This is a genomic window from Nitrosomonas sp., from assembly GCF_020852615.1.
Taxonomy (GTDB): domain Bacteria; phylum Pseudomonadota; class Gammaproteobacteria; order Burkholderiales; family Nitrosomonadaceae; genus Nitrosomonas.
In genome coordinates this window covers 57,151-105,698 of record NZ_JADZAJ010000025.1, presented here as the reverse complement: position 1 = coordinate 105,698, position 48,548 = coordinate 57,151, and the positions used below count along the sequence as shown (strand labels likewise).

Here is a 48,548-nt window from a genome sequence, read left to right as displayed (position 1 = left end):
CCCACAATATGGCAAAAACGGGGTCAGTTCCGGTGAGCGACAGCTGGCTGAAATCAGTCTGTTTTCCAAGGAACGGCCAGCTGCCGGCAATTAATGCGACCAGTACGATCAGAAACAGTTGCGGCTGCAGGCGGTGTGTGCCAAAAAATTCTTCCAGCCGGCGTGCCCATCGCCACGAAAGCGTAACCAGCATCTTGTCAAAAATATGCTGACCTTTGAGGTGGCGTATGCCGGGCGGGCCATCTTCGCAGCGGGCCAGATAATTTCCCAGGATCAGGTAGAGCAATACTCCGCTGATGAGTGCAATCGTACTCATGATCAGCGGAGTATTGACACCGTGCCATATTGCCAGGCTGTATTGCGGTGTGCGCTCACCCAGGACAGAGGTGACGGCAGTATGCAGGTAGGGGCCAATGGTCATGCCGGGAATCATGCCGACGATGAGGCAGGCCAGTACCAGAAATTCAATCGGCAGCCGCATCCAGTGAGGAGGTTCATGGGGTGTACGAGGGAGCGCCTGTGGTTCGGGACCAAAAAAAACAGTATGAATGAACCGCACAGAATAGGTTACGGCAAAAGCACCGGCGATTGTGGCGACGTAGGGAAGCGCGCCATCCAGCACCGAACCGGAGTGCTGCTCAAGTGTTTCGGCAAAAAACATTTCTTTCGATAAAAATCCGTTGAGAAGCGGTACGCCTGCCATAGCGGCACTGGCGACCATAGCAAGTGTTGCCGTGACGGGCATATAGCTGAACAGCCCGCTCAGCTTGCGCATATCGCGTGTCCCGGCTTCATGATCGATGATACCGGCAGCCATGAACAAAGATGCCTTGAAGGTGGCGTGATTCATCATGTGAAAAATCGCTGCAACAGCAGCCAGCGGACTGCCCAGGCTCAGCAGTGTGGTGATCAGACCGAGATGGCTGATGGTTGAATAGGCAAGCAGTCCTTTGAGATCTTGCTGGAAGATGGCGAAACAGGCACCGAGCAGCAGTGTGCTCATACCTGCCAGCCCGAGTATGAAAAACCATTCGTCAGTGCCGGACAATACCGGCCACAGCCGGGTGAGCAGAAACACACCTGCCTTTACCATTGTGGCTGAATGCAGATAGGCCGATACCGGTGTGGGTGCAGACATGGCGTTGGGCAGCCAGAAATGGAACGGAAACTGCGCGCTTTTGGTCAGTGCACCCAGCAGGATGAGTACCAGCATGGGGACGTAGAGCTCATGCTCCCGGATTGTGTCGCCTGCAGCCAGAACACGGTCGAGATCATAACTGCCGACGATGTAACCGGTGAGAATCAGCCCGACAAGCAGGCAGAGTCCACCGGCTCCCGTGATGATCAGCGACATGCGTGCACCTTCGCGTGCTGCCGCGTTATGGTGCCAGTAGCCGATCAGCAGGAATGACAGGATACTGGTGAGTTCCCAGAAAATGGCCAGCAGAATCAGGTTGCCCGAAATGACTACACCCTGCATGGCACCGGCAAACGCCAGCAGAAAGGAAAAGAAACGTGGCACCGGATCTTGCGGGGACATGTAATAACGGGCGTAAAGCACCACGAGAAACCCGATACCGGTGATCAGCATCGAAAACATCCACGCAAAACCATCCATCCTGAGGGTGAAATCCAGACCGGACGCGGGCAGCCATTCAATCCCGTAACGCAGGATATTTCCTGCAGAGACAGGGGCATAAAGACCGGCAACAATGGCAAACGAGCTCAGCATGATAATGCCGGACAGCCAGGCTTCCATGTTACGGGCATTGGCTGGCAGCAGGGCTGCCAGGATGCTTCCGGCAAAAGGCAATGCTATCAGGAGAAGAAGGAGATTCTCGCTGTTCATCTTCGGGTAACAGTAACAGTTAAAAAATGATGTGGCCGGGAGTTCCAGCCAGGTTAGATCAGACGGCTGATACCGGATAATTATTCCGGATAAATACGCAGGCAGGCAAACTTCAGCAGATTGCTTTTATTGGGTCTTATCCTGTTAATTATACTGTTGATCACCAGTTGGTACTTATATGATTAGCAATGATTTTTTGATTCAGTTTGTTTTTATCCGGCCAATATTGCCAATATTACAAATTATCCGGCAGGTTTTAACCACGCCTTTGCCGTTATGTATCACGGTCTTGCCGCATGTCAATTCAGCACCCCTGACGTGTAATCTCACTGCTGCCATCAGCCGCATGCCAGACAGGCGGTTGATGGCCGGTGACATTATCGTATCTGCCCGCGGGAATTGTCCTGTTCACGATGTTATTTATGATTAAATACAGATCAGTAACTGATTTAGCATTGAAGTTGTACAGCATCAGCCCCGGAATTATTAAACAAAATGTCATATACATATACGTTACGTTAGATCATGAATCCCATGCTCTATTACGTGCTCAAAGTTATCATCTCGGCGTTGGTTATAGTGGCGGTTTCCGAGGTCGCTAAACGCTCCACAGGTTTTGCGGCGTTAATCGCATCGCTTCCGCTAACCTCGTTACTCGCCTTTATCTGGCTGCATATGGAGGCTTCTCCTTCCAGCCAGATTGCTCAACTTTCCAGCCAGATATTCTGGCTTGTCCTTCCCTCGCTCGTGTTTTTCCTGCTGTTGCCGCTCCTGCTCAGGTACGGTATGGGCTTCTGGCTCAGCCTTGTTTTTTCCTCTGCTGCCACAGCAATATGCTATCTGGCTCTCTTGCCGCTGCTTCGTCGCGTCGGGGTCGAGTTATGACATCATTGCGGCTCCTGACTTTCGGTCAACCGGACCCGCCTGCAAGCGGCATTTACAGATCTCCTTCGCGATTTTGCCACTACGGCGATTTCTTACATTAAATGTCATGCACAATGGAGGATACCCATGCCATTCCCACCGGAAAAACATAAGGTTTTGCCGGGTATAAAGGGTGCCGGCCCTACTGTAGTGGCTCGACTTGCTGAAAGAACAGTCCGCAGGCATGCACTGCCATTCAGGCGGCAATTGCACTGGCACAATCGCATCATGCAACAGGTCTGCCAGCCGGACTGCTGAAAAGCTGCACTTTGTCGCCCGGTGATTTTTGACGTCGGGCCGCAGTACCGCGCTATTGCATCTAACTCATTTACAGGAGTACTTTCCCATGATCATGAACAGAAACAGCTGCCTCATGCTTCTTTCCCGACGGGCAGTTGTTACAGTTACCGTTGTGGTTTCGCTACTGGCCGCGTCCGTGGCCGAGGCCTGCACTCGTGCTGTCTACCTGGGCCCGGAGGGCCGTATCCTTACCGGCCGGAGCATGGACTGGAAGTTACCTATGGTCAGCAACCTCTGGGTCTTTCCGCGCGGGATGGCGCGAGAGGGGGTGGCCGGCGCACGTTCGGTGAAATGGACGTCGCAATATGGCAGTCTGATCGTCTCGGGCTATGATATTTCCACTGCTGACGGGATGAATGAAGCAGGTCTTGCAGTAAACCTGCTGTGGGAGGTGGAAGCCACCTATCCTGAAGAGGATGGCAAGACACCACGCATCTCGGTATCGATCTTTCCACAGTATCTGCTTGATCGCCATGCGACCGTAGCCGGGGCGGTGGCGGAGCTGCGCTCCAGCCCTGTCCTTGTCGTCAGCGGCGAGGTGCCGGTAGGTCCTCCCGGGCGAGGCGCAACAGTACATGTCTCGATGTCTGACGCCAGTGGTGATAGTGCTGTGATTGAGTTTGTCGCCGGTCAGATGGTGATCCACCACGATCGCCAGTACCAGGTTATGACGAACGAGCCGACATATGAACGCCAGCTTGCCGTTCTTGAGTACTGGCAGCGTGTGAATCCGCGCGAGTTTTTACCCGGTACGGTACGTGCCGCCGACCGTTTTGTGCGGGCGCATCACTACATCAATTCGGTTGTGCAGAGTGCTGACCCGCGCATTGCCGCGGCCGCCGTATTCAGCGTAATTCGTCAGACTTCAGTTCCCTGGGGTGTCAGCATCGCTGATCAGCCCAACCTCTCGACCACCCGCTGGCGGGTCGTAGCTGACCACAAGGATCGCCGTTATTATGTGGAGTCAGTGCTCTCACCCAGCGTGTTCTGGATCGACATGGCAAAGCTCAACCTGTCAAAGGGAGCGCCGGTGCGGAAACTTGAGCTTGGAGAGGACATGACACGCATCCTCTCGGGTGAGGTTTCGGATTATTTTGTGCGAGCCGATCCATTCGAGTTCCAGCCGGCACGCTGAGCATGGTCGGTACAGCGTTCGCCACTGCCGGAATCCGGGCCAATTCCACTGGTCTGCTATAAGTGCTTTCAGTCAGTATGGTGGAAAGTCCGGGTGGCGGGGTCCGCCCTGTTATTCCACCGGACCTGTGAGAAGCCGTACCTGTCGATTAGCCCTGTTCAGATATCATTTATGGATGCACAGACACTCACTACCCTTGGTACTTCTCTGATTGTTGCGCTGGCGACGGTTATTGGCTCAGCCATCACTGCATATTTTGGTTATAAAAGCGTCAAAGCTACTGCTGATATGGCAAAAACCAAAGAGGAAATGGCGTCAGTAAAAAGAGAGTTAATTGCTGCCTATCGGCAAATTAGTGCCTACTATCAGCTTGAACAGGAATTTATCGAAGCAGTCAAATCAGCGAATGGCGGAACAGAGAAATCACTGAAAATCAGCCATCGGGACAAGGTGGTTGAAAAAGGCTTTGAAAGACCGAAAATCACGCATAACCAGGCAGAGAAACGTATTCGTGAACTTGAAATCTGATTGTTCGCCGCAGCCGGCCGTCTGCTGCCACGGCTGAACTCAGGGTGCTGGATGCTGTTACAGGCGTTTATCAGAGCTCCGGATACTAATGAGCATGTTGCGGGGGTATGCAGTATTCCTTTATTTCTTTTCTTCAGCCGCCACAAGCTCTTTGATCTGCCGCAAACGGGCTTCTACACTGGATAACTGGTAAAAATCATCATGTTTGTGGCGCAGGGCAACCTGGAGCTGTTCGACAGCAGCCCGGAGGTTGCCCTCGCGGATCAGTGCCTCAGCTTCAGCCTGATGTTGCAACAGGGCGTTACCCAGTGCGGCATGGCATTGTGCGGTAAGCCGGTAGAGCCGGATATCGTCATGAATGAACCGGGACTGGCTGTTGATGAAATCCAGTGCGGCTTGCGGATTTTTGTGTTTCAGCAATGCATCGGTGTAATCGTAAACCAGGGCGCGATAATGCGGGAAAGAGCGCAGTGCGGCCTGATACAGCCGGAAGGCATCATCGGTTTGTCCATTATCCAGTTTGACGCGGGCGGCCAGTGTTTCAATCATCGCGGCGGATTGCAGATAATCGCCTTCTACCCGAATGGATTTTCCCAGCTGGTGATTTTTAAGCGGTTGTGCTGAGGTATCGGATTGAATGACCCGGTACAGCGTATTTAACGCTTCATCAGCCTGTTTGAATTGTCTTCCTCGCAGCAGGGCGTGAATCAGCCCGTAACGTTCAGCAACTTCGTTGATATAACGTTTATCCTGCAGGCGTGCCTTGAATTCATTGATGACAGAAACCGGGTTACCCTGGGAAGCACGAATTTTGGCACGAACGAGATGAAACTCCAGGCTGTCCGGAACCTGCCGGTAACCCAGTTCTCGGGTACGGTTCTGGATGTCGGCAATCCGTTCATGCGTGACCGGATGGGTCATGAGGTAGGATGGAATTCCATTTTCATAGTACCGGCTGGCATGTTGCATGTGTTCGAAGAAGGATGACATGCCGTGCGGGTCAAACCCCGCCCTGACGAGCATGTTGAATCCGACACGGTCAGCTTCTTTTTCATGTTTGCGTGTGAAATTCAACTGGGATTGGATGTACCCCGCCTGAGCGGTTGCCAGAACTGCCTGGCCGGCGTTGGGGTTGGAGCGGGAGGCAAGAATGGCGATCGCCAGTGCAGCAATCGATCCGAGTATGCCAAGATAAGGGGTACCGGAAATCATGCGGGCGAGGTGCTTCTGCGTGACGTGGGCAATTTCGTGCGCCAGGACGCCTGCCAGTTCTGATTCATTTTGTGCTGCGGTAATCAGGCCGCTATGAACTCCGACAAAAGCTCCCGGGAGAGCAAAGGCGTTGATTGAAGAATCGTTGATGGCAAAAAATTCAAACGGGTTATCGTGGCTGATCTGGCCGGCGGCGGAAATCAGGCGGCTGCCGAGCCGTGTCAGATAATCGGCAATTTCAGGATCATCCAGATAACTGGAATCTGCGTGGATTTCGCGCATGATCTGTATGCCGATTTGCCGTTCCTGGCGGGGAGTGACGCTGGCCTGGGAAACGTCGCCCAGATCAGGCAATTCCTGTCCAAAAATATGGGCGGGAAACAGCAGGGGCACAATGATGAAAAGGTAGTGGAATTTCATGTTGCATTTGATAGTTGGCTGTAAATTGAGTTCCACCGTATCAGTAATCAGCAGATCGGCAGCCGGTACCGTGAATGTTGGAAGGTATGCGGGTTATTCAGCCCGGAAATTTGCAGGTGAGTGGAAATCGCCATGATCGGCCGAAATCACGCCGGGTGATCCGGATACCTGGCGCGGCCTGGCGGCGCTTGTATTCACAGGAGTGGATCATGCGCAGTACGCGCCGGACAGTTTCTGCGGGATATCCCTGTGCAATGATTTCATCCGCTGACAGGGTGTTTTCCACGTATGCCCCGATGATTGCATCCAGTATTTCGTAAGGCGGGAGGCTGTCCTGATCAGTCTGATCAGGCCGCAATTCAGCGGAAGGCGGGCGCTGCAGGATACGTTCCGGGATGACAGGTGAAATCCGGTTGCGATAATTGCAAAGCTGATAAACCCGTGTTTTGCTGACATCCTTGAGAATCGAGAATCCACCGGCCATGTCTCCGTATAACGTGCTGTAGCCTACGGCAGTTTCGGATTTGTTGCTGGTGGTCAGCACCAGTCTGCCGGTCTGATTGGACAGCGCCATCAGCAGTGTTCCGCGGATACGTGCCTGCAGATTCTCCAGTGTGGTTTGGGGGCCGGAAGATGAGGGGATCTTCAGCCCGGCTTGCAATGTTCGCTGAAACTGGTCAAACAACGGCGTAATCGGCAGGCTGATATGGTGTACACCCAGATTGTCTGCCATGGCTCGTGCGTCCTGGATACTGATGTCAGCCGTGTAGGGAGAGGGCATCATTACGGTACTGACATTTTCAGTGCCGAGCGTATCTGCCGCAATTGCCAGTACCAGCGCGGAATCAACGCCTCCCGACAGGCCGACCAATACGCCGGGGAATCCGTTTTTAGTAATGAAATCATGTAATCCCAGCTTTAATGTGGTGTAAATTCCTTCGACCTGGTTCGGCAAGGGGAGGCACTGGCCGGAAATCGATCCGTTGCCGTGAATTTCGATCAGACCGAATGCTTCTTCGGAAACAGGCAACTGGCAGGCGAGTTTGCCGCAACGATCCATTGCGAATGATGCGCCATCGAAAACCAGTTCATCCTGTCCGCCTGCCTGGTTGATATAAATCGTTGGCAAGCCGGTTTGTGCGATCCCTGCACGCACGATCCGGTAGCGATCGGCCTGACCGCCAATAGTGTAGGGGGAGGCATCCGTAACCAGCAGAATCTGCGCACCAGCGGAATGAAGTGACTGCAGGTGTACCGGGTGCTGGTAATCGGAGAAGGTCGTTAACCCGAAGCGGGTGCCATGGTATGCAAATATGCAGGGCTGGCTGCCGGCGGTGAAATAGCGTGGTTCATCCAGCAGCAAACCGGAGGACAGGTGTTGTTTGTAGTGGGTGGCCAGCAGGCGACCATCCCGGATGACGGAAACAGCATTGAACAGATGGCCGTCCATGCTGTATGGATGACCGGTTGTCAGCACGACATCCTGTATTTGTGCAGTAAGATCAGCCAGTGCCTGGTGGCAGGCGGATATAAATTCCCTGCGCAGCAGCCAGTCTTCCGGGGGGTAGCCGCACAGTGCCATTTCCGGGGCGATGACCAGATCTGCTCCGGCTGTTTTGGCCTGGTGACAGGCATGCCGCAGTCGGGATAAATTTCCGCTCAGATCGCCTGCTGTACAGTTGATCTGAGCAAGCGCGATTTTCACGGCAGGAAAAACAGTTGTACGAGTGATGCCGAATCAGAAAGGCAGGCTGGCATCCGGCTTTGTGTGCAGAATAACCCGGCGGAAATCCTGCTGGATACGCTCCAGTGCTGCCTGATTATCTGCCTCAAAGCGCAGTACCGCGACCGGGGTGGTGTTGGATGCCCGGATCAGGCCAAATCCGTCGTTGTATTCCACCCGCAGGCCATCAATCGTAATCACCTGATCGGCTTCGGGAAAATCAGCTTCCTGCTGAAGCTGAGCGATCAGAGCATGATTTTCCCCTTCGTTGAGTTTAATCTGCAGTTCCGGTGTGTTAACCGTATCAGGCAGGGCGTGCAATATTGCAGCCGGATCAGTCTGTTTGCTTAGCAGCTCCAGCAGACGTGCACCTGCGTACAGGCCATCGTCAAATCCGTACCAGCGTTCTTTGAAGAAAATATGACCGCTCATTTCGCCGGCCAGCAATGCGCCAGTTTCTTTCAGCTTGGCTTTGATAAAGGAATGCCCTGTTTTCCACATGACCGGTTTACCACCGTGTTGCGTAATCCATGGAGCCAGCGTGCGTGTGCATTTGACATCGTAAATGATCTGGCCGCCGGGATTTCTGGATAACACATCGGCTGCAAACAGCATAAGCTGCCGATCCGGAAAAATGATGCTGCCATCTTTGGTGACAACGCCCAGGCGATCCCCGTCACCATCGAAGGCAAAGCCGATTTCAGTATCAGTGGTGGCTAGTGTGCGAATAACGTCCTGCAGATTTTCCGGTACGGAGGGGTCGGGGTGATGGTTGGGGAAGGTGCCATCAACGTCACAAAACAGTTCAGTCACCTCACAGCCAAGCCGGCGATACAGTTCGGGCGCCAGCGCGCCAGTTACTCCATTGCCGCTGTCCACCACGATCCTGAGCGGGCGGGCGAGTTTAACATCATCCACAATGCGCTGCAGATAGGCAGGCACGATGTCATGCTGACGATAACCGCCCTGGCCGTGCCGGAGGTTGTTTTGTTCAATGCGCAGACGCAGTGACTGAATGGTTTCCGCTGCCAGTGTTTCTCCCCCCAGTACGATCTTGAGCCCGTTGTATTCCGGCGGGTTGTGGCTGCCGGTTACCATCACTCCCGAGTAGCTGCACAGTTCATGTGCGGCGTAATACAGTACGGGGGTGGCAACCATACCTGTATCAATGACGTCAGTTCCGCTTTTGCGGATACCGTTCGTCAGCGCCTGTGCCAGTTTTGGCCCGGACAGGCGGCCGTCTCGACCGATTGCAATGGCGGTAAGTCCGCGCTCACGTGCTTCGGAACCAATAGCATGGCCGATATGTTCCACCACTTCCGGGGTCAGCGCAGTGTCTACGACGCCGCGAATATCATAAGCCTTGAAAATTTCGCGCGGGAGTATGCTCATGCGTGGTGATGATCCGGATTGGGAGTGCCTTTCAGAACATAATGTGTGCCGCAATATGGGCACATGGCTTCACCGGTGACCTCAATTTCAAGAAAAACCCGGGGGTGCCAGCTTCTGGTATCCATGGAAGGATTCGGGCAATGCAGCGGCAGGTCATCCGGACTGATTTCGACTTGTTGCGGATAAGCTGGTGTAGCAGATGTATTCATGGGTGATTCCATCAGATTCAACAGTGATTAAACATAATGCAGCCAATCAGCATGCCTGTCGGATTTGCCGTTGACGCAGTCAAAAAATGCGGTTTGCAGCTGTTCGGTGATCGGGCCGCGTTTGCCGCTGCCAATTTCACGGCAGTCCAGCTCGCGAATCGGGGTGATTTCCGCTGCCGTACCGGTAAAGAAAGCTTCATCTGCACAATAGACTTCATCACGGGTAATCCGTTTCTGGATGACTTCGATACCGGCCTCCTGTGCCAGCTGGATTACAGAGGCGCGTGTGATGCCTTCCAGGCAGGCAGTCAGGTCTGGCGTATAAATTTTGCCTTTTTTGATGATAAAAATATTTTCACCGGAACCTTCTGCGACATAGCCGTCCACATCCAGCAGCAGGGCTTCCTGGTAACCATCCTGTGCAACTTCCTGGTGTGCCAGGATTGAATTGGTATAGGTGGCTACTGATTTGGCGCGGCACATGTTGATGTTGACATGGTGGCGGGTGAATGAGGAGGTTTTTACGCGAATGCCGTTTTCCAGCGCATCTGCACCCAGGTAAGTTCCCCACGGCCAGGCGGCAACTGCGACATGAACCGACAGTGTTTTGGCGGATAATCCCATGGCTTCCGGGCCGTAAAAGACGATCGGGCGGATATAGCCGGAGGTAAGCCCGTTCTCACGAATGACATCCCGCTGTGCCTGCATCAGCGCAGCCTGATCAAAAGGAATTTTCATTCTGAAAACATGTGCTGAATAAAACAGGCGTTCAGTGTGCTCGGGCAAACGGAAAATGGCAGCACCGCGAGGTGTCTGATAGGCGCGCACCCCTTCAAAAACCCCCATTCCATAATGCAGGGTGTGGGTGAGTACGTGGGTCGTGGCGTTGCGCCAGGGAACCAGTTTCCCGTCATACCAGATAAACCCGTCACGGTCCGCCATCGACATGCTGAAACTCTCCTGTGTTAGATCTGTAAATTGAATAACGGGAAGTGTCATTGGCCGGATCACCCGGCACTTCCCTGAAAAACCTGCTGTATTCTAGCGTATTTTTGCCTGTGGCAATGCCGACACCGTTCGATGGATTCGAAACCGTAACGAAAAATGTGATAATTCCGGGAACCCGGTTTATTCTTCCTTAATTTCCGAGTTTCTACTGTTACCTATGCAACCACTTCGTTTTGATGCGTTAATCATTGGCAGCGGCCTGGCCGGGCTGACACTTGCTCTGAATCTGGCAGAAACCCGGAAGGTTGCACTGGTGACCAAGCGGACATTGCACGACAGCTCCAGCGCCTGGGCCCAGGGAGGAATTGCTGCTGTATTGTCGATTGAAGATTCTCCGGAAACGCATATCCGCGATACGCTGGTTGCCGGTGCAGGGTTGTGCAACGAAGCCATGACTCGCCATATTGTTGAGCATGGCCCGCAGGCTGTCAGATGGCTGATAGACCGAGGTGTCAGTTTTACGCGCGATAATCACAATGAAACCGGTTATCACCTGACCCGTGAGGGTGGCCATAGCGTGCGCCGCATCATTCATTCGGATGATGCCACGGGCAAGGTGGTGCAACTGACACTGACTAAACAGGCGGCAGCGCATCCCAATATCACCATACTGGAGCGCCATATTGCCGTAGATTTGATCACCAGTGAGAAGCTGCTTCATGCTGAAGAGGGCAATCGCTGTTATGGTGCTTATGTGCTTGATATCCGCGCCGGTAAAGTGCGCACGATTGCAGCACATAACACAATTCTGGCTACCGGCGGCGCGGGCAAGGTCTATCTCTATACAACCAATCCGGATGTGGCGACCGGGGATGGTATTGCCATGGGATGGCGCGCAGGATGCCGTGTCGCCAACATGGAGTTCATTCAGTTCCACCCTACCTGTCTGTATCATCCGCATGCCAAATCCTTTCTGATCACTGAAGCGGTAAGGGGAGAGGGAGGCATACTGAAACTGCCTGACGGCGAACGTTTTATGCCCCGGCATGATAAGCGTGCCGAGCTTGCGCCGCGTGACATCGTGGCACGTGCAATTGATTTCGAAATGAAAAAACGCGGGCTGGATTGTGTGTTCCTGGATATTTCCCATCAGCCGGCCGATTTCCTGGTACAGCATTTTCCGACCATTTACAAACGCTGTCTGGAGCTGGGTATTGATATCACGCGCGAACCCATTCCTGTCGTTCCGGCAGCGCATTACACCTGTGGCGGAATCGTGACCGATCAGCGCGGGCGGACAGATCTCGATAATCTGTATGCCATCGGTGAAACTGCTCATACCGGGCTGCATGGCGCCAATCGTCTGGCCAGCAATTCTTTGCTGGAATGTCTGGTAACCGGGCTTTCAGCCGTCGAGGATATTCTGGCACGCTCTCCTGCGCCGGATCTGCCATTACCCGGCTGGGATGAAAGCCGTGTAACTGATGCCGATGAAGAAGTGGTGATTTCCCATAATTGGGATGAGTTGCGTCGTTTTATGTGGAATTACGTGGGGATTGTGCGTACCAGCAAACGGTTGCAGCGGGCACAGCACCGTATCAGGCTGCTGAGTGAGGAAATCGATGAATATTATTCGAATTTCCGGGTGACCAGCGATCTGCTCGAACTGCGCAATCTCGTATGCACCTCTGATCTGATCGTTCGCAGTGCCATGCTGCGACATGAGAGCCGCGGCCTGCATTTCAGCCGGGATTATCCTGAGACCCTGCCGCAAGCCACTGATACAATTCTGTCGCGTTAAATGATGGATAGCGAACTGAAATCGCTGGAAGATAAAATTGATCAGCTGATCAGGCTGTATCAGGGTACGTGCGAGGAGAATGTCAGATTACACCTGCAGCTGGAAAATGCTGAAATCGAGAAACAGCAGCTTACCGAGCGGATGCGTATCGCAGCCGAGCGTCTTGAGATTTTACTGAATAATCTGCCCGGAAACCGAGATGAATAAAGAGGCTGTTCTGAATGTGACCGTAATGGGGCGGGAATTTCGTATCCATTGTTCTGGTGAAGAGCGTGATGACTTGCTGCTTGCAGTTTCTTACCTTGACAGAAAAATGCGGGAAATAAAATCTGCGGGAAAAATCATGGGAACAGAGCAGATAGCTATTGCTGCTGCTATCAGTATTACGCATGAACTGCTCGATACCCGCTCCCGCTGTGATTTTGACATGCCTGAATTTAAGCGTAGAATCGAATCGCTTGAATCCAGACTGGGTAGCGTACTTCCCGGTGAGGGTACTTTCGAAAACAAAGTCGGATAACTGGCTGTGTTATTCGCGCTGTAGCAGTTACGCAGCTGCAACAGGTTTAATCCCTGCGGTGTTTGTTAAGGTCTGTATTCTTTGAACCAATTCGTTGTAACTGGCTGCTGGTCAATGGTTGCTGTTGTGCGCGCTCTTTCGCGGGGCGTGCCTGATGTAACCGACAGGCGGCCACTCTTGAACCTGTGGTTCAAGATAACGATCTGACGGCATTTGCGGGGATCCCCTTTTTAATCAGTATTTTCCTGGTTTCCTGCCAGGATACTTCTAAAAATTTTGTCTGAAAATGCGTTATTGGCTGATGAAATCCGAACCGACGGAAGTCAGTATTGATGATCTGGCCGCCCGGCCGGGGCAGATCATACCCTGGGACGGGGTGCGCAACTATCAGGCACGTAATTTCATGCGTAACCAGATGCAGCTGGGAGATCTGGCTTTTTTCTACCATTCCAGCTGTGCCGAGCCGGGGATCGCCGGTATCGTGGAAGTTTCACGGCTTGCTTATCCGGATGAAACGCAATTCAACGCAGCCAGCAAATACTTTGATCCGAAATCGACACGCGAGAATCCGCGCTGGTTTAATGTCGAAGTCCGGTTTATCCGTAAAACCCGGCTGCTTTCCATCAGAGCGTTACGCAGTTACCCTGAACTGGCCGGCATGCGCGTACTGCAAAAAGGCAACCGGCTTTCCATTACACCTGTTGATCCGTCAGAGTGGAAATTCATCGAAGCGAAACTGTAGCAACGGTACCGTCGTACATTCCTTTTTTATCCCGGTTTCACATATACCCGCCAAACAGCTGACATTAGCAGAGAGGTAATCCAAACATGGAAGCATGGCCGATCTACCTGCTGACTGGGGGCATAGTCGGTTTTCTTGCGGGGTTGCTGGGGATTGGCGGAGGATTGCTGATGGTACCGGTCCTGGCTGCAATTTTTGCATCACTGGGTTTTCCGTCTGATCGTATCCTGCATAGCGCACTGGGGACGACAACAGCAATTATTACACTGACCGCTGTTGCCAGTCTGCGTGCACATCATTCACGCGGGGCGGTGAACTGGCGGATTGTACGTTACATTACGCCGGGAATCATTGCGGGTGCGCTGACCGGTTCCACACTGGCCGGCCAGTTGTCGAGCCGGGTACTGGGCATGATCTTTGTCCTGTTTATTTATTTGGCAGCCACTCAAATGTGGCTCAACCTCAAACCGGGCGCCGGCCACGTTTTACCGGGAAAAACAGGGTTGTTCGTGGCAGGTGGTGTGATCGGTGCACTTTCCAGCCTGGTGGCAATTGGTGGCGGGTTGCTGACAGTACCATTTCTTACAGCTTGCCAGATCAGGGTGCACCATGCCATTGGTACGGCCGCTGCCATCGGATTTCCGGTTGCGCTGGCCAGTGCGGCCGGCTACGCCATCAATGGCTTGCTGCAAACACAACCACTGCCGGATTACTCATTGGGATATATTTATCTGCCTGCGCTGGTGATGGTGGCAATGACAAGTACAGTAACAGCGCCATTTGGAGCCAAAACGGCCCATATCCTGCCGGCAGCCACACTCAGAAAAATTTTTGCGGGTTTGCTTTATCTGCTGGGAACCAGACTGTTACTGGATTTTCAGGGTTGATGTCAGATTTTTTCTAAAAATTTATCCGGATCATGACTGACAACGTATTAAAAAATGGAGTATTGGAGCTTCCGGAATTTTCCGAGCGGCAGATGTTGCACGCCGAGCTGAACGCGGATGTCTATGAACTGATTAACATTCCGTCACAGCTTTCGCAGCTGGTACTGCTGTCTGATCGACAGAAAACAAACCGGGAACGCGAGCTGGTTATCCAGCTTTGCGAACATTTTGGTGTCCGGATTCTTAATGGTACTTTTGATCAGCTGAGTGTTGAACTGGGGGATTTCCGGCTGCGCTGGGAACGGCATACGGAATATTCCACTTATATCTTCTACAGGGATGGCTCATTCGATGAACCGTTTGCCAAACCGGCCATCACTTATGTGCCTGCAGAATGGCTGAAAAAACTGCCTGGAGAGATTCTGGTTGCCACCCATATTGAACTGGAAGATCGCAGACGCCCCAGCCACAGCCTGCGCGAACTGGCTGCCCTGTTTGCTTCGAATGCAGTGATCGGTTCCAGGGTTTCAGCGGGAAGCGCCAGTGTCTGGAGCGATAATCATATTCATCCGGACGGATTTACCCGTTTCCTGGTACACGATGACAATCTGCGCAGCCGTCAGGTGGGCCGGCTGGTGCAGCGCCTGCTGGAAATCGAAACCTATCGCATGCTGACCATTCTTCCGCTGGCCATGACACGCGATATCATCCCTCAGCTGGAACAATATGAAGATCAGCTGGCGGAGCTGATGACGGCCAATACGGCACTTAACACAATCGATGATGAGCAGCAGCTGCTGGTAAAACTGACTGCGCTGGCTTCGGAAATCGAAAGGATTTCAGCGCTTTCCAGCCACCGTTTCGGTGCCTCACAAACCTATCACGCCATCATGCAGCAGCGTGTGACTGAATTGCGTGAAGGGCGGATTGAAGGGCTGCAAATGCTGTACGAATACAGGAAACAGCGCGTGACTTCAGCTATGGGGACTTTCGAGCTGGTACGGACGAGGCTTGAAACATTGTCATTGCGTGTGGAGCGGGCGACTTCGATGCTGCGCACCCGGGTGGATATTTCGATGGAATCACAGATCCGGGATCTGCTCAAATCAATGGATGCACGGGCACACCTGCAACTGCGTCTGCAGGAAACAGTGGAAGGACTGTCAGTTGTCGTGCTGAGCTATTATCTGCTTGGAATCACCGGTTACGGCCTCAAGGCGATCAAGGCAGCGGGACTGGATATCGACATTGAGCTGATGACCGGTATTGCAATACCGGTCATCATCACCATTGTATTTTTTGCCATTCGTAAATTTCGCCGAATAGTGAGTAAATCCGCTTTCAGCGAAGGGAAAAGAAGCAAATAAACCAGTTGTCCGAAACTTGAGCATGCATGACAGCAGGATGGAGCCGGCTAGTGCCTGATTGCCAGGGTTAATACACCGGTAGCGACCAGGGCGATACCCAGCCATTCATTCCAGGATGGTCGTTCACCGAGAAATGCAAAAGCAAAAACAGCCACCAGGACAAGGCTGAATTTATCAACGGGTGCCACTTTGGAGGCATCGCCAATTTGCAGTGCGCGGAAGTAGCATACCCAGGATGCTCCAGTCGCCAGGGCGGACAGACCGAGAAACAACCATGTTTTGGCAGGGAGCTCAAACGGATTGCTCCATTTTCCGGTGACCCAGATAAATCCGGAGAGAATAAACAGAATAATAACGGTACGAACCAGTGTGGCCAGATCAGAATCAACCCCCTGAACACCAATTTTGGCAAAAATTGCGGTCAATGCCGCAAAAACGGCTGACAGCAGCGCCCAGAAAAACCAGCTTTCCGGTGTCATCATGATTTGAAGTATGTATTGACTAATTGCATATCAGCCTGTTTTTCATCAGGGTAAGCGCCACAGCCAGAGAGCCAGTGCCAGTACCAGCCCGAGCAGGGCAACCGTCAGGTTAACCATCAGCCCCCATTTTGCGGCATAACCGGGCGGAAACTCATCCGGCGTCAGTGTCCGCAGAACAGCCGCATACTGGCGGGCGGAATAGATTGAAGTCATTGCGCCCAGAATAATAAAGGCCACGCCCAGCCAGAACATAACTGTCAGCTGATTCAGGTTGATTGCTTCAGGTGCAATGGCTCGCGCAAGCCTGCCCGAGCGCTCCACCACGAATCCGAATGCAATGAGAGACAGACTGGTACGGTTCCAGGCGAGCAGGGTCCGTTCGGCAGCAAACAGCACTCTCGGATCTTTCAAATCTGACACGCCACCCTCCTGCCCGTCCAACTGAGGTTTTTAGGATCATGCATGTTTCGCTGATCCGGGATCTACCCGATTCCATTCAATTGCCCGGCTGCGCCAGTGATCTTCGATTGCCTGGACAAATTCCCGGTTGACCAGTTTTGCCCGGTTTTCGCACCAGAGCGGTGAATCACAGCGAATGACGATACCTTCAACCTTGCCGTTGCGGTAGTGGCTTTGGGCTTCATCGAGCAGCTGAACAAGCCGGTTTCGCGTTATCTTCGTTCGCCTGAGCAGGGGCACTGTGGTGAAATTCAGTTCCCGGGCGAGTCGGTTGCGCCGCTCAACACTCCAGAATTTTCCTGCTTGCCGATCGTAAACATCAAACAGCAAAAACCAGTCAGGCAGTCTGCTGTAATCAAGTGAATGTCTCGCAGCGCACCATTCACCAAACAGGATCAGCTCTGGTGTCAGGGCTCGCCTGAGGATTTCCCTGTGCTGACCCAGCCAGCTGTTCAGACGGGAAAACTGGCCGGAAAAAGGTTGCGGCAGATACTGGCCACGATTTTGCACGCGCAATTCGCCTTGTGTGTCCAGCGAAATACCCAGATTGGCACCATCCAGCTTTTCTTCGATGAGTACTTCATCCTGCAGCAAGGCGGCTATCTCTGCATCAGACAGGATTTTGTCATCTCTGGGCTGACCCTGCCCCAGCCAGAGCAGGTGAGGTGTATTAGGGAAACGGAAGAATTCAGTCATGGTTATCTGTTTGCTTTTTCTGCATGTTTTGCGCGTGACCATTCCTCAATAATGGGTTCCAGTGATAATCCCGCCTGTATCAGTGCCTGCTCCCAGTCATGCCAGTCGGTATCGCCGGCAAAGGCAATTACGCTTTCTCCAAAATATTTTGTTGCTTCCAGCGCGGCGGCGACCATTTTCCGGTCAGCCAGATCGTGTACCACCGAATTCAGTGGAGGCGGTAACAGAGCATGGCCGTTGGCATCATACTGTACATCGACATTATCCACTGCCGCCGTGCTCCATTTGTGGATCACCACCTGAATCCCGTAATCGTTGAACCCGAGTTTACGGTCATACTCTTCCTTGATTTTACCGGCAGAATCGAGCACCAGTCTGGCCGGGCTGTTTTCAAATTCAACCAGCCACTGCCATACCCGGAAGCGCAGCGCCGGATCCCGGGGAGTGACATCAATATCTCTGGGGGCTGTCGGGCTGGCTGCACTGGCCGTAATCAGCACATTGGTATCCACCACATAACGTTGCTTCATTTCCTGTGCTGTTCCTGATGATGGATGTGCATCAATCGTGCCTGTTCACGTGTTTCACCCAGTGCATCTCCGAAAAAGTATTCGGGCCAGTTGCTTACCCGGCCGAATGTATCGACTTCCAGTTTTCGCAATACTGCGTTATTTGCTTCTCTTTCCACGAAAAACATGGCGACCTGTTCAGCTGAGGTTTCTTTTCGTGCGATCAGGGTTTGCATGCGGCGGAACAGATGCTCCGAGTGCGTTTCCACAATAAACTGGATGTGACGCGACCGGCTCTGTGCAACAAAGAATTCTGCCAGCACGGCTTGTGCCAGCGGGTGCAGGTGCACTTCGGGCTCTTCCAGAATCACGGTACTGCCAGGTGGAGCAAAACAGGCTGCAGTCAGTACGGGCAGTACCAGCGATACACCAATACCGACGTCGCGCAGATTGGAGATAATGCCATCCTTATGCACCAGAATTTCGTAGCGGCCGGAGCGGCCCGGCTGTTTGATTTCCAGTCTATCTGCCACTTTCATTCTGTTCAGCCAGAATGAAACTTCATTCAGCAGCAGATGCTGTTCCTGATTCCGGGATAATGCACTGGCAAGCAGTATGTCGATAGTGCGATGGCCATCACTTTCAATCTGACCAGGTGTTGTATTGTTCCAGACATAATCCCGTTCCGGTTTACGCCGCAGCGGGCCAAGGTAGCTGATATTTTCCAGTGTGCGGCGAATGGCCAGGCTAAGATCTTCCGCCAGCGCACCTTCATTTCCCAGTGTGGCAATCGCTTCTGCCGGAAACGCGATGGAGCGTTCTGGTGCCAGATGACAGCCTTTGGCACGCGGGCGTGGTTCATCATTCACCAGGATTGCGTAGTTTTCCTTTTCCCGGCGGATCGCCTGAAAGCAGTGCTTTCCGGTGGCCAGCACCATTTTCCGGATAACAGTATTGCCTTTTACTGTCTGGTAACTGCAGGAAAACCGGCCGCTATGCACTCGTGAGTGTGTCTGTGAGGACGGGTCGGTATTCCGGAAAGTGAATGCGATGGAAAATTCATGAGGTGAGGGGGCGCCACGTTTCAATACATCGCTAAAGCTGCCAAAGTTAAAAAAATCACTGGCTTCATTACCGCCCAGATTAAGGTGAGTGGTGCGATCTGGAGATTGCACCGTCTGTTTCAGCAACAGCAGGCTCTGGATGAGTGAAGATTTACCGGATGAATTGGTGCCCAGCAGCATGGTCACGGGTTCGAGTGCAATCGTACCGGTATCTTGCCAGGCTTTGAACTGGATCAGTTGCAGGGAAGTGAGCATGATTCGATTAATGTTTTGTTATAACCGGCCTGGATCCGGAACGGGTACAGCCAGCCAGCGTTATAATAACGCTGTAAATAACCTGATTATCAGGAAGACCTTATATTTAGTGTACAGGCAGATAAAAATGGAACGTGAGAAACTGGAGTTGCCGGAGAATGGCAAAAAATTACTGCTGCATTCCTGCTGTGCGCCCTGTTCGGGTGAAGTGATGGAGGCGATCATGGCTTCCGGGATTGATTTTTCCATCTTTTTTTACAATCCGAATATCCATCCGCGCAAGGAATACGATTTGCGCAAGGAGGAAAATGTCCGTTTTGCCGAGAAGCATGGCATCCCCTTTATCGATGCAGATTATGACATGGATAACTGGTTTGATCGGGCCAGGGGGATGGAAATGGAACCTGAACGCGGAATCCGCTGCACCATGTGCTTTGATATGCGATTTGAACGTACAGCGTTGTATGCCTATGAAAACGGATTTGATGTTATTTCCAGCTCACTGGGTATTTCCCGCTGGAAAAACATGGAGCAGATCAACGACAGCGGTGTGAGAGCCGCCGCGCCATATCCGGGGATCATCTACTGGACGTATAACTGGCGCAAGAAGGGTGGCTCTGCACGCATGCTGGAAATCAGCAAACAGGAAAAGTTTTACATGCAGGAATACTGTGGCTGCGCTTATTCATTCCGCGATACCAATAAATGGCGGGAAGCAAACGGCAGAGAGCGTATCCGGATAGGGGAAAAATACTATGGGAGCGACCCGGCTGAATGAGGCGGGGAGAGGTACTGTAAGAAACGGGTTACCGGATAGCGGCAGATGGCTGGCGTGATCCGTTGGACTGTCCGGTAACGCTTGGTCAGGGAATAACCGTGTTGGAATGGAAATGTGCCTATTTTTTGCCGGAGCCGCTTTTCTGGCGCATTTTCTTGTCCAGTTTCTGCATCTGTTCAGGAGTGAGCACTGATTTCAGGCTGGTGTGAGTTTCTTCCTGAATTGCCTGTAACTTCATTTTTTCCTCATTGAATACTGCTTCAACTTTCGTTTTTTCATCGTTGAGGATAGCTTCAACCTGAGAGCGCTGTGAATCATTGAGCCCCAGTTCTTTTGCCATACGATTGACTACTGTACGGCTGTCAGCAGGCTGGGCCGGTTTTTGTGCAAATGTAACGGTAGATGACAGCAGCAATGCTGAAACCAGGGTGACAATCATGGTGTTTACGGTCATGTAAATCTCCTGAATGTTTGGGATTGTGGCTGGTGCGCCACCCGGGTTTCAGGCCGGGTGGCAGGCAGGCTATTGGATTAGAACAGTCCGGAAATGGAGCGAGTCAGTCCGTTGGTTAATTCGGGGGCCGCTTCTTCGTACTGAAGATTGACTTTGTTGGCTGTGCTGACGACGCGAGTGCGATATTTGTTCATTTCGCTGACTTTGGAGGAAGTCTGTCTTCTGGAGCCGCCTACGCCCTGTTTGGCATCCTGCTGACGATCTTCACGCACAATGACACCGCCTTCTGCCCGTTCAGCGATTTCCACGTCAGTAATCGCCATAAAAGTGACATCTTTTACTGCAGCGCTGGCAATGGTGTCAGCAATACCGAATGCCGCAGCACCGGCAAGACTGCCAATTCCGGCACCACCCCAGCCGCCAATGGCCGCTCCTGTCGCTGCACCTACTGCGGTACCCAGTGCAGCACTGCCCAAGCCACCGTAGCCCGCCTTCAGTGCGGCTTCGGCTGCAGTCGGGCTGGCTTTTTCAACACTTAATACATTGACCTGCAGCCAGTAATGTGCTTCTTTGGGGTTGCTGGTGACGCGATAGCCTCTGGTCTGCAATGCCTGGGCAACGCTGGGGGCAATATCAAAATTGGTTTTGTCGGAGGTATTGCGAATGTTGATATAGATAACTTTTTTACTTGGCTCAACCGGGTCAAGAAAAATGGTATCGCTCATTTTGGTTTGTACATCCAGATCTTTCTTCGCAATGGAGGTATGCACCGCTGCACAACCACCCAAAGTTAAAGAAAGCGCCAGAATGCCTGACAGAACCCAGTTTGATTTATTCACGGAAACCCCCATTTCATCTCCTGACATTGATATCGAAAATTAAAGAATAAAAAATTGTTGCCAATATGACTCTGCTGCCCGCAAATTTTAAACCGGTGACTTACCAGCCATAGTAATAGGGGAGGTAACTGCCGAGACCATAGTAACCGCCATAGTATGGCCGGGCGTAGCCCCCAAAATAACTGCCATAACCGTAATTTCTGCCTGAGACGCACCCCAGGCCAATACAGGCGGGAGCAGGGCTTGGCGCTGCTATCTGTGACACCCCTTTCCGGGTTGCTTCTTTCAGCGCAGAAGTCAGCTCTGCGTCACTGGGAACATTAAATGGCCTGTTGAGGGTTTCGGCATTGAGTCGCCGTTGAATTTCACTGATGTCCTGAGCCCATGCTGCTGTGCTGCCAGCCAGAAAAAATAACAGGCCGGCGTAAATCATCAGGTTGGGTTGTTTTGCGCTCATGTTACTGCCTCCTTGCTATAAAGTGACATTCATAACGGAATACTGCATTAATTATTAACCGCCCATATTACCGGAATACAGAAAAACAGCCTGTTTTTTTACGAAGATTCATCCGGTTCGGGATCTTCCGCCCGGGGGGCACCGGCCTGCATCTCTGCTGGATGTATCTGGCTTGTGGTGCTTCCGGGAACCCTGGGTGTGGCGCAGACAACGTCCGCATTTTGTGCACGGTGACGCAAGGCGTGATCCATCAGTACGATGGCCAGCATAGCCTCCACGATGGGGGTTGCGCGGATACCGACACAGGGATCATGTCTGCCGTGAGTTTCCACCAGTGCGGGGTTACCCGCTTTATCAACTGATTGTCGCGCCAGGCGGATGCTGGAAGTGGGTTTGATCGCGATACTGACAGTGATTGGCTGGCCGCTGGAGATTCCGCCTAAAATCCCGCCAGCATTATTGCTCAGGAATCCTTCGGGCGTGATTTCATCTGAATGTTCGGTTCCTTTCTGGGTAACGCTATTGAACCCTGCGCCGATTTCAACCCCCTTGACGGCATTGATATTCATCATGGCGTGCGCAATATCAGCATCCAGCCGGTCATAAACCGGTTCACCCCAGCCAACAGGCACACCTTCTGCCACCACGTTGATTCTGGCACCGGCTGAATCACCCGATTTGCGCAGGCTGTCCATGAATGTTTCCAGCTTTGGTGCATAGTCACTGTCTGCCACAAAAAATGGATTCCGGCCAACGTCATCCCAGTTTTTGAAAGGAATAGCAATCGGGCCAAGTTGCGCCATATAACCCCGGATAACAATACCAAAACGCGCTTTCAGCCACTTTCTGGCAATGGCGCCAGCCGCCACACGCACCGCTGTCTCCCGGGCGGATGAACGACCTCCTCCGCGATAATCACGAATACCGTATTTTTGCCAGTAGGTGTAATCCGCATGACCGGGACGAAACACATCCATGATTTTGCTGTAATCCTTGCTGCGCTGATCTTCATTACGGATCAGCAGAGCGATCGGTGTACCTGTCGTTGTGTTTTCAAATACACCGGAGAGAATTTCCACCCGGTCTGCTTCACGCCGTTGCGTAACGTGCCGGGAAGTGCCGGGTTTACGCCGATCCAGCTCTTGCTGGATATCCTCGGTTGATAAGGTTAATCCGGGCGGGCATCCGTCCACGATACAACCAATCGCCGGACCGTGAGATTCACCGAATGAAGTAACACAAAACAGCTTTCCGATGCTATTGCCAGACATGACAAATCCTTGGTTAAACGGGGAAACGCAAAGTCTAACATAAGCCCGGATGCGCAGATTGGCCGGAAGCCACCTGTCAGCACGGTTTCAGCGTGCCAATTCAGGGTTGTGCAGGTAGAATTGACCGGAAAAACCGATTGGCGAACAGCAGCATCATACGGGAGGTGTTATGAATTTTTCACAAGTCAAAGATTACCTGACTGATTTACAGAACAGAATCGTAGCAGGGCTGGAACAGGCCGATGGCCAGGCTTTCCGCCGTGATACCTGGGACCGCCCGGAAGGCGGGGGAGGGACCAGTTGTGTGATCGAGGAAGGCAATGTGCTGGAGCGTGGAGGGGTCAATTTTTCGCATGTGTTTGGCAAGGGACTGCCTGCCTCGGCCACTGCAGCCCGGCCCGAGCTGGCCGGCAGGGCATTTGAAGCGGCAGGTGTTTCGCTGGTGCTGCACCCGCGCAATCCTTACGCCCCTACCGTTCACATGAATGTCCGCTTTTTTGCAGCGACCAGAGAAGGGGCGGAACCAGTGTGGTGGTTTGGCGGCGGGATGGATCTCACGCCTTATTACGGCTTTGAAGAAGACGCCATCCATTTTCATCAGACCTGCAAAGATGCACTGCAGCCTTCCGGCAGCGAATACTATCCGCGTTTCAAGAAATGGTGTGATGAATACTTTTACCTGAAACACCGTAAGGAGCCGCGCGGGATAGGCGGGGTATTTTTTGATGACTTCAACCAACCGGATTTTGCCACCTGTTTCAACCTGACCAGAAGTGTCGGGGATCATTTTCTGGCGGCGTATGTGCCAGTTCTGCAAAGGCGTTGTGATCTGCCTTATGGCGAGCGTGAGCGGGATTTCCAAGCTTATCGGCGTGGCCGTTATGTGGAATTCAATCTGGTATGGGATCGCGGAACGCTGTTTGGCCTGCAGACAGGAGGGCGGACCGAATCTATCCTGATGTCACTGCCGCCAATCGTTAAATGGCGTTATGACTGGTCACCCGTGGCGGGCAGCCCGGAAGCGAAACTTTATACCGATTTCCTTACGGGTAGAGACTGGCTGTCGCCTGGCTGACAGCACAGTGCTGCAGGATGATGTTTTTCAGGACATGCAGCTTGCCGTGGAAGAAATGTTCAGCACCGGGGATAACTGTCACTGGCAGTATTTGCGGCGTTGCCCAGTGCAGGACACTCTGAAGCGGCACAATCGTGTCCTGATCGCCCTGAATAACCAGAATATGTTGCGCGTGATCAGCTACAGGCGGGGCGTGTAAACGCTCGACTGATGGTGCGACCAGCACCAGCCGGTGTGGCTTCAGCTGCTGTGCGGCATGTGCCTGAACCCCGCCTCCGAATGAAAATCCGGCCAGTATCAGCGGCAGCGGTTCCGGCCCGGTGTCGTATTGCTCGCGCATGGCCCGGGTGACCGCAATAACATCCTCGACTTCCCCTTTGCCATCCGCATAACTGCCTTCACTGGCCCCTACGCCACGGAAGTTGAACTTTACCGTGATGTACTGCTGTTCGATGAAAGCCCGGCTGAGGATGTAGACGATCTTGTTGTCCATGCTGCCCTGATAAAGCGGGTGTGGATGCGCCACAACAGCAAGGCCGCATGGCGGACCTTCCGGCAGCATGATGACCGTTTCCAGCCGGCCGGCCGGACCGGTAACAAAGCATTTCTGTTCATTCAGCATGGATGATAAATCCTGTAACAGGTGACTGTTTTATGACGGGTAATTATAGTGCAGGGTGCTTTACCGCAGAATACTTTACCGGATAGTGAATCTGTATCCGCCTGATCCTCCTGGTGCCTGATATTCCCGGATCAGATCAGCGGCCGCAACGGAAAACCAAACCGAATAAAATCTGACAAAACCTGATCGTCGGACTGAGTGAACTCAAACACAGTGACCGACCGAATATAGGCGAATCTGGTGGCTGCATACCAGCAGTTACTGATAATCGGGGAAGAGATTGCCGGGACGGAAACCAGGCACAATGAATTTCTGCGGGAGCCGGATCTGCCGCTGCTGCCATGAGGTTGCCTGATTTTTTGTATTCCCCCGCATTTATCAGACAGGGAATAATCAGATCTTCAGCCGTTCGACGATCTGCCCGTTTTTGAGATGGGATTCAATGATCTCATCAATATCTTCCTGATCAACGTAGGTGTACCAGACTTCTTCCGGGTAAACGACAATAACCGGACCTTCACTGCAGCGGTCCAGGCAACCGGCACTGTTGATGCGGACTTTTCCTTTGCCGGCCAGCCCGAGTGCCTTGATGCGTGCTTTGGCGTAGTCGCGTATTTCCCGGGCGTGGTGATCGTTGCAGCAGCGTTCGCCGTTGGCACGCTGGTTGGTGCAGAAAAAAACATGGTGCTGGTAATAGGTCATGTGTTTTATCTCAGTTTGATTTCAGTCCATATCCGGCTGAGCAGCCGGCGCCGGGTGTGGTCAATATCTTCCAGCATTTCCAGCCGGGCAAATTGTGCTGCTTCCGGAAAAATGGCGGTATTGGCGATGATTTCGGGTTGAATATACGGTCTGGCAGCCAGATTGGGATTGCCGGAACCGGTCAGGTTGGTCAGTTCGGCGGAATTTCCGCCTTCCAGCATGAAATTGATGAAGCGGTGAGCCAGATCGGGGCGATGTCCGCTATGGTGGAGCACCATGCTGTCGAGTGACAGCACGGCACCTTCCCTGGGGATGGCAAAATCGATACTGAACCGGCGCCCAGTTTTTTTTGCATCCTGTGCAGCCTGAAACATATCGTTGGAATAACCGTGGGTGACCCACAAATTACCGACTGCCAGTTCACGAATATAACTGGTATTGCTGAAAGCAGCCCAGTAGGGTTTGGCGCGGATAATCAGGGCTTTAGCCTGCTGCCAGTGATTTTCATCGGTATCGTTGGCGGAATAACCCAGATATTTGAGCGCGGCTGCCATCAGTTCGCGCTGGCTATCGAGCACGGTGACGCGCCCTTTGATTTTCTCCAGGTATCTGGGTTCAAAAATGATTGCCCAGCTGTCAGTTGGCAGCCCCAGTTCCGCCAGTTTTTCATGGTTGAATCCCAGCAGGGTCATGGTATAGGCATAAGGGACGGAATAGCGGTTGGCCGGATCAAATACGGTCCCAAGGTAATGGGGATCAATATTTTTCAGGTTGGGAAGCTGTGATTTGTCCAGTTCACGCAGGGCGTGCTGATGGATCAGCGTATCCATGGCATTGCCCGTGGGCACCAGTATGTCATACCCGCTTGCACCGGCTGCCAGTTTAGCGAGCAGTTCCTCGTTGTCGGAGTAATAATCCTGCGTTACCCGGCACTGACATTCCTGTTCAAAATGTTCAATCGTCTCCTGGCTGATGTAGTTGTTCCAGTTGAACAGCCGCAGGATGTTATCGTGTTTGCCGGCGGTGTTTTCTGTAACGTGATCCCGGGAGGTGCAGCCAGCCAGCATGACAAGCAGGCAGAGCAGATAGAGCAGACAGGCCAGAGCGTGGCGGATACTCACGATTTTTTTTCTCCCTGCAGCATGCCGGAATCCAGGCGATTGGCAATGATGATCAGCACCAGCGTCAGCAGCATGAACAGCGTGGAAATGGCGTTGACCTCCGGCGTGACAGCAATCTTGATCATGGTATAGATCTGGATGGGCAGAATCGGTTCGCCTACTCCCTTGGTGAAGAAGGTGATAACAAAATCGTCGATCGACAGCGTGAACGACATCAGCGCCCCGGCGACCACCGCAGGCATGATCAGTGGCAGGGTAATCAGCCGGAATGTCTGCCAGGGAGTCGCACCCAGATCGCGGGCTGCTTCAAAAATACTCTCGTCCATGCCTTGCAGACGGGCGCGCACGATGATGGCAACAAAACCGATACAAAAAGTGGTATGGGCAATGATGATCGAAATCATCCCCAGCGTCAGGTTCAGCACCTGTAGAAAGAACAGCAGCAGCGAAACACCCAGCAGGATTTCCGGCATGGCTACAGGGGTGAAGGCGAGTACCGGCAGGAATCTGAGACGGAAGCGGTGAATCGCCAGTCCTGCCATGGTTCCCAGGATGGTGGCGAGCAGGCTGGCGCTGACGGCAATGATCAGCGAATTACGCGCGGCCAGCAGCATTTCTTCGTTTCTGAACAGCTTGTAGTACCAGTCCAGGGTAAAACCGACCCATTCCGCGTTCAGGCGGGAATCATTGAACGAATACACCACCACAATGACCAGCGGAATATAGAGGAAGGTGTAAACCAGACTGGCAGTAAGCCATAAGGTCAGATTGGGACGTTTCATGGCAACTCTTTATCTGGAAACGCGTGGACGGGCCAGCAGGGTGGATAATCCGGCGACACACAGCACGGCCAGCATCAGCATGATGGAAAGCGTGGAACCGAACGGCCAGTCGCGCGTGCCCAGAAACTGGTCCTTGATCAGGTTACCGATCAGAATATCGCCGGTGCCGCCCAGAATATCCGGTACGGCAAACATGCCCAGTACCGGGATAAATACCAGCGCGGAGCCGGAAAACACGCCCGGCAGCGATTGTGGCCAGGTGACCAGCCAGAACCGCTGCCAGCGGTTTGCACCGAGATCCTGTGCGGCATCGAGTAATACCGGGTCATGTTTTTCCAGATTGGTGTAGAGCGGCAGGATCATGAATGGCAGATGGACATAAACCATGCCGACGATCACCGCAAATGGTGAAAACAGCAGCATGACCGGTCCGAACCCCAAAGCCTGGAGGAGATGGTTAACAAAATGGCTGAATGCTGATTCCGGGCCAAGAATGATCATCCAGGCATAAATACGGATGAGAAAATTGCTGGCGAAAGGCAATACAACCAGCAATATCATCAGGTTGCGGTATTTTTTGGCACTTTGTGCAATCAGCATGGCAACCGGATAAGCCATGGCCAGGCAAATCAGGGTGGTGGCTGTTGCGACAGCAAACGACTTCAGGAAAATTTCCGCGTACAGGACATCGCTGAAAAAGAAACGATACGTTTCCAGTGTCATCCCGTACAGACCGGAATCTCCCTCGGCGGTTGCCGTTTCCGGTGCGGAGAGTGGTGCCAGCCCGCCAAATTCCCCCGGATAGCGGAAGGAAGTTACGATCATGAGCAGGCTGGGTGCTGCAAAAAACAGCAGCAGGAACAAAGTGGGTGGCAGGCTCACCAGCCAGCGTGTCAGACGGAGTTTATTCATTGTTAATCCATCAGAAAATGGGCAGCTTCCGGTAGCCAGCTTACGACTACCGGATCATTCACTTCAAAGAAACGCGCCCGCCCGGGGGAGGAATTTGCCAGCAGCGCTTCCATGCGAATGCCGCAATCCAGCTCGACGATGTAGGTGGTGACATCGCCAACATAAAGAAAATCAAGCACTTTTCCGGTATAGGCATGGGTAAGCTCTGCCTGACTGGCTAAAGCATGTACCCCTACCTGTTCCGGGCGAATCGCCACCACGCCCTGATCGCCGGTTTTGATACCGGGCTTGAATGGAAGCGTGGTGGTGCCGAGCTTGTCAATTTCCAGTGTCATGTTCTGACCGGAAATCTGTGTGACATGCGCTTCCATCAGATTGATCTTGCCGATGAAGTCGGCAATGAAGCGGTTGGCCGGAGAGCCGTAAATCACGGAAGGATCTCCAATCTGCTCAATCTGCCCCTGATTCATGACAGCAATCCGCTGCGACAGTGCCAGCGCCTCGTCTTGCGAGTGGGTGACAAAGATAAACGTGATGCCGACTTCTTTTTGCAGGTGAATCAGCTCACGCTGCATATCTTCCCGCAACTTGGCATCGAGTGCGCCAAGCGGCTCATCCATCAGCAGCAATCGTGGCCGGTTGATCAGTCCGCGTGCAAACGCCACCCGCTGTTTCTGCCCGCCGGACAATTCGTGTGGAAAGCGTTGTGAAAACCGGGATAACTGCACTTCTTCCAGTGCTTTTTTTACGCTTTCTTTAATTTCATCCGGCATTTTCCCTGACATTTTCAGTGGAAAAGCGATGTTATCCGCCACGGTCATATGCGGAAACAGGGCGTAACTCTGAAAGACGGTATGGATGGGACGTTTTTCGGGGGGGGTGCCGGCAATATCCTGGCCGTCAAGCAGTATCTGCCCGGAATCGGGCACGTCGAATCCGGCAATCATGCGCAGCAACGTTGTTTTTCCGCAACCGGACGGCCCCAGCAGGGTAAAGAATTCACCTGCCTCGATTGACAGGGTGACAGCATCTACCGCAGTGAAGTCGCCAAAGCGCCGGGTGACGTCGCGTAACTCAAGTAACGCCATGACTTTATTCCAAAAAGCCGGATTCTAGCAAAATTGATTCAGTCAGGTTAGGGATCCTCTGAAAAACGTTGGCGCAGCAGTCAGCACAAGATAAAAACAGGTGAGAAAACGCAGTTTACAGAGTGTAAATGTGCATTTTGAAATGGTTTTTAACGTGGTGATGAATGCAGATTGTTTTTCAGAGGATCTCAGGGGTTTAGAGGTAAATCCGGACAAGCAGCAACCCTGCCAGCAGTAATGCAAGCAGCGCCAGTAACCGGCTTTGCCGTTTTTGCTGTGTGACCAGTTCAGCCAGCCTGTCTTCCAGATTCTGAGTGCGTTCCTGGCTCAGGTTGTAGTGCACCAGGCGGGGGAATTGCGGCAGAATAACCGCCCAGTTGGTAGCTTCTTTCTGAAGATGTGTAACCAGCCCGCGTATTCCAACCTGCTCTGCCATCCAGTTTTCCAGAAAAGGTTTGGCCGTTTTCCAGAGATCGAGATCCGGATCGAGATCCCGGCCGAGCCCTTCAATATTGAGCAGGGTCTTTTGCAGCAGAACCAGCTGTGGCTGGATTTCAACATTGAACTGGCGTGAAGCCTGGAACAGGCGCAACAGCACACGGCCGAAGTAGATTTCTTTCAGCGGCCGGTCAAAAATCGGTTCGCACACGGCACGAATAGCAGATTCAAAATCGTCTACACGTGTGTTTCTCGGTGCCCAGCCGGCTTCAATATGGGTTTGTGCCACACGGCGATAATCGCGGCGGAAAAAAGCCAGAAAATTCTGTGCCAGATAGTTTTTATCCTGATCGCTTAGTGAGCCCATAATGCCGAAATCCACGGCAATATAGCGGCCATCATCTCCCACAAAGATATTGCCGGGGTGCATATCAGCATGGAAATAACCATCCCTGAACACCTGGGTAAAAAATATTTCCACTCCCATGCGGGCAAGCTGCGGAATATCAATTCCTTTGGCGCGCAGTTTATCCACATGGCTGATGGGCGTGCCGATTACCCGTTCCATCACCATGACTTCCGGATGGCAGTAATCCCAGTACACCTCTGGAACCAGCAGCAGAGAGGAATTCAGGAAATTACGCCGTAACTGGCTGCAGTTGGCTGCTTCCCGAATCAGATCGAGCTCATCTCCCAGATGGCGGGCAAATTCCGCCACCACCTCGCGCAGCTTCAGCCGTTTCCCATCCGGCCAGATGGATTCAAGCAGCCAGGCGCCGGTTTCCATCAGTGCCACATCATGCGCGATTACCGGTGCGATGGTGGGTCGCAGAATCTTGACAGCGGCTGGTGTGCCATCCTGCAGCACGGCAAAATGCACCTGGGCAACCGAGGCGCTGGCGACAGGTTCATTGCTGAATTCAAGAAAGACTTCATGAACCGGTTTACCGTAAACGGTTTCCAGAATTCTGATTGCCTGTTCCGAAGGAAAAGGGGGTACCCGATCCTGCAGTAACGCCAGCTCCACCGCAAAATCATCGGCAAGCAGATCGCGACGGGTGGACAGCATTTGCCCGAATTTGATGAAAATAGGGCCCAGTGCTTCCAGTGCCAGGCGCAACCTGACTGCACGCGGTAATTTGAGCCGGGAGCGAAACGGCAGCAAAGCGGAAACCAGTTTGAGCGGGCGCAGGCGAATCCGGGAGAGCAGGATCTCATCCAGACCGAAACGGAACGCAATCAGGATGATTTTGAACAGGCGGAAAAAACGCATGGAATAAGTTGACCGATTGAGTGAAATTACCGGCAGATCAGGCCGGTATCGTCGCAGTACACAGAGTGATACAGTGTTGCGGGAATCCCGGTCATTGATCTGCTCCGGGTAGATGACCGGTTACTGCGGGAAAAGATGTAACCAGCCTGCCAATTCGTTCTTCCAGCCGCGACAGTTGCTGCTGCAGGGAAGAAGTTTCAGATACCAGCTGATGAAACCGTGCCCGATTGACAATGGCCGGTCGTTCTTCGCTGAGAAACTCGCCCAGCGACCGTGAAACAGCATGAATGCCATCCAGATGCCAGCGCACCAGCTCCTGACCGGTTAAGGTTACTCTCCGTGCGAATACATCGCCGATGACCGAGCTCAGGTTTTCTTCGATTTCAGCCTGAAAAATTTTACCCGTATAAATCAGGGTATCAGCCAGTACCGGATCACCGTGTGCAATGATTTTTCCAAAAGCTTCCCTGTCACCGGAAGCAATGCGTGCAGGAAGTCCGGCAGGGATATCGAGTGTCACCGTTACCGCCCTTGTTTGCGCATCGTTACCGGCGGCCGTGAATTGTCCTGCCTGCGTAATCGCAACGTACAGATCTGCAAAAGCATCAATGCGGAAACAGACTGTTTCGCCGGCATGTGCCTGCAACCGCTGCCTTATTTGCCCTGATCTGCCGGTCAGGCGATTCAGGCAACTGATCAGAGGGCGGGTAAAAATGGATGAAACAGATGACTGGGCAGATGGCAGAGTGATCATTACCGGGAGCAGGTTATCAGCGTAACCACCGTTTGGGCGAGTGTTATGGGTGTTACCGGACAGATCAGGCGCGTATCCGGTAACAGGTCAGTTCGCCAGATTATAACGCGATTTGGCAGATGAACTGATCGTGGTCGTGGTGATGGTGTTTTTACCCAGCCGATTGACGATAACTTCGGATAAGGAAAGCTGATCTTTCAGTGCGAGTTCGGTCAGGATTTTCCAAGCTTCGTTTGTCACGCTGATGGTTTTATTCGGTTCAATATACCTCAGTCTTTTTTCCTGTCTTCCTCTGGCGACACAGATGGCCTGTTTGATTTCTATCCATTGATTTTCATTCAGCCATTTATGGCACCACGCATTGAAGCTGTCCGGATCGGTTCGTGCCTGCTGGTACTCCTGTCTGGCCATAGCCCGCCGGGATTCGATTTCACTGAGCCAGTCGGGCTGAGTGTCCAGCTGATGATCAATAAAACTGACTGCCGCATTTCTGTCCTGCTGCCGGATGATGTAAGTCTGATTAGTCATTTTTTTATTGTTATTTAACTTGTCGTCTGGATTACCGAAATAAGACTGGTGAGCTGTGGATGAAATACTACAAGGGAATACGACCTGTTTGCAACGAAATACGACGAAAATTCCTGTTGTATCAGGCTTCTACAGTAATTGTAACCCATTGCGGATGTCTCCTTTTGCCGACAATTTATGACGATGAGAAAGTAAGTGCCGATATAACCAAGTACTGGTGACAGTTTAGGGGGCAACAGAAATGAAGCCGGTTTATCAATTTATTCGAAACTACATATTTATTCTGCAGCAGTAATCTGTTGCAAATTTCAGACAGGAGTCCGCATGAGTACTGATCTCGAGCAGTTTTATCAGATATTTTTTGAAGAAGCAGGTGAGCTGCTGGCAGAGATGGAAACACGCCTGCTCAGGCTGGATATTCAGTCACCTGACCCGGAAGATTTGAATGCGATCTTTCGTGTGGCGCACTCCATCAAAGGGGGCGCGGGTACGTTCGGCTTTACTGATATGGCGGGGCTGACTCATGTGCTGGAATCGCTGCTGGACCGGCTGCGCAAAAATGAGCTCGTCCTGCGTGCTGAAATGGTGGATGCTTTTCTGCATGCCAGAGATGTACTGAGACATCAGCTTGATGGACATAAAGGCAGTGGTTCGGCTGATCCGGCAGAAGTGGAAGCGGTTAACCGGGAATTGAAAGAGCTGGAAATGGATACCGGCAGCAGTCATACAGCAGCACAATCCGCGCCAGCCGAACCATCTGTCCCGGTTGCGGCAGAACAAATGCCGGTTTCGGCCCTGGTTTCTGCTGCTGAAGCATCTGCATCGGTTCCAGCGGTAAAAGGGGGAATTACCTACCGGATCGAATTTGACTGTACCAATCTGGCTCAGCCGGTGATGGATAAGCTGATGCTCGATCTGGAGCGGCTTGGGGAGGTGGAAAATTTATCCGATCCGGCCAACGTGGCGATTTGTACCTTGCAGCTTTCCACGCCGATGAGTGAAGAAGATGTGTGGGAAACGCTGGCTTTTCTGGTTGATCCTGCCAGTCTGCTCATCAGAGAAGCTGAAAAAACAGCAGGCAGCTCGCCATTGGCCGCCGTTACACCTGAGACACCTGAACCCGTTATCGAAAGCGCGCCTGAGCAATCGCCCGTGATGGCGCGTACCCAGCCTGTCTTATCTGAACAGACTGAGCCACAGGCCAGGATCGCAACACCGGCAGCATCCGGTGTTATCAGCTCAGACAGTCCGGAAAACACGGCGAAATCCGAAGTAAAACAGGTGGCCGAAGTTATTGGTGCGCCACGCGCGAAACAGAAACCTTCAGCAGATCAGGCCAATGCAAACAGCGAATCTTCCTCGATTCGTGTCAGCGTTGAAAAAGTGGATCAAATGATCAATCTGGTCGGGGAACTGGTGATTACCCAGGCCATGCTGGCTCAAACCGCGAGCCAGATTGACCCGGTCATTTTTGAAAAACTGCTCAACGGTCTCAATCAGCTGGAACGCAATACCCGTGACCTGCAGGAAGCGGTCATGTCGATCCGCATGATGCCCATCAGTTTTGTATTCAGTCGGTTCCCGCGAGTCGTCAGAGATGTTGCTTCCAAGCTTAACAAGCAGGTTGAGCTTAAAACGGTGGGTGAAGGTACCGAGCTGGATAAAGGGCTGATTGAAAAAATTACCGATCCGCTGACGCATCTGATTCGCAACAGTCTGGATCATGGCATTGAAGCACCGGAAAAAAGAAAGGTCGCGGGCAAACCTGAACGCGGCACGATTACGCTGCGGGCATCGCATCAGGGCGGCAGCGTTGTGATTGAAGTATCAGATGACGGTGGCGGGCTCAATCGCGAAAAAATCCTGGCCAAAGCGTGTGATCGCGGCCTGTCTGTGAATGAACACATGAGTGATCAGGAAGTGTGGATGCTGATTTTCGAGGCCGGTTTTTCCACTGCCGATGTGGTGACAGATGTCTCCGGTCGTGGTGTAGGCATGGATGTGGTCAGACGCAATATCGAGGGACTCGGCGGACGGGTGGAAATCGACTCGGTTACCGGGAAGGGAACGAAGATTTCGATCCGCCTGCCGCTGACGCTCGCCATACTGGATGGCCTGTCGGTTGCCGTGGGGGATCAGATGTTCATCATCCCGCTGGCCTATATCACTGAATCACTTAAGCCTGCTGCGGAGGACATCCGCACCATACAAGGCCAGGGGCGTGTGGTACAGGTGCGCGGAGAATACCTGCCGGTGATTGCCCTGCATGAAATTTTCAGTCTGGAACCGGCTGTCAAAAACATCCATGAGGGCATTCTGGTGATCCTCGATGCCGAAGGTAGCAAAGCCGCCATGTTTGTCGATACGCTGGTCGGCCAGCATCAGGTGGTGATCAAGAGTCTGGAAAGCAATTATCGCCGGGTGGCCGGGGTGTCGGGTGCCACCATCATGGGGGATGGCAGCGTTGCCCTGATCCTCGACGCCGTGGGGCTGGTCAACGTCACGAAACAGAGAATGGTCCATGCCGCGTAATAAATGGATCAAATTTCTGTGGGAACAGCCGTTAAAACAGCTACCCAATTCGTGCACTTTACTGAGGAGCAAACCATGTTGTTGACCCAAGCCGCAGCTGCTAATACAGGCGAATCACTTAATCCGGTCAGAAATCTTGCCAGCAGCGAATTCCTGATTTTCCGGCTGGGAAAAGAGGAATACGGTATCGAGATCCTCAAGGTCCAGGAAATTCGCGGGTATGACGCTATTACCCGCATCGCCAATGCCCCCGAATTTATCAAGGGGGTCATCAATCTGCGCGGTGTCATCGTGCCGATCGTTGATATGCGTATCAAGTTCAACCTCGGTGAAGCGCTCTACGGCCAGTTCACCGTAGTCATCATCCTGAACCTGTCCGGACGCGTCATTGGCATCGTGGTGGATGGTGTTTCCGATGTCATCAATCTGGATACCGAACAGCTGCGCCCTGCCCCGGAGTTTGGCGGAGTGATTGATACCGAATACATCATCGGACTGGGTACCGTGGAAGCGCGCATGCTGATTCTGGTGGATATCGAGAGGCTTATGAGCAGCCCGGATATGGGCATTCTGGAACAGGCAGCAAAATAACCGGATGGATCAGCTCCCCGGAACAAAATATTAATCATTTTCAAGGCAAGTCACTTAAATCGGGAGAAAAAATGTTGCAGAACATGACGATCAAATCACGGCTGATTCTTATGATTGGTCTGCTGTCCATCGCGCTGGTCAGTATGGGGGCGATAGGGCTGTACGGTTCGTATCAGTCTAAAGCAAAACTGGAATCGATCTATGAAGACCGGGTGATAGCTCTTGAGCATTTTTCAAGCATTATGGTCGCGCTGCAGCGGATACGCGTTAGTGCACTGCTGGCAGCCAATCTGCGCGATAGCGATGGTGCACGGCAGCGGGCAACACAAATTATCAGTGATGATGCCGAGCTTGGGGAGCACTGGCGGCAATACAATCTCACAAAAATTGTTCCGGAAGAACAGATACTTGCCAATCGTTTTGTTGAGCTGTGGAAGTCTTATCAGGTTGCACGCAACGTGACTCTTGATCTGGCAATCAAGGGTGATTTTGATAGAGCCATGACTCACGCGACTACAGATGTTGTACCTAAATATGATGTGCTTTTTACTGCGTTATTGAAGCTGGTAAAAATGCAGGAGGACATGGTTTCGCAGGAATATGAAGCATCACAGGCCAATGCTACCCAGATGATTTTTACCACCATCATTCTGGTTACGCTGGGCATTCTGCTGGCGGGCGGGATGGGTTTTGTGCTGATCCGTGGTATCAGCCGTTCGATCAGTCAGGCTGTGCAGGTCGCGGATGGCATTGCCAACGGGCATCTGGATCAGCACATTGAAATAACCGGGCACGATGAAATTTCCGTGCTGTTGAGATCAATGCACAAGATGGTGGATGTCTTGAACAGCTTTACCGCTGCCCAGAAGAAAATGCAGCAGCAACACGAAGCAGGTGTAATCAGTTATCGGATTCCTGCCAGTAAATTTCCAGGCAGCTACGGTGAAATTGCCAGCACCGTCAATGATCTGGTGGCAGCCCATATTGCCGTCAAAATGCGGATAGTCGAAATTGTTACACGTTATGCACAGGGGGATCTGTCAGTAGATATGGATCGCCTGCCCGGTGAGAAAGCAAAAGTGACTGAAGCAATGGACAAGGTCAAGGCCGGTATGCAGGCGGTTAATAACGAAATCAAATATCTGGTGGAAGGGGCAGTGGCAGGTGATTTCTCCCGCCGGGGCGATGCCGGCAAATACCAGTATGAGTTCCATGCCATGGTAAGCAATCTCAATCAGTTGATGCAAACCTGTGAAACCAGCCTGGAGGATGTCATCCGCATTATGGATGCGCTGGCGGAGGGGGATCTGACCCAGAAGATCACGCGGGAATACCAGGGTATGTTTGCCACCATGAAGGATGATGCAAATGTGACGGTGGGACAGCTGTCCAATATCGTCCGGCAGATCAAGGATGCCACCGGGCTGATTACCACTGCTTCAAAAGAAATTGCTGACGGCAATTCGGATTTGTCACAACGTACTGAAGAGCAGGCGGCCAATCTGGAAGAAACCGCCGCCAGCATGGAGGAACTGACCTCGACGGTGAAGCAGAATGCTGACAATGCCCGTCAGGCCAATCAGCTGGCAGCTTCGGCTTCCGATGTGGCGGTGAAAGGCGGTGAGGTCGTCAGTCAGGTGGTACAGACCATGAGTGCGATCAATGACAGTTCGAAGAAGATTGTCGACATTATCAGCGTAATTGACGGCATTGCCTTCCAGACCAATATCCTTGCGCTGAATGCGGCGGTGGAAGCGGCACGTGCCGGTGAACAGGGGCGCGGATTTGCCGTGGTGGCAACGGAAGTGCGCACACTGGCACAGCGTTCGGCAGCCGCCGCCCGGGAAATCAAGGAGCTGATCAGCAATTCAGTGCACAAGGTGGAAGATGGCACCCAGCTGGTCGATCAGGCCGGCAGGACGATGGAGGAAGTGGTGATGTCGGTCAAGCGTGTGACCGACATCATGGGCGAGATTTCGGCCGCTTCACAGGAACAGAGCCAGGGGATCGAACAGGTCAATCAGGCGATTACGCAGATGGACGAGATCACGCAACAGAATGCGGCGCTGGTGGAAGAAGCGGCAGCCGCTTCCGAATCCATGCGCGAACAGGCAGAACAGCTGTCCCGTGCGGTGGCAGCATTCAAGCTGGAACAGGGCATGACATTGGCGCAGACGGCCGGCTCACCGCTGGTTGAACGGCGCGGCCCCAACCGGGCGACCAACGTTGAGCGCCTGCCGCAAGCAAGGAGCCACCGAAAAGCCGCTTCCTCCGGGACATCCTCCTCTGTTCCAACCGGAACGGATGGCGACTGGGAAGAGTTCTGACATGAAACAGGATGCATGCCTTCCTTTACCTGAATAAACAGGAAGGGGTTTATGGATTACCACGCCGCTTCACTGCCCGCGAAGACGAGAGGGTGATTCCTGCCCGTGAAAAAGAAGAGGGTGGTTGCGGTTCGCGAAAGCGGAGCAGTGTTTCAACGAATAATATAATTTACTGAGGAAGGATTATGCGGGTCAATATGCCGGTGACCAACGTGGAGCATGAGATGCGGGATGGAGAATTTCTCGTTTCCAGGACTACGGCCAAAGGGGTCATTACCTATATCAACGAGCCATTTGTCAGAATGAGTGGTTTCACTGAGCAGGAACTGATTGGACAGGCGCATAACATCATCCGCCATCCGGATATGCCACAGGAGGCGTTTGCTGATTTCTGGCAGACGATCAGACAGGGCAAGCCGTGGAGCGGGATGGTCAAAAACCGTTCCAAAGATGGCAGCTGTTACTGGGTATATGCCAATGTAACGCCCGTCAGGGAACAGGGCAAGGTGACCGGACATATGTCCGTGCGCAGTAAGCCGTCGCGTGAGCAGATTCAGGCGGCCGAGATGCTCTATCGCCAGATGCGTGAGGGTACGGCAAAGGTGCGCATTGTCGCCGGAGAGGTGGTGGCGGATAGCTGGCTGGGATCATTGCGCGGGAAATTCCGCCATCTCGGCCTGAAAACACGGATCGCCGGATTGGGCACGGTACCGTTGCTGGTTATGGCGGGTTCCGCCTGGCTGATGATGCAGGGCCAGCCGGATCTGGCATTTGCCGGGATGGGGTTGAGTACCTGTCTGGCAGCTGTGCTGGGCGGGCTGTTGTATCACGCCATTCATCGGCCGGTGAATGCCATGATTCATCATCTGGACAAAATGGCGCAGGGGGATTACACCAGCCAGATTACCATCCATCGTCATGATGAGATCGGGCGGCTGACCGAGGCACTCAAGTCCATGCAGATTCGGGCGGGGATCGATTTTACCGAAACCAAACGCATGAACATGGAAAACCTGCGGGTACGTAACGCGCTGGATATTGCCACTTCCGCCGTCATGATTGCGGACAATACCGGAACAATTATTTTCATGAACCGGATGGTGCGGGAAATTCTGGTGAATGAAGCGGCTGAACAGAAAATACGTCAATCATTACAGAATCACCTGCGAGATCTGACCGGACAGCAGCAGATTGATAATGTCAGGGTTGGAGAGCGGACCTATTCGCTGACTCTGATACCGGTGACCAGTGAATCGGGAGAACAGGCGGGATCAGTAATCGAATGGCGTGACCGCACGCAGGAGCTGACGGTTGAAAAGGAAGTCATGGAGATTGTCCAGGCAGGCGTGACAGGGGATTTCAGCAAACGCCTGACGCTGGCCGGCAAGGAAGGATTTTTGCGGCAACTGGCGGAAGAAATCAACCGGCTGATGGAAAGCATTTCCCAGGGGCTGGAGGATGTCATCCGCATTATGGATGCGCTGGCGGAGGGAGACCTGACTCAGAAAATCATGCATGAATATCAGGGTATGTTCGCCACCATGAAGGATGATGCCAATATCACCGTGGGGCAGCTGGCCAATATTGTCCGGCAGATCAAGGATGCCACCGGGCTGATTACCACCGCTTCGAAAGAGATTGCCGATGGCAATACCGATCTTTCCCACCGGACTGAGCAACAGGCGGCCAATCTGGAGAAAACTGCCGCCAGCATGGAGGAACTGACCTCGACGGTGAAGCAGAATGCGGACAATGCCCGTCAGGCCAATCAGCTGGCCGCTTCGGCTTCTGATGTGGCGGTGAAAGGTGGCGAGGTCGTCAGTCAGGTGGTACAGACCATGAGTGCGATCAATGATAGTTCGAAGAAGATTGTCGACATTATCAGCGTAATTGACGGCATTGCCTTCCAGACCAACATTCTGGCGCTGAATGCGGCGGTGGAAGCGGCACGTGCCGGTGAACAGGGGCGCGGATTTGCCGTGGTGGCAACGGAAGTGCGCACGCTGGCACAGCGTTCGGCAGCTGCCGCTAAAGAAATCAAGGAATTGATCAATAACTCGGTGCACAAGGTGGAAGATGGCACCCAGCTGGTCGATCAGGCCGGCAGGACGATGGAGGAAGTGGTGCTGTCAGTCAAGCGCGTGACCGACATCATGGGCGAGATTTCCGCTGCTTCACAGGAACAGAGTCTGGGGATCGAGCAGGTCAATCAGGCGATTACGCAGATGGACGAGATCACGCAACAGAATGCGGCGCTGGTGGAAGAAGCGGCAGCCGCTTCTGAATCCATGCGCGAACAGGCAGACCAGCTGTCCCGTGCGGTGGCGGCATTCAAACTGGAGCACGGGGTGGCTGTGGCTTATACGGACAGCCAGCCATTCGTCGAGCGGCGCGGTCCCAACCGGGCAACCAACGTTGAACGCCTGCCACAAGCCCAAAGCCGGAAAAAAGCAGTTGCCAGGAGCGCTGTTGCATCGGCTTCTGCCGGCACCAGAGAAGAATGGGAAGAGTTCTGACGCTGAATATGATGAATACACGTGCTCCTGGTGAACAAAGTACCCGTGAATATGCGTTTTCTTCACAGGATTTTGATTGTGTGAAGAAAATGATTTACGCGCGGGCCGGTATCGCACTGGCCGAGAATCGCCAGGAGATGGTGTATACCCGCCTGTCACGGCGTTTGCGTGCCACCGGCGCGCGAGGATTTGGTGAATATCTGGCACGTCTGGAGAGGGATAACCGGGATACGGAATGGGAGTCTTTCGTCAATGCACTGACTACCAATCTGACTTCTTTTTTTCGGGAGGAACATCATTTCCCGATACTGGCTGAACATGTCAGAAAGCGGCAGCCCGGACAGACTGTAAAACTCTGGTGCAGTGCGGCTTCTACCGGGGAAGAACCCTATTCAATGGCGATGACGATGGTGGAGACATTTAATTCACTGAAACCACCGGTACGGATTCTCGCAACTGATATTGATACCGAAGTGCTGGCAGTGGCGCGCGAGGGGGTTTATTCCCTCGACAAGCTGGAATCCATGTCGCCCGAAAGAATCCGGCGATTCTTCCTTAAAGGAAAGAACGGTACCGCCGGCTATGTCCGGGTGCGACAGGAGCTGCGCGATCTGGTCGCATTCAGGCCGCTCAATCTGCTGGATCCCAGATATCCGATGCGCGGGCCTTTCGATGCAATTTTCTGCCGTAATGTCATGATTTATTTTGATAAGCCGACGCAATACCGGATCCTGCAAAAATTCGTACCACTGCTGAATCGCGACGGATTGCTGTTTATGGGCCATTCGGAAGTGTTTCAGCATGCCTCTGATCTGATCAGACTCATCGACCGGACGGTTTACAGGCCGGTGGTGAAATAGGAACGGCGGAGCCAGGGACATGCGTACATACCAGCGCCAAATTCGACAAACTACCGGGTAATTCCATCCTGCCATGATTGATCCTCAATTTGCTTCAAGTTTTTATTTTGATCAGCGTTTGAATATTGATGCGGTCAAGCTGCTGCCGGGAGAATATTTTGTAACCACCCGGGATATGGTGCTGAGCACGGTACTGGGTTCCTGTGTTTCAGCCTGTATTTACGACAGTCAGAGCGGGGTGGGCGGAATGAACCATTTTATGCTGCCCAAAGGGGAGAATGACCAGGGGCTTCAGGTGGAATGTGCGCGTTTTGGCAGCTATGCGATGGATATCCTGATTCGTGAGCTGCTTGGAAACGGTGCACGCAAGGAAAATCTGGTTGCCAAGGTGTTTGGAGGCGGTAACGTGCAGCGTGCCATGGTGTCCTCAATGATCGGTTCGCAGAATACCCGGTTTGTCAAAAAATATCTGGCAGAGCGGGGGATTCCGATTCTGGCGGCAGACCTGGAAGGCAGCCATCCGCGCAAGATCCATTTCTTTCCCAGAAGCGGCCGGGTATTGCAGAAGAAATTATATGTATCGCGTAACGATACCATCGTCGAGCGTGAGCAGAATTACAGCCGGTTACTGTTGTCCGAGGCGCAGCCAGGAACGCAGCCGGGTACTTGTGAAAATTGAGAGGAAACTCATGAAGAAGATCAGTGTACTCGTCATCGATGATTCAGCCCTGATTCGAAAATTATTGACCGAGATCATTAATACCCGGCCGGATATGGAGGTGATTGGTGCAGCACCTGATCCACTGGTGGCGCGTGAAATGATTCGCACACTGAATCCGGATGTACTGACACTGGATGTGGAAATGCCAAAAATGGACGGGCTGGAGTTTCTGGAGAAACTGATGCGATTGCGGCCGATGCCGGTGGTAATGGTATCGACGCTGACCGAGCGGGGATCGGAAGCAACCTTCCGGGCGCTGGAACTGGGGGCAATCGATTTCGTTGCGAAACCCAAGATGGATATCCGCCATGGTCTGGAAGCCTATGCAGATGAAATTGCCGGCAAGATCCGTACCGCCAGCATGGCGCATGTCCGTCGCCTGGCACCGGTTACCGCCGGTAATGATGCTGCGAATGGCAATATTGTGCAGATGCCGCAGCATCACGGTATTTCCACTGAGAAACTGATCATTATCGGCGCATCCACCGGGGGTACTGAAGCCATCAAGGATGTGCTGGTTCATCTGCCGCCGGATTGTCCGGGAATTCTGATTGCCCAGCATATGCCCCCGGGATTTACCCGCTCCTTTGCCGAGCGGCTCGACCGGCTCTGCAAAATCCGGGTTACGGAAGCGGAGGGGGGTGAGCGGGTGCTGCCGGGGCATGCGTATATCGCACCGGGTCATTCCCATCTCCTGCTGAAAAAGAACGGTGCCAATTACGTGACTGAACTGAGCCAGGCAGATCCGGTCAATCGCCATCGCCCCTCAGTGGATGTGCTGTTCCAGTCCGCTGCACAGTGCGCGGGGAAAAATGCGGTTGGTGTGATTCTGACGGGGATGGGCAGGGATGGGGCGGCGGGAATGCTCGATATGCATCATGCGGGTGCCTATAACCTGGCGCAGGATGAAACCAGTTGCGTGGTGTTCGGCATGCCCAGAGAAGCGATTGCCATTGGTGCTGTCGATGAAATTGTTCCGCTGCAGGATATGGCCAAACGGATTCTGGCCAGGCTGGCCGGTTCAGTCAGACAGGCTGTGCGTATCTGAAAACATACCCTGATCGGGGCTTGTTTTCAGCAGTTTCATTTTCAGCCGTGTCAGTAATCTTCGGTATCAGCGTCAGTCATATCAGCCGTGGGCGTGTACCAGTATTTTGGCGTCATCCGGCGTGATACGCAGCAGTTCACCGATTGCAGCATAATCATCCGGCAGGGCGGCATCATTCCAGCCGTGGGTGCTGTGTCTGGCCAGATTGACTGCCAGCACGACATTGCGTACCCGTGGATGGGCAGTATGCGCTTCATCCATCAGCATGATCAGCAGCCCGGGAAGTGCCCAGGCTTCTACCAGCACGTCCTGTAAATCATATACGGTGAAGCCCAGTACGGTTTTCTGGGCTGCGGCACTGCGCAGCGATTTATCCTGTTGCTGCATGGTGTCGATTTCGAGCATTTTGTCCGGGACGAAGCAGCGCAGCAGCATTTCGGTGATGTCATACAGCAGTGCGGCGGTGCGAATTTCCTCAAAATGGGTGTCGTGCAGGCGCACGGCCCATTCGAACGCATAGTTGGAGGCGATATGCGCACGGTGTATCCGCTGCAGCAGGTGAACCAGTGCTGCGGTATGGTGTTGCAGTAAATTTTCCACAAGCGGTTCCGCAGGTACCTGATCCAGCGTGTTTTCCACACCCAGCATGATCAGTACCTGTTCAACCTGCATGATTTCCTGTTGTTGCCGCTTGTTCTTATGTTTTTGCAGATGGCGCAGCAGCTTGACTGTCATGAGTGGATCGCGCCTGATGATTTGGGCAACACTGCGGGCACCGGGGCTGGATTCCAGTTTTCTTAATGTGGCCAGATCATTTGCGGTTTTGCGCAGTACGGGAATTTCCACTTCCCCGAGAAACCGGGCCCATTCGCCTAGTGTGCGAAAATTTTCCGGCTGTATCGTCATGTCGTATTTTTCTCCGTTGATAGCTGATTCAGTAATGTCCCGGAACGGGTGTTCCGGATGGGACTACTGTTATTTCTTCGGCAATCTGACGGGATAGTTTAGGTCTTGCGCGCCTTGTGTTCCCTGCGCAATACCGCCATCACTTCAACATGCGGCGTATGCGGAAACAGATCAACCAGCTGGATATTGCTGAACTGCCATCCCTGCCTGCAGAATGCCCTGGTATCGTGTGCGAAAGTGGCAGGATCGCAGGAGATGTAACAGATGGTTTCAAGTGAAGTAAAGGCTTCGAAGAAACCCTGCAGGGTTTTCAGGCCGGAGCGGGGCGGATCGAGTATCAGCGTGTCCGCATCTTTTACCCTTTTTCTGAGGGTTTTCCAGATGAAGGGGTGGTAAAGATCGGCTGTTCTGGCGGTTACGCCGGGAAAATGTTTCTGCTGCAGAACGGCAATGGCCCGGGGATCCGCTTCATAAGCCAGGATTTCCGGGCAACCGGTGTGTGCGATGACCTCGGTAAAATTACCCGATCCGCAAAATAATTCGACGATCTGGCGCAAGTTACCGTGTTGTCCGAGTGTGTGTTTCAGCCATGCCTTCATCCACTGATTCTGTGCATCGTTCCCTTGCCGGAAAGGCTGCCTGCAGTTGAGTGACACGGGCTCTACCGGAGACTGATCATCCAGATCAATGAAATTCCAGTCATGTCCGGGTGCCGGTGTCCATTCGGGATTGGGCAGGTGCCTGCGCAGGGTGTGCAGCTGTTGCCGGCAGGTGTCATTAAGAACCAGGCAATCCTCGATCGGGACGATATGGTGCGATCCTTCAGCAACGAAACCCAGTTTTTCACCATCTGTTTTGACCTGAAAACGGTTGCGATAGCCCAGCAGACCGGGGGAAGGCTGTACCGGGCCAACCTTCAGTCTATCGGGGTCAAAACCGGTGCGGTGCATGGCATACAGAAACCGGTTCCTTTTCTGATCCAGCTGGCTGTTGTAGTCGGCGATCATCCACGGGCAGCCGGAGCAGTCGTTGCCGCTGAAACCCAGAAACCGGCATTCGGGTGTTTTACGCTGAGGGGAAGGCTGAGTGAGGCGGATTAGCCGGGCGTAGCCGTATTTTTTGTTGTTCAGCGGGCGATCGGTGATTGCAAATTCGCCAATGTCACCCGGCCAGGTGCCGGCAACAAAATAGGAAAGCCCGTTTTCCGGGTGGTGCACGACCCCCAGCCCTTTTTGCGACAGATGGGTGATTTTGCCCTGGAATGATGACATAGTTCATCAAAAAATAACCCTCTGCCTTTGTGTTTCAGGTGGCAGAGGGTGTGGCTGACAAATGGATCAGTCAGTCAATCAGGCCTGTTCAGCTGCCAACGGTTTCTGTTCCGATTCCAGTTCCGGTTCTTTGTGGCCGGATGGATCGGTGAACTGATCGTTCAGCATCTGGATGTAATCATTGGCTTCTTCCTTAACTTCAGCGAGGATGCGGCGGTTTGTCATATTCCAGCCAGCCGGTCCTGTCAGGAAGATGGGACGGTAACCGGCAGTACTTTTGCTGAAGGCGCGGCTGAATTGTCTGGCAGCGTTGTGATCGTGTCCGAATTCTTTTGGAATCTGTTTGAGGATATTACGTGCGGCCGTTTTACGGACAGCAAAATGAATATAACCGATAACGCCAAACAGCAGTACAACGGCCATGATCGGCAACACCCCGCCGTTAGAAATACCGACGATACATTCTTTGGCCAGATGCCAGCTTTCGGTAACCGTCAATCCCACACCGGCCAGTACGGTCAGTAAGCCGATCAGGATGCCATCCAGTGTGAATACCTGGCTTCTCCATTGATCGATGGTGGCTTCCAGCTTGCCAATGGTCTGATTTTCAATGTTGCTGGCGGTCTGTTCGAGCATGGCGGCAATGCGATAAGAGCGTTCGATTTCGATTTGCTGCATACGTGCGGTAATGTCTGTCAGGTCTTCCTCACGTTTTTGTTCGAAGCGTTCACGGATTTGCGGGTTTTCGATAGGGGTGGCCGCATTCTTGTCATAAATCCGGTAAAAACGGCCGGCCAGTAGTCCGCCTTGCGCCAGTGAACGCTGCCAGGCGGAGATGACTTCCTCCGGGTTGTCTTCTTTTGCCGTCACGTCGATCTGGTTGAGGATGTAAAGGAACTTGTTGGCATCCGGGCGGTTGATGGTTGAGGCAACCAGATATTCGAGCGTGTCTTTCATCGCACCGGGTTCCGGGTGGCGTGCATCAAAGAAAACCAGCACCAGATCGGACAGGTCAATGATGTGCTGGGTGATGCGCAGGGTGGAAGTACGCTGGCTATCCGCATCGAACCCCGGGGAATCAATCAGGATTTTGCCGCGGATTTTTTCCGAAGGACAGGTTTTGAGCTGGATATAGGCATCAATACGCTGTGGTCCGGCTTCGGCAATTTCATCAATATTCTGGCTGATCTGGTAGAACGGGAAGCGCGGATCAGCGTCCAGTGCCACACCGGGCAGGGTTTTGACTTCATCGTGGCGGCTGTAGCAGATCACGGTGAATTTGTCATCGACTGCCTGATTACCGGTGCGCTGCAGCGGCAGGTTCAGATAGGAGTTGATGAAAGTGGATTTGCCTGATGAGAATGTTCCCAGCACGGCGATCATCGGCCACCAGGTGACGTAGGTGGCGTATGACTCGTTCAGATCCAGCAGCCCGAGTGCCTGGGCGACCCCGTCCAGTTTTCTGAAACTGTGGACAGCCCGGGTCAGGACCGGGTTGTCCGGATGTTCTTCGGCAAGATGTTTTTCCAGATTGGCAAGATGTTTGAGGATATTGGTCGTGCTCATATTTGATGATCCTTGTTTGATGTATCGGCGTTGTTTATGGCTTATACGGCCTGATCATAACGGATTGCGGCAATGGAAATGCCGGTAAAATGCGGGTTGGTGACAGCGACCTCCTTTCCTGTTATGCAGTCCAATTTTATTGTGCCTGTCGCAGCTTGACAATGAAAGCTGTGAGATGGATGAGTTTTTTCGGGATTTTTTGTATTAACCAAGTTCGGCCAGCAGTCCTTTTATGATCAGTTCCGCCTGGCCCAGGTATTGCGGCCCGAACAGATTGAGATGATTGAGGATATGATAAAGGTTATAGAGCTGCCTGCGGGTGGCATAGCCGGCTTCTACCGGCCAGGTGTCGCGATAGGCGGCATAAAAATCCGGAGGAAATCCACCGAACAGTTCTGTCATTGCCAGATCGGTTTCCCGGTCGCCATAGTAAACAGCCGGATCAAAAATGACAGGCTGTCCGCCGGTATCGAAAGCATGATTGCCACCCCACAGGTCGCCATGCAACAGTGATGGCAGCGGCATGGTATCGGTGAAGAAGTGCTGGAACTCTGACAGAAGCTGCTCCCCAAGTGACTGGAGCGATCCGGTGTAGCCATTTTTTCGAGCGAGATTTAACTGGTAACCCAGCCGGTGTTCACGCCAGAACGATATCCAGCAGCCGGTGGCCGTATTTTTTTGCGGTGTTGAGCCGATGGTGTTATCACGTATCCAGCCGAATGTTTCTGCCGTATGGTGATGCATATTTGCCAGTCCGGCTCCCAGTGCAGCCGCATCTCCATGATTCTGCAAATCAATGAATTCCAGCACCAGCCAGGCGTGATCATGATCGTTGCCGCTGCACAGCGGCTGTGGTGCGCGCAGGCTGGCGGAGTTGAGTATGGCTTCCAGCCCGGCTGCTTCAGCTTCGAACATGGGCAGATACCTGGCTTTGTTCAGTTTGATGAAGAATTGCTGATTGTGGCTGCGAATACAGAAAGTCTGGCTGATGCAGCCTCCCCCCACCGGGGAGAGGCTTTGTGGCACAAATGCCTGCCGGATATGTTGCGAAATCTGTGCGGCAATGATCGGCCACGGCGGAGAAGTTATCTGCAGAGGTTCCCGTTTCATCCCGTGTTCCGTTGCCAGGTCTGGTTGAATCACTTAACCGGGCAGCTGTGAACGGGCCTGGCAGATGGCTTCCCGCACCTGTTCCGGCGCCGTGCCGCCAGGATGATTACGGCTCCGGACGGAGCCTTCCAGTGTGAGTACTTCGAACACATCTTCGCTGATGACGGCAGAGAATTGCTGCAGATCTGCCAGCGGAAGCTCACTTAAATCACATGCTTTATTTTCGGCAAAGCGGACAGCCTGGGCAACTGCTTCATGCGCATCACGGAAAGGAGTTCCCTTTTTAACCAGATAATCGGCCAGATCGGTGGCGGTTGAATAGCCGCGCAATGCCGCCTGACGCATGGCTTCCGGGTTGACATGCAGACCGGCCAGCATGTCGGCATAAATGGTCAGTGTGTCTTTTAGCGTGTCAACCGTGTCGAACAGGGGTTCCTTGTCTTCCTGGTTATCTTTGTTGTAGGCCAGCGGTTGCGATTTCATCAGGGTCAGCAATGCGACCAGATGGCCGTTGATGCGCCCGGTTTTCCCGCGTACCAGTTCGGGAACATCAGGGTTTTTCTTTTGCGGCATGATAGATGAGC

The 48,548-nt window shown here is 53.0% G+C and carries 47 protein-coding genes and 1 other RNA gene (1 of these 48 running past the window's edge); 19 read left to right on the top strand and 29 right to left on the bottom strand.

All coding sequences use genetic code 11. From position 1 onward, the window contains the following. A partial coding sequence (locus tag IT527_RS06555) for a proton-conducting transporter membrane subunit (RefSeq protein ID WP_292967722.1) occupies positions 1-1,849 on the bottom strand: 1,849 nt, incomplete at its 3' end. Between the two features lie 525 nt (positions 1,850-2,374). Between IT527_RS06555 and IT527_RS06550 the strand changes: the two genes are divergently transcribed. From IT527_RS06550 to IT527_RS06540, 3 genes are all read left to right on the top strand, one after another. Continuing rightward, positions 2,375-2,734, top strand: a complete 360-nt coding sequence (locus IT527_RS06550) for a DUF3147 family protein (RefSeq protein ID WP_363278093.1) — start codon at positions 2,375-2,377, stop codon at positions 2,732-2,734. A gap of 412 nt (positions 2,735-3,146) precedes the next feature. After that, the gene (locus tag IT527_RS06545; RefSeq protein ID WP_292967721.1) at positions 3,147-4,208 is read left to right on the top strand and encodes a linear amide C-N hydrolase; all 1,062 of its coding nucleotides are present in this window, start codon (positions 3,147-3,149) and stop codon (positions 4,206-4,208) included. Between the two features lie 171 nt (positions 4,209-4,379). Next, positions 4,380-4,736: a hypothetical protein gene (locus tag IT527_RS06540; RefSeq protein WP_292967720.1), complete on the top strand. Its 357-nt coding sequence runs from the start codon at positions 4,380-4,382 to the stop codon at positions 4,734-4,736. Between the two features lie 120 nt (positions 4,737-4,856). Here the strand turns inward: IT527_RS06540 and IT527_RS06535 are convergent, their stop codons facing one another. The 5 genes from IT527_RS06535 to IT527_RS06515 all read right to left on the bottom strand — a co-directional run bounded on the left by IT527_RS06535 (position 4,857) and on the right by IT527_RS06515 (position 10,640). Then, positions 4,857-6,368 carry a M48 family metalloprotease gene (locus IT527_RS06535; RefSeq protein ID WP_292967719.1) on the bottom strand — a complete coding sequence of 504 codons (1,512 nt, stop codon included), beginning with the start codon at positions 6,366-6,368 and terminating at the stop codon, positions 4,857-4,859. 97 nt (positions 6,369-6,465) lie between these two features. Beyond that, on the bottom strand, positions 6,466-8,073 hold the full coding sequence (locus IT527_RS06530) for an NAD+ synthase (protein ID WP_292967718.1): 1,608 nt from the start codon (positions 8,071-8,073) through the stop codon (positions 6,466-6,468). Between the two features lie 33 nt (positions 8,074-8,106). After that, positions 8,107-9,483 carry a phosphomannomutase/phosphoglucomutase gene (locus tag IT527_RS06525; RefSeq protein ID WP_292967717.1) on the bottom strand — a complete coding sequence of 459 codons (1,377 nt, stop codon included), beginning with the start codon at positions 9,481-9,483 and terminating at the stop codon, positions 8,107-8,109. After that, positions 9,480-9,692, bottom strand: coding sequence for a zinc-finger domain-containing protein (locus IT527_RS06520; protein ID WP_292967716.1), 213 nt, complete (start codon positions 9,690-9,692; stop codon positions 9,480-9,482). The genes IT527_RS06525 and IT527_RS06520 overlap by 4 nt, the downstream gene beginning before the upstream one ends. 27 nt (positions 9,693-9,719) lie before the next feature. Next, the gene (locus IT527_RS06515) at positions 9,720-10,640 is read right to left on the bottom strand and encodes a branched-chain amino acid transaminase (RefSeq protein ID WP_292967715.1); all 921 of its coding nucleotides are present in this window, start codon (positions 10,638-10,640) and stop codon (positions 9,720-9,722) included. 217 nt (positions 10,641-10,857) lie between these two features. Here IT527_RS06515 and nadB point away from each other — a divergent pair, with 217 nt between their 5' ends. The 7 genes from nadB to IT527_RS06480 all read left to right on the top strand — a co-directional run bounded on the left by nadB (position 10,858) and on the right by IT527_RS06480 (position 15,957). Then, on the top strand, positions 10,858-12,441 hold the full coding sequence (gene nadB, locus IT527_RS06510; protein WP_292967714.1) for an L-aspartate oxidase: 1,584 nt from the start codon (positions 10,858-10,860) through the stop codon (positions 12,439-12,441). Beyond that, a complete protein-coding gene (locus IT527_RS06505; protein ID WP_292967713.1) occupies positions 12,442-12,648 on the top strand; it encodes a hypothetical protein in 207 nt (68 codons plus the stop codon). Continuing rightward, entirely contained in the window at positions 12,641-12,961 is a 321-nt protein-coding gene (locus IT527_RS06500; RefSeq protein ID WP_292967712.1) for a cell division protein ZapA, read from the top strand. The genes IT527_RS06505 and IT527_RS06500 overlap by 8 nt, the downstream gene beginning before the upstream one ends. 47 nt (positions 12,962-13,008) lie before the next feature. Beyond that, positions 13,009-13,187: non-coding RNA, 6S RNA (gene ssrS, locus IT527_RS06495), on the top strand. A gap of 60 nt (positions 13,188-13,247) precedes the next feature. Then, positions 13,248-13,703: an EVE domain-containing protein gene (locus IT527_RS06490; RefSeq protein WP_292967711.1), complete on the top strand. Its 456-nt coding sequence runs from the start codon at positions 13,248-13,250 to the stop codon at positions 13,701-13,703. Positions 13,704-13,789: 86 nt separating this feature from the next. Beyond that, positions 13,790-14,590, top strand: a complete 801-nt coding sequence (locus IT527_RS06485) for a sulfite exporter TauE/SafE family protein (protein ID WP_292967710.1) — start codon at positions 13,790-13,792, stop codon at positions 14,588-14,590. Between the two features lie 32 nt (positions 14,591-14,622). Further along, the gene (locus IT527_RS06480; RefSeq protein ID WP_292967709.1) at positions 14,623-15,957 is read left to right on the top strand and encodes a DUF3422 domain-containing protein; all 1,335 of its coding nucleotides are present in this window, start codon (positions 14,623-14,625) and stop codon (positions 15,955-15,957) included. 47 nt (positions 15,958-16,004) lie between these two features. Here IT527_RS06480 and IT527_RS06475 read toward each other — a convergent pair whose 3' ends face one another. Genes IT527_RS06475 through IT527_RS06455 form a run of 5 tightly spaced genes read right to left on the bottom strand, consistent with a single transcriptional unit; the run spans position 16,005 to position 19,422 of the window. Next, positions 16,005-16,436 carry an EamA family transporter gene (locus IT527_RS06475; RefSeq protein WP_292967730.1) on the bottom strand — a complete coding sequence of 144 codons (432 nt, stop codon included), beginning with the start codon at positions 16,434-16,436 and terminating at the stop codon, positions 16,005-16,007. A gap of 48 nt (positions 16,437-16,484) precedes the next feature. After that, the gene (locus IT527_RS06470) at positions 16,485-16,859 is read right to left on the bottom strand and encodes a DUF202 domain-containing protein (protein WP_292967708.1); all 375 of its coding nucleotides are present in this window, start codon (positions 16,857-16,859) and stop codon (positions 16,485-16,487) included. A gap of 36 nt (positions 16,860-16,895) precedes the next feature. Continuing rightward, on the bottom strand, positions 16,896-17,594 hold the full coding sequence (locus IT527_RS06465) for an RNA ligase family protein (protein ID WP_292967707.1): 699 nt from the start codon (positions 17,592-17,594) through the stop codon (positions 16,896-16,898). Between the two features lie 2 nt (positions 17,595-17,596). Continuing rightward, positions 17,597-18,124: a hypothetical protein gene (locus IT527_RS06460; RefSeq protein ID WP_292967706.1), complete on the bottom strand. Its 528-nt coding sequence runs from the start codon at positions 18,122-18,124 to the stop codon at positions 17,597-17,599. Further along, on the bottom strand, positions 18,121-19,422 hold the full coding sequence (locus tag IT527_RS06455) for a DUF3696 domain-containing protein (RefSeq protein ID WP_292967705.1): 1,302 nt from the start codon (positions 19,420-19,422) through the stop codon (positions 18,121-18,123). The genes IT527_RS06460 and IT527_RS06455 overlap by 4 nt, the downstream gene beginning before the upstream one ends. Before the next feature lie 127 nt (positions 19,423-19,549). On the opposite strand from IT527_RS06455, the gene IT527_RS06450 reads away from it, so the two are divergent. After that, a complete protein-coding gene (locus tag IT527_RS06450; RefSeq protein WP_292967704.1) occupies positions 19,550-20,200 on the top strand; it encodes an epoxyqueuosine reductase QueH in 651 nt (216 codons plus the stop codon). 118 nt (positions 20,201-20,318) lie between these two features. Here the strand turns inward: IT527_RS06450 and IT527_RS06445 are convergent, their stop codons facing one another. The 4 genes from IT527_RS06445 to aroC form a co-directional block, all read right to left on the bottom strand. Then, positions 20,319-20,654, bottom strand: coding sequence for a hypothetical protein (locus IT527_RS06445; protein ID WP_292967703.1), 336 nt, complete (start codon positions 20,652-20,654; stop codon positions 20,319-20,321). A 77-nt stretch (positions 20,655-20,731) separates the two neighbouring features. Beyond that, complete coding sequence (locus tag IT527_RS06440; RefSeq protein WP_292967702.1) at positions 20,732-21,493, bottom strand: complement resistance protein TraT; 762 nt, start codon at positions 21,491-21,493, stop codon at positions 20,732-20,734. A 100-nt stretch (positions 21,494-21,593) separates the two neighbouring features. Then, a complete protein-coding gene (locus tag IT527_RS06435) occupies positions 21,594-21,950 on the bottom strand; it encodes a hypothetical protein (protein ID WP_292967701.1) in 357 nt (118 codons plus the stop codon). Between the two features lie 98 nt (positions 21,951-22,048). Further along, positions 22,049-23,221 carry a chorismate synthase gene (gene aroC / locus IT527_RS06430; RefSeq protein WP_292967700.1) on the bottom strand — a complete coding sequence of 391 codons (1,173 nt, stop codon included), beginning with the start codon at positions 23,219-23,221 and terminating at the stop codon, positions 22,049-22,051. A 169-nt stretch (positions 23,222-23,390) separates the two neighbouring features. On the opposite strand from aroC, the gene hemF reads away from it, so the two are divergent. Continuing rightward, the gene (gene hemF, locus IT527_RS06425) at positions 23,391-24,296 is read left to right on the top strand and encodes an oxygen-dependent coproporphyrinogen oxidase (RefSeq protein WP_292967699.1); all 906 of its coding nucleotides are present in this window, start codon (positions 23,391-23,393) and stop codon (positions 24,294-24,296) included. On the opposite strand, the gene IT527_RS06420 is transcribed toward hemF, so the two are convergent. The 9 genes from IT527_RS06420 to IT527_RS06380 form a co-directional block, all read right to left on the bottom strand. After that, a complete protein-coding gene (locus IT527_RS06420; protein ID WP_292967698.1) occupies positions 24,265-24,918 on the bottom strand; it encodes an alpha/beta family hydrolase in 654 nt (217 codons plus the stop codon). The two genes, hemF and IT527_RS06420, sit on opposite strands and share 32 nt — an antisense overlap. 393 nt (positions 24,919-25,311) lie before the next feature. Then, positions 25,312-25,620 (bottom strand): (2Fe-2S) ferredoxin domain-containing protein, encoded by a 309-nt coding sequence (locus IT527_RS06415; RefSeq protein WP_292967697.1) that lies wholly within the window; start codon positions 25,618-25,620, stop codon positions 25,312-25,314. Between the two features lie 5 nt (positions 25,621-25,625). Beyond that, positions 25,626-26,687 (bottom strand): spermidine/putrescine ABC transporter substrate-binding protein, encoded by a 1,062-nt coding sequence (locus tag IT527_RS06410; protein WP_292967729.1) that lies wholly within the window; start codon positions 26,685-26,687, stop codon positions 25,626-25,628. Positions 26,688-26,737: 50 nt separating this feature from the next. Further along, positions 26,738-27,523: an ABC transporter permease subunit gene (locus IT527_RS06405; protein WP_292967696.1), complete on the bottom strand. Its 786-nt coding sequence runs from the start codon at positions 27,521-27,523 to the stop codon at positions 26,738-26,740. Between the two features lie 9 nt (positions 27,524-27,532). Continuing rightward, entirely contained in the window at positions 27,533-28,435 is a 903-nt protein-coding gene (locus IT527_RS06400; protein WP_292967695.1) for an ABC transporter permease, read from the bottom strand. 2 nt (positions 28,436-28,437) lie between these two features. After that, positions 28,438-29,523: an ABC transporter ATP-binding protein gene (locus tag IT527_RS06395; protein WP_292967694.1), complete on the bottom strand. Its 1,086-nt coding sequence runs from the start codon at positions 29,521-29,523 to the stop codon at positions 28,438-28,440. Between the two features lie 196 nt (positions 29,524-29,719). Further along, positions 29,720-31,234, bottom strand: coding sequence for a ubiquinone biosynthesis regulatory protein kinase UbiB (gene ubiB, locus IT527_RS06390; RefSeq protein ID WP_292967693.1), 1,515 nt, complete (start codon positions 31,232-31,234; stop codon positions 29,720-29,722). A gap of 91 nt (positions 31,235-31,325) precedes the next feature. After that, positions 31,326-31,988 (bottom strand): hypothetical protein, encoded by a 663-nt coding sequence (locus IT527_RS06385; protein ID WP_292967692.1) that lies wholly within the window; start codon positions 31,986-31,988, stop codon positions 31,326-31,328. 87 nt (positions 31,989-32,075) lie between these two features. Beyond that, the gene (locus IT527_RS06380) at positions 32,076-32,516 is read right to left on the bottom strand and encodes a hypothetical protein (RefSeq protein ID WP_292967691.1); all 441 of its coding nucleotides are present in this window, start codon (positions 32,514-32,516) and stop codon (positions 32,076-32,078) included. A 324-nt stretch (positions 32,517-32,840) separates the two neighbouring features. On the opposite strand from IT527_RS06380, the gene cheA reads away from it, so the two are divergent. From cheA to IT527_RS06345, 7 genes are all read left to right on the top strand, one after another. Continuing rightward, positions 32,841-35,048 (top strand): chemotaxis protein CheA, encoded by a 2,208-nt coding sequence (cheA, locus tag IT527_RS06375; RefSeq protein ID WP_292967690.1) that lies wholly within the window; start codon positions 32,841-32,843, stop codon positions 35,046-35,048. 75 nt (positions 35,049-35,123) lie between these two features. Further along, the gene (locus IT527_RS06370; protein ID WP_292967728.1) at positions 35,124-35,639 is read left to right on the top strand and encodes a chemotaxis protein CheW; all 516 of its coding nucleotides are present in this window, start codon (positions 35,124-35,126) and stop codon (positions 35,637-35,639) included. A gap of 71 nt (positions 35,640-35,710) precedes the next feature. Continuing rightward, positions 35,711-37,966 (top strand): methyl-accepting chemotaxis protein, encoded by a 2,256-nt coding sequence (locus IT527_RS06365; protein ID WP_292967689.1) that lies wholly within the window; start codon positions 35,711-35,713, stop codon positions 37,964-37,966. A gap of 185 nt (positions 37,967-38,151) precedes the next feature. After that, entirely contained in the window at positions 38,152-40,482 is a 2,331-nt protein-coding gene (locus IT527_RS06360) for a methyl-accepting chemotaxis protein (RefSeq protein WP_292967688.1), read from the top strand. Between the two features lie 11 nt (positions 40,483-40,493). Beyond that, positions 40,494-41,342, top strand: a complete 849-nt coding sequence (locus IT527_RS06355; RefSeq protein ID WP_292967727.1) for a CheR family methyltransferase — start codon at positions 40,494-40,496, stop codon at positions 41,340-41,342. Between the two features lie 73 nt (positions 41,343-41,415). Further along, entirely contained in the window at positions 41,416-42,021 is a 606-nt protein-coding gene (gene cheD / locus IT527_RS06350; protein ID WP_292967687.1) for a chemoreceptor glutamine deamidase CheD, read from the top strand. A gap of 10 nt (positions 42,022-42,031) precedes the next feature. After that, positions 42,032-43,111: a chemotaxis response regulator protein-glutamate methylesterase gene (locus IT527_RS06345; protein WP_292967686.1), complete on the top strand. Its 1,080-nt coding sequence runs from the start codon at positions 42,032-42,034 to the stop codon at positions 43,109-43,111. An 81-nt stretch (positions 43,112-43,192) separates the two neighbouring features. On the opposite strand, the gene IT527_RS06340 is transcribed toward IT527_RS06345, so the two are convergent. From IT527_RS06340 to argH, 5 genes are all read right to left on the bottom strand, one after another. After that, positions 43,193-44,017 carry an HDOD domain-containing protein gene (locus IT527_RS06340; RefSeq protein WP_292967685.1) on the bottom strand — a complete coding sequence of 275 codons (825 nt, stop codon included), beginning with the start codon at positions 44,015-44,017 and terminating at the stop codon, positions 43,193-43,195. Between the two features lie 98 nt (positions 44,018-44,115). Beyond that, positions 44,116-45,288 (bottom strand): RNA methyltransferase, encoded by a 1,173-nt coding sequence (locus IT527_RS06335; RefSeq protein ID WP_292967684.1) that lies wholly within the window; start codon positions 45,286-45,288, stop codon positions 44,116-44,118. Between the two features lie 78 nt (positions 45,289-45,366). Beyond that, positions 45,367-46,854 (bottom strand): dynamin family protein, encoded by a 1,488-nt coding sequence (locus tag IT527_RS06330; RefSeq protein WP_292967683.1) that lies wholly within the window; start codon positions 46,852-46,854, stop codon positions 45,367-45,369. 204 nt (positions 46,855-47,058) lie between these two features. Beyond that, a complete protein-coding gene (locus tag IT527_RS06325) occupies positions 47,059-47,964 on the bottom strand; it encodes a fructosamine kinase family protein (RefSeq protein ID WP_292967682.1) in 906 nt (301 codons plus the stop codon). 33 nt (positions 47,965-47,997) lie between these two features. Then, positions 47,998-48,548, bottom strand: the 3' end of a protein-coding gene (argH, locus tag IT527_RS06320) for an argininosuccinate lyase (RefSeq protein WP_292967681.1). It continues 835 nt past the right edge of the window; the window shows 551 of its 1,386 coding nt (coding positions 836-1,386); its start codon lies off the right edge, out of view; the stop codon is at positions 47,998-48,000.

Excerpts from the sequence above, each read along its gene's own strand:
- IT527_RS06465 (WP_292967707.1), bottom strand. The coding sequence starts at position 17,594 with ATGACTGAATTCTTCCGTTTCCCTAATACACCTCACCTGCTCTGGCTG.
- IT527_RS06445 (WP_292967703.1), bottom strand. The coding sequence starts at position 20,654 with ATGACCGTAAACACCATGATTGTCACCCTGGTTTCAGCATTGCTGCTG.
- IT527_RS06360 (WP_292967688.1), top strand. The coding sequence starts at position 38,152 with ATGCGGGTCAATATGCCGGTGACCAACGTGGAGCATGAGATGCGGGAT.
- IT527_RS06335 (WP_292967684.1), bottom strand. The coding sequence starts at position 45,288 with ATGTCATCATTCCAGGGCAAAATCACCCATCTGTCGCAAAAAGGGCTG.
- IT527_RS06340 (WP_292967685.1), bottom strand. The coding sequence starts at position 44,017 with ATGACGATACAGCCGGAAAATTTTCGCACACTAGGCGAATGGGCCCGG.
- IT527_RS06475 (WP_292967730.1), bottom strand. The coding sequence starts at position 16,436 with ATGACACCGGAAAGCTGGTTTTTCTGGGCGCTGCTGTCAGCCGTTTTT.
- IT527_RS06460 (WP_292967706.1), bottom strand. The coding sequence starts at position 18,124 with ATGAAGCAACGTTATGTGGTGGATACCAATGTGCTGATTACGGCCAGT.
- IT527_RS06485 (WP_292967710.1), top strand. The coding sequence starts at position 13,790 with ATGGAAGCATGGCCGATCTACCTGCTGACTGGGGGCATAGTCGGTTTT.
- IT527_RS06545 (WP_292967721.1), top strand. The coding sequence starts at position 3,147 with ATGCTTCTTTCCCGACGGGCAGTTGTTACAGTTACCGTTGTGGTTTCG.
- IT527_RS06410 (WP_292967729.1), bottom strand. The coding sequence starts at position 26,687 with ATGCTGGCTGGCTGCACCTCCCGGGATCACGTTACAGAAAACACCGCC.
- IT527_RS06455 (WP_292967705.1), bottom strand. The coding sequence starts at position 19,422 with ATGCTCACTTCCCTGCAACTGATCCAGTTCAAAGCCTGGCAAGATACC.
- IT527_RS06525 (WP_292967717.1), bottom strand. The coding sequence starts at position 9,483 with ATGAGCATACTCCCGCGCGAAATTTTCAAGGCTTATGATATTCGCGGC.
- hemF (WP_292967699.1), top strand. The coding sequence starts at position 23,391 with ATGAATTTTTCACAAGTCAAAGATTACCTGACTGATTTACAGAACAGA.
- IT527_RS06540 (WP_292967720.1), top strand. The coding sequence starts at position 4,380 with ATGGATGCACAGACACTCACTACCCTTGGTACTTCTCTGATTGTTGCG.
- IT527_RS06365 (WP_292967689.1), top strand. The coding sequence starts at position 35,711 with ATGTTGCAGAACATGACGATCAAATCACGGCTGATTCTTATGATTGGT.
- IT527_RS06435 (WP_292967701.1), bottom strand. The coding sequence starts at position 21,950 with ATGAGCGCAAAACAACCCAACCTGATGATTTACGCCGGCCTGTTATTT.
- IT527_RS06330 (WP_292967683.1), bottom strand. The coding sequence starts at position 46,854 with ATGAGCACGACCAATATCCTCAAACATCTTGCCAATCTGGAAAAACAT.
- IT527_RS06550 (WP_363278093.1), top strand. The coding sequence starts at position 2,375 with ATGAATCCCATGCTCTATTACGTGCTCAAAGTTATCATCTCGGCGTTG.
- IT527_RS06500 (WP_292967712.1), top strand. The coding sequence starts at position 12,641 with ATGAATAAAGAGGCTGTTCTGAATGTGACCGTAATGGGGCGGGAATTT.
- IT527_RS06355 (WP_292967727.1), top strand. The coding sequence starts at position 40,494 with ATGAATACACGTGCTCCTGGTGAACAAAGTACCCGTGAATATGCGTTT.
- IT527_RS06480 (WP_292967709.1), top strand. The coding sequence starts at position 14,623 with ATGACTGACAACGTATTAAAAAATGGAGTATTGGAGCTTCCGGAATTT.
- IT527_RS06520 (WP_292967716.1), bottom strand. The coding sequence starts at position 9,692 with ATGAATACATCTGCTACACCAGCTTATCCGCAACAAGTCGAAATCAGT.
- IT527_RS06380 (WP_292967691.1), bottom strand. The coding sequence starts at position 32,516 with ATGACTAATCAGACTTACATCATCCGGCAGCAGGACAGAAATGCGGCA.
- IT527_RS06515 (WP_292967715.1), bottom strand. The coding sequence starts at position 10,640 with ATGTCGATGGCGGACCGTGACGGGTTTATCTGGTATGACGGGAAACTG.
- IT527_RS06420 (WP_292967698.1), bottom strand. The coding sequence starts at position 24,918 with ATGCTGAATGAACAGAAATGCTTTGTTACCGGTCCGGCCGGCCGGCTG.
- nadB (WP_292967714.1), top strand. The coding sequence starts at position 10,858 with ATGCAACCACTTCGTTTTGATGCGTTAATCATTGGCAGCGGCCTGGCC.
- IT527_RS06505 (WP_292967713.1), top strand. The coding sequence starts at position 12,442 with ATGATGGATAGCGAACTGAAATCGCTGGAAGATAAAATTGATCAGCTG.
- IT527_RS06400 (WP_292967695.1), bottom strand. The coding sequence starts at position 28,435 with ATGAATAAACTCCGTCTGACACGCTGGCTGGTGAGCCTGCCACCCACT.
- IT527_RS06345 (WP_292967686.1), top strand. The coding sequence starts at position 42,032 with ATGAAGAAGATCAGTGTACTCGTCATCGATGATTCAGCCCTGATTCGA.
- aroC (WP_292967700.1), bottom strand. The coding sequence starts at position 23,221 with ATGTCTGGCAATAGCATCGGAAAGCTGTTTTGTGTTACTTCATTCGGT.
- IT527_RS06415 (WP_292967697.1), bottom strand. The coding sequence starts at position 25,620 with ATGACCTATTACCAGCACCATGTTTTTTTCTGCACCAACCAGCGTGCC.
- IT527_RS06325 (WP_292967682.1), bottom strand. The coding sequence starts at position 47,964 with ATGAAACGGGAACCTCTGCAGATAACTTCTCCGCCGTGGCCGATCATT.
- IT527_RS06405 (WP_292967696.1), bottom strand. The coding sequence starts at position 27,523 with ATGAAACGTCCCAATCTGACCTTATGGCTTACTGCCAGTCTGGTTTAC.
- IT527_RS06490 (WP_292967711.1), top strand. The coding sequence starts at position 13,248 with ATGCGTTATTGGCTGATGAAATCCGAACCGACGGAAGTCAGTATTGAT.
- cheA (WP_292967690.1), top strand. The coding sequence starts at position 32,841 with ATGAGTACTGATCTCGAGCAGTTTTATCAGATATTTTTTGAAGAAGCA.
- IT527_RS06370 (WP_292967728.1), top strand. The coding sequence starts at position 35,124 with ATGTTGTTGACCCAAGCCGCAGCTGCTAATACAGGCGAATCACTTAAT.
- IT527_RS06535 (WP_292967719.1), bottom strand. The coding sequence starts at position 6,368 with ATGAAATTCCACTACCTTTTCATCATTGTGCCCCTGCTGTTTCCCGCC.
- IT527_RS06385 (WP_292967692.1), bottom strand. The coding sequence starts at position 31,988 with ATGATCACTCTGCCATCTGCCCAGTCATCTGTTTCATCCATTTTTACC.
- ubiB (WP_292967693.1), bottom strand. The coding sequence starts at position 31,234 with ATGCGTTTTTTCCGCCTGTTCAAAATCATCCTGATTGCGTTCCGTTTC.
- IT527_RS06450 (WP_292967704.1), top strand. The coding sequence starts at position 19,550 with ATGGAACGTGAGAAACTGGAGTTGCCGGAGAATGGCAAAAAATTACTG.
- cheD (WP_292967687.1), top strand. The coding sequence starts at position 41,416 with ATGATTGATCCTCAATTTGCTTCAAGTTTTTATTTTGATCAGCGTTTG.
- IT527_RS06395 (WP_292967694.1), bottom strand. The coding sequence starts at position 29,523 with ATGGCGTTACTTGAGTTACGCGACGTCACCCGGCGCTTTGGCGACTTC.